Source organism: uncultured Clostridium sp., from assembly GCF_963515715.1.
Classification (GTDB): Bacteria; Bacillota; Clostridia; order Clostridiales; family Clostridiaceae; genus Clostridium_AW.
Genome location: NZ_CAUPZS010000009.1, coordinates 57,672 through 115,318 on the forward strand (window position 1 = coordinate 57,672; position 57,647 = coordinate 115,318).

Annotated in this window: 48 protein-coding genes, 2 tRNA genes and 1 other RNA gene; 48 read left to right on the forward strand and 3 right to left on the reverse strand. The window is 30.6% G+C overall.

Going from position 1 to position 57,647, the window contains the following annotated elements; all coding sequences use genetic code 11:
- Positions 1 to 124: 124 nt before the first annotated feature.
- From RYO54_RS08595 to ssrS, 36 genes are all read left to right on the forward strand, one after another.
- Positions 125 to 3,571, forward strand: a complete 3,447-nt coding sequence (locus RYO54_RS08595; RefSeq protein WP_315117559.1) for a pyruvate carboxylase — start codon at positions 125 to 127, stop codon at positions 3,569 to 3,571.
- A 142-nt stretch (positions 3,572 to 3,713) separates the two neighbouring features.
- Positions 3,714 to 3,932, forward strand: a complete 219-nt coding sequence (locus RYO54_RS08600; protein ID WP_315117563.1) for a hypothetical protein — start codon at positions 3,714 to 3,716, stop codon at positions 3,930 to 3,932.
- Between the two features lie 137 nt (positions 3,933 to 4,069).
- The gene (locus RYO54_RS08605; protein ID WP_315117565.1) at positions 4,070 to 4,966 is read left to right on the forward strand and encodes a nucleotidyltransferase domain-containing protein; all 897 of its coding nucleotides are present in this window, start codon (positions 4,070 to 4,072) and stop codon (positions 4,964 to 4,966) included.
- A gap of 231 nt (positions 4,967 to 5,197) precedes the next feature.
- On the forward strand, positions 5,198 to 8,968 hold the full coding sequence (locus RYO54_RS08610) for a phosphoribosylformylglycinamidine synthase (RefSeq protein WP_315117567.1): 3,771 nt from the start codon (positions 5,198 to 5,200) through the stop codon (positions 8,966 to 8,968).
- A gap of 11 nt (positions 8,969 to 8,979) precedes the next feature.
- Entirely contained in the window at positions 8,980 to 9,459 is a 480-nt protein-coding gene (gene purE, locus RYO54_RS08615; RefSeq protein ID WP_315117569.1) for a 5-(carboxyamino)imidazole ribonucleotide mutase, read from the forward strand.
- A gap of 30 nt (positions 9,460 to 9,489) precedes the next feature.
- Positions 9,490 to 10,896: an amidophosphoribosyltransferase gene (purF, locus tag RYO54_RS08620; RefSeq protein WP_315117573.1), complete on the forward strand. Its 1,407-nt coding sequence runs from the start codon at positions 9,490 to 9,492 to the stop codon at positions 10,894 to 10,896.
- 19 nt (positions 10,897 to 10,915) lie between these two features.
- The gene (gene purM / locus RYO54_RS08625) at positions 10,916 to 11,914 is read left to right on the forward strand and encodes a phosphoribosylformylglycinamidine cyclo-ligase (RefSeq protein WP_315117685.1); all 999 of its coding nucleotides are present in this window, start codon (positions 10,916 to 10,918) and stop codon (positions 11,912 to 11,914) included.
- Positions 11,902 to 12,510 (forward strand): phosphoribosylglycinamide formyltransferase, encoded by a 609-nt coding sequence (gene purN, locus RYO54_RS08630; protein ID WP_315117576.1) that lies wholly within the window; start codon positions 11,902 to 11,904, stop codon positions 12,508 to 12,510. Before purM ends, purN begins: the two co-directional genes overlap by 13 nt.
- Before the next feature lie 15 nt (positions 12,511 to 12,525).
- A complete protein-coding gene (purH, locus tag RYO54_RS08635) occupies positions 12,526 to 14,025 on the forward strand; it encodes a bifunctional phosphoribosylaminoimidazolecarboxamide formyltransferase/IMP cyclohydrolase (protein ID WP_315117578.1) in 1,500 nt (499 codons plus the stop codon).
- Positions 14,026 to 14,062: 37 nt separating this feature from the next.
- On the forward strand, positions 14,063 to 15,316 hold the full coding sequence (gene purD, locus RYO54_RS08640) for a phosphoribosylamine--glycine ligase (protein ID WP_315117580.1): 1,254 nt from the start codon (positions 14,063 to 14,065) through the stop codon (positions 15,314 to 15,316).
- Between the two features lie 126 nt (positions 15,317 to 15,442).
- Positions 15,443 to 16,846, forward strand: a complete 1,404-nt coding sequence (locus RYO54_RS08645) for a PLP-dependent aminotransferase family protein (protein WP_315117582.1) — start codon at positions 15,443 to 15,445, stop codon at positions 16,844 to 16,846.
- 16 nt (positions 16,847 to 16,862) lie between these two features.
- The gene (locus RYO54_RS08650) at positions 16,863 to 17,534 is read left to right on the forward strand and encodes a HEAT repeat domain-containing protein (RefSeq protein WP_315117585.1); all 672 of its coding nucleotides are present in this window, start codon (positions 16,863 to 16,865) and stop codon (positions 17,532 to 17,534) included.
- A 1-nt stretch (position 17,535) separates the two neighbouring features.
- Positions 17,536 to 18,189 (forward strand): YigZ family protein, encoded by a 654-nt coding sequence (locus tag RYO54_RS08655; protein ID WP_315117588.1) that lies wholly within the window; start codon positions 17,536 to 17,538, stop codon positions 18,187 to 18,189.
- 138 nt (positions 18,190 to 18,327) lie between these two features.
- Positions 18,328 to 19,068, forward strand: coding sequence for a YebC/PmpR family DNA-binding transcriptional regulator (locus RYO54_RS08660; protein ID WP_315117591.1), 741 nt, complete (start codon positions 18,328 to 18,330; stop codon positions 19,066 to 19,068).
- Between the two features lie 154 nt (positions 19,069 to 19,222).
- Positions 19,223 to 19,828, forward strand: coding sequence for a hypothetical protein (locus RYO54_RS08665; RefSeq protein ID WP_315117592.1), 606 nt, complete (start codon positions 19,223 to 19,225; stop codon positions 19,826 to 19,828).
- Positions 19,829 to 19,931: 103 nt separating this feature from the next.
- Complete coding sequence (gene ruvA / locus RYO54_RS08670) at positions 19,932 to 20,528, forward strand: Holliday junction branch migration protein RuvA (RefSeq protein WP_315117595.1); 597 nt, start codon at positions 19,932 to 19,934, stop codon at positions 20,526 to 20,528.
- A gap of 13 nt (positions 20,529 to 20,541) precedes the next feature.
- A complete protein-coding gene (ruvB, locus tag RYO54_RS08675) occupies positions 20,542 to 21,582 on the forward strand; it encodes a Holliday junction branch migration DNA helicase RuvB (RefSeq protein ID WP_315117598.1) in 1,041 nt (346 codons plus the stop codon).
- Between the two features lies 1 nt (position 21,583).
- The gene (gene queA, locus RYO54_RS08680; protein ID WP_315117600.1) at positions 21,584 to 22,609 is read left to right on the forward strand and encodes a tRNA preQ1(34) S-adenosylmethionine ribosyltransferase-isomerase QueA; all 1,026 of its coding nucleotides are present in this window, start codon (positions 21,584 to 21,586) and stop codon (positions 22,607 to 22,609) included.
- A 25-nt stretch (positions 22,610 to 22,634) separates the two neighbouring features.
- On the forward strand, positions 22,635 to 23,765 hold the full coding sequence (gene tgt / locus RYO54_RS08685) for a tRNA guanosine(34) transglycosylase Tgt (RefSeq protein ID WP_315117603.1): 1,131 nt from the start codon (positions 22,635 to 22,637) through the stop codon (positions 23,763 to 23,765).
- 60 nt (positions 23,766 to 23,825) lie between these two features.
- Positions 23,826 to 24,233: a preprotein translocase subunit YajC gene (gene yajC, locus RYO54_RS08690; protein WP_399549252.1), complete on the forward strand. Its 408-nt coding sequence runs from the start codon at positions 23,826 to 23,828 to the stop codon at positions 24,231 to 24,233.
- 62 nt (positions 24,234 to 24,295) lie between these two features.
- Entirely contained in the window at positions 24,296 to 24,661 is a 366-nt protein-coding gene (locus RYO54_RS08695; protein WP_315117606.1) for a TIGR04086 family membrane protein, read from the forward strand.
- A 74-nt stretch (positions 24,662 to 24,735) separates the two neighbouring features.
- Positions 24,736 to 24,873, forward strand: a complete 138-nt coding sequence (gene scfA / locus RYO54_RS08700) for a six-cysteine ranthipeptide SCIFF (protein WP_216440072.1) — start codon at positions 24,736 to 24,738, stop codon at positions 24,871 to 24,873.
- Positions 24,874 to 24,937: 64 nt separating this feature from the next.
- Entirely contained in the window at positions 24,938 to 26,302 is a 1,365-nt protein-coding gene (scfB, locus tag RYO54_RS08705) for a thioether cross-link-forming SCIFF peptide maturase (RefSeq protein WP_315117610.1), read from the forward strand.
- Positions 26,303 to 26,444: 142 nt separating this feature from the next.
- Entirely contained in the window at positions 26,445 to 27,710 is a 1,266-nt protein-coding gene (secD, locus tag RYO54_RS08710; protein ID WP_315117613.1) for a protein translocase subunit SecD, read from the forward strand.
- Position 27,711: 1 nt separating this feature from the next.
- On the forward strand, positions 27,712 to 28,572 hold the full coding sequence (gene secF / locus RYO54_RS08715) for a protein translocase subunit SecF (RefSeq protein WP_315117616.1): 861 nt from the start codon (positions 27,712 to 27,714) through the stop codon (positions 28,570 to 28,572).
- 168 nt (positions 28,573 to 28,740) lie between these two features.
- Positions 28,741 to 29,589 (forward strand): DHH family phosphoesterase, encoded by an 849-nt coding sequence (locus RYO54_RS08720; RefSeq protein WP_315117619.1) that lies wholly within the window; start codon positions 28,741 to 28,743, stop codon positions 29,587 to 29,589.
- A gap of 30 nt (positions 29,590 to 29,619) precedes the next feature.
- A complete protein-coding gene (locus RYO54_RS08725) occupies positions 29,620 to 30,138 on the forward strand; it encodes an adenine phosphoribosyltransferase (RefSeq protein ID WP_315117620.1) in 519 nt (172 codons plus the stop codon).
- Positions 30,139 to 30,330: 192 nt separating this feature from the next.
- A complete protein-coding gene (locus RYO54_RS08730; protein WP_315117622.1) occupies positions 30,331 to 32,403 on the forward strand; it encodes an MMPL family transporter in 2,073 nt (690 codons plus the stop codon).
- Positions 32,404 to 32,423: 20 nt separating this feature from the next.
- A complete protein-coding gene (locus RYO54_RS08735; RefSeq protein ID WP_315117624.1) occupies positions 32,424 to 35,138 on the forward strand; it encodes a hypothetical protein in 2,715 nt (904 codons plus the stop codon).
- A 153-nt stretch (positions 35,139 to 35,291) separates the two neighbouring features.
- Entirely contained in the window at positions 35,292 to 35,900 is a 609-nt protein-coding gene (locus RYO54_RS08740; RefSeq protein WP_315117627.1) for a TetR/AcrR family transcriptional regulator, read from the forward strand.
- Between the two features lie 99 nt (positions 35,901 to 35,999).
- Positions 36,000 to 38,189 carry a bifunctional (p)ppGpp synthetase/guanosine-3',5'-bis(diphosphate) 3'-pyrophosphohydrolase gene (locus tag RYO54_RS08745; protein ID WP_315117630.1) on the forward strand — a complete coding sequence of 730 codons (2,190 nt, stop codon included), beginning with the start codon at positions 36,000 to 36,002 and terminating at the stop codon, positions 38,187 to 38,189.
- Positions 38,190 to 38,200: 11 nt separating this feature from the next.
- On the forward strand, positions 38,201 to 38,650 hold the full coding sequence (gene dtd / locus RYO54_RS08750; RefSeq protein ID WP_315117632.1) for a D-aminoacyl-tRNA deacylase: 450 nt from the start codon (positions 38,201 to 38,203) through the stop codon (positions 38,648 to 38,650).
- Positions 38,651 to 38,668: 18 nt separating this feature from the next.
- The gene (locus RYO54_RS08755; protein ID WP_315117635.1) at positions 38,669 to 39,274 is read left to right on the forward strand and encodes an MBL fold metallo-hydrolase; all 606 of its coding nucleotides are present in this window, start codon (positions 38,669 to 38,671) and stop codon (positions 39,272 to 39,274) included.
- A gap of 23 nt (positions 39,275 to 39,297) precedes the next feature.
- The gene (locus RYO54_RS08760) at positions 39,298 to 40,722 is read left to right on the forward strand and encodes a coproporphyrinogen III oxidase (RefSeq protein ID WP_315117637.1); all 1,425 of its coding nucleotides are present in this window, start codon (positions 39,298 to 39,300) and stop codon (positions 40,720 to 40,722) included.
- Between the two features lie 31 nt (positions 40,723 to 40,753).
- Positions 40,754 to 42,544 (forward strand): aspartate--tRNA ligase, encoded by a 1,791-nt coding sequence (aspS, locus tag RYO54_RS08765; RefSeq protein ID WP_315117639.1) that lies wholly within the window; start codon positions 40,754 to 40,756, stop codon positions 42,542 to 42,544.
- A 62-nt stretch (positions 42,545 to 42,606) separates the two neighbouring features.
- Positions 42,607 to 42,789, forward strand: a non-coding RNA gene (ssrS, locus tag RYO54_RS08770) — 6S RNA.
- A gap of 60 nt (positions 42,790 to 42,849) precedes the next feature.
- Here the strand turns inward: ssrS and brnQ are convergent.
- Complete coding sequence (gene brnQ / locus RYO54_RS08775; protein WP_315117642.1) at positions 42,850 to 44,130, reverse strand: branched-chain amino acid transport system II carrier protein; 1,281 nt, start codon at positions 44,128 to 44,130, stop codon at positions 42,850 to 42,852.
- A 228-nt stretch (positions 44,131 to 44,358) separates the two neighbouring features.
- Between brnQ and ndk the strand changes: the two genes are divergently transcribed.
- The 5 genes from ndk (at position 44,359) to RYO54_RS08800 (ending at position 46,270) form a co-directional block, all read left to right on the forward strand.
- A complete protein-coding gene (ndk, locus tag RYO54_RS08780) occupies positions 44,359 to 44,766 on the forward strand; it encodes a nucleoside-diphosphate kinase (RefSeq protein WP_315117645.1) in 408 nt (135 codons plus the stop codon).
- 19 nt (positions 44,767 to 44,785) lie between these two features.
- Positions 44,786 to 44,932, forward strand: coding sequence for a hypothetical protein (locus tag RYO54_RS08785; RefSeq protein WP_315117647.1), 147 nt, complete (start codon positions 44,786 to 44,788; stop codon positions 44,930 to 44,932).
- A 72-nt stretch (positions 44,933 to 45,004) separates the two neighbouring features.
- Positions 45,005 to 45,130 (forward strand): CPC_1213 family protein, encoded by a 126-nt coding sequence (locus RYO54_RS08790; RefSeq protein ID WP_399549258.1) that lies wholly within the window; start codon positions 45,005 to 45,007, stop codon positions 45,128 to 45,130.
- Between the two features lie 18 nt (positions 45,131 to 45,148).
- Positions 45,149 to 45,301 carry a hypothetical protein gene (locus RYO54_RS08795; RefSeq protein WP_315117652.1) on the forward strand — a complete coding sequence of 51 codons (153 nt, stop codon included), beginning with the start codon at positions 45,149 to 45,151 and terminating at the stop codon, positions 45,299 to 45,301.
- 195 nt (positions 45,302 to 45,496) lie between these two features.
- A complete protein-coding gene (locus tag RYO54_RS08800) occupies positions 45,497 to 46,270 on the forward strand; it encodes a hypothetical protein (RefSeq protein WP_315117655.1) in 774 nt (257 codons plus the stop codon).
- A 66-nt stretch (positions 46,271 to 46,336) separates the two neighbouring features.
- Here RYO54_RS08800 and RYO54_RS08805 read toward each other — a convergent pair.
- Positions 46,337 to 46,424: transfer RNA gene (locus tag RYO54_RS08805), tRNA-Leu, on the reverse strand.
- A 215-nt stretch (positions 46,425 to 46,639) separates the two neighbouring features.
- On the opposite strand from RYO54_RS08805, the gene RYO54_RS08810 reads away from it, so the two are divergent.
- The 6 genes from RYO54_RS08810 to RYO54_RS08835 all read left to right on the forward strand — a co-directional run bounded on the left by RYO54_RS08810 (position 46,640) and on the right by RYO54_RS08835 (position 53,208).
- Positions 46,640 to 47,962: a YjiH family protein gene (locus tag RYO54_RS08810; protein ID WP_315117657.1), complete on the forward strand. Its 1,323-nt coding sequence runs from the start codon at positions 46,640 to 46,642 to the stop codon at positions 47,960 to 47,962.
- A 168-nt stretch (positions 47,963 to 48,130) separates the two neighbouring features.
- Complete coding sequence (aroC, locus tag RYO54_RS08815; RefSeq protein WP_315117660.1) at positions 48,131 to 49,276, forward strand: chorismate synthase; 1,146 nt, start codon at positions 48,131 to 48,133, stop codon at positions 49,274 to 49,276.
- 21 nt (positions 49,277 to 49,297) lie between these two features.
- Entirely contained in the window at positions 49,298 to 51,919 is a 2,622-nt protein-coding gene (gene polA / locus RYO54_RS08820) for a DNA polymerase I (protein WP_315117663.1), read from the forward strand.
- Positions 51,906 to 52,550, forward strand: a complete 645-nt coding sequence (coaE, locus tag RYO54_RS08825) for a dephospho-CoA kinase (RefSeq protein WP_315117666.1) — start codon at positions 51,906 to 51,908, stop codon at positions 52,548 to 52,550. The genes polA and coaE overlap by 14 nt, the downstream gene beginning before the upstream one ends.
- The gene (locus tag RYO54_RS08830; protein WP_315117668.1) at positions 52,534 to 53,082 is read left to right on the forward strand and encodes a lytic transglycosylase domain-containing protein; all 549 of its coding nucleotides are present in this window, start codon (positions 52,534 to 52,536) and stop codon (positions 53,080 to 53,082) included. Before coaE ends, RYO54_RS08830 begins: the two co-directional genes overlap by 17 nt.
- A 41-nt stretch (positions 53,083 to 53,123) precedes the next feature.
- A tRNA-Leu gene (locus RYO54_RS08835) sits at positions 53,124 to 53,208 on the forward strand.
- A 135-nt stretch (positions 53,209 to 53,343) separates the two neighbouring features.
- Here RYO54_RS08835 and RYO54_RS08840 read toward each other — a convergent pair.
- Entirely contained in the window at positions 53,344 to 53,577 is a 234-nt protein-coding gene (locus tag RYO54_RS08840; RefSeq protein WP_315117670.1) for an alpha/beta-type small acid-soluble spore protein, read from the reverse strand.
- A gap of 166 nt (positions 53,578 to 53,743) precedes the next feature.
- Here RYO54_RS08840 and addA point away from each other — a divergent pair, with 166 nt between their 5' ends.
- Positions 53,744 to 57,526 carry a helicase-exonuclease AddAB subunit AddA gene (addA, locus tag RYO54_RS08845; protein ID WP_315117674.1) on the forward strand — a complete coding sequence of 1,261 codons (3,783 nt, stop codon included), beginning with the start codon at positions 53,744 to 53,746 and terminating at the stop codon, positions 57,524 to 57,526.
- The last annotated feature ends 121 nt before the right edge of the window (positions 57,527 to 57,647 follow it).

A 57,647-nucleotide genomic window follows, 5' to 3' on the forward strand; every position in this document is an offset into this window, starting at 1 on the left:
ATTATTTTATAAAAAAATGAAATTGAAAATTTTTTTACTTTCATATATAATGCTTATATAGTATTTGCATTTATATATAATAATACTTATAGATACAGAAATAAAGATTAAAGGGGCTGAAATCGTGGTAAAAAAATTTAAAAGAGTTCTTGTAGCTAATAGAGGAGAAATAGCTATAAGAGTTTTTAGAGCTTGTCAAGAACTAGGCATAAGAACTGTAGCTATTTATTCTAATGAAGATAAGTGCAGTCTTTTTAGAACGAAAGCGGATGAGTCTTATGAAATAGGCAAAAATAAGGGGCCAGTTGAGGCATATTTAAGTATAGATGAAATCATAGATTTGGCTATAAAAAAGGGCGTAGATGCTATACATCCAGGATATGGCTTTTTATCAGAAAATCCAGAGTTTGCAAGAAAATGTATGGAGGCTGGTATTGAGTTTATAGGTCCAACTTCAGAAATGATGGAATATTTAGGAGACAAGATAAATTCAAAAATTATAGCTAAAAAAGTAGGAGTTCCGACAATACCTGGAGTTGAAAAATCTATAAATACAGAGGAAGAAGCTATAGATATAGCAAAGCTTTGTGGTTATCCAGTTATGATAAAAGCTGCTGCCGGCGGTGGCGGAAGAGGCATGAGAATTGTTAGGGATGAAAAAGAATTATTAAATGCCTTTAGAAATGCAAAAGAAGAAGCGAAAAAGGCTTTTGGAATAGATAGTTTATTTATAGAAAAATATTTAGAAGGACCTAAGCATATAGAGGTTCAGATTTTAGGGGATAAATATGGCAATATAGTTCATTTGCATGAAAGAGATTGCTCCATTCAAAGAAGACATCAAAAGGTTATAGAATATGCACCAGCTTTTTCTATATCAGAAGAAAAAAGAAAAGCAATTTGTAAAGATGCTTTAAAAATAGCAAAATCTGTAGGATATATAAACGCAGGAACAGTAGAGTTCTTAGTTGATAAACATGGAAATCATTATTTTATAGAAGTAAATCCAAGAATACAGGTTGAGCATACTATAACAGAAATGATAACAGGAATTGACATTGTACAAAGTCAAATATTAATCGCCCAAGGGTATTCATTAGATTCCGATGAAATAGGAATAAAAACTCAAGAGCATATTCAAACTAGAGGGTATGCTATACAATGCAGAATAACTACTGAAGATCCAATGAATAATTTTGCTCCTGACACTGGAAGAATAGATGTTTATAGATCGGGGTCAGGATTTGGTATAAGATTAGATGGAGGAAGTGGATTTACAGGTGCTATTATAAGTCCTTATTATGACAGTCTTTTAGTTAAAACAACAGCTTGGTCAAGAAATTTTAAGGATACAGGAAGAAAGGCCATCCGTTCCATTAAAGAATTGACTGTATCAGGTGTAAAAACCAATGTGGATTTTATAATCAATGTATTAAACCATCCTACATTTATAAAAGGTGAATGTACTACAACTTTTATAAATGAGAATCCAGAGTTATTTGATATATCACCTAAAGCAGACAAAGAGCTTAGATTACTTAAGTTTATAGGAGAAAAAGTTGTTAATGAAACTCATGGCATTAAACCAAGTTTTGATGTGCCCGTAGTACCAAAAGCATCTATAGATTCAGATTTAAGAGGAAGTAAGCAAATATTAGAGGAAGAAGGGGCAGATGGATTAGTTAAGTGGATAAAGGATCAAAAGAAGCTACTTGTGACAGATACTACTATGAGAGATGCTCATCAATCCCTTATGGCCACAAGATTAAGAACTAAAGACATGGTTAAGATATCTAAGGCACAGTCTATATTGGCTAAGGATTTGTTTTCTATGGAAATGTGGGGAGGAGCCACATTTGATGTAGCATATAGATTTTTAAAAGAGGATCCTTGGGAAAGGTTAGAGAAAATTAGAGAAAAAGTTCCTAATATACTTCTTCAAATGCTAATAAGAGGGTCAAATGGGGTTGGTTATAAGAATTATCCCGACAATGTTATAAAAAGCTTTATAAAGGAATCAGCTAAAAATGGCATAGATGTATTTAGAGTATTTGATTCATTAAATTGGATAAAAGGAATGGAAATTCCAATAGAAGAGGTATTAAAGGCGGGTAAGATAGTAGAAGGCTGTGTTTGTTATACTGGTGACATTTTAGATGTTTCTAGAGATAAATACTCTCTCCAATATTATGTAAACAAGGCTAAAGAAATAGAAAAAACTGGAGCTCATATATTAGGAATTAAAGATATGTCAGCGTTATTAAAACCTTATGCTGCATCAAAGTTAATTAAAGCTTTAAAAGAGGAAATATCAATACCAATACACCTACACACTCATGATACTACAGGAAATGGAGTAGCTACTATATTAATGGCAGCAGATGCTGGAGTAGACATTGTTGACACCGCCTTTAGCACTATGTCAGGTCTAACTAGTCAACCTGCGCTAAACTCAATAGCAGCGGCTTTAGAAAACACTGAAAGAGATACAGGATTGCAATTAGAAAATTTACAAAGAATATCTGATTATTGGTCAGCTGTAAGGCCTGTTTATGCTCAATTTGAATCAGGATTAAAAGCTGGATCAGCTGAGATTTATAAATATGAAATACCTGGAGGACAGTATTCAAATTTAAAACCTCAAATAGAGAGCTTTGGTTTAGGACATAGATTTAATGAAGTGAAAGAAATGTACAGAAAAGTAAACCAAATGTTGGGGGACATTGTAAAAGTTACTCCTTCATCTAAAATGGTTGGGGACTTGGCAATATTCATGGTTAAAAATGATTTGACACCTGAAAATATCTATGAAAAAGGAGAGGGAATGTCTTTCCCTGACTCAGTTATAGCATATTTTAAAGGTATGATGGGTCAACCAGAAGGTGGTTTCCCAGAGAAGCTACAGAGTTTAGTTTTAAGAGGAGAGGAAGCCATAAATGTGCGACCAGGAGAATTATTACCAGATGAAGATTTTGATGGAATAAGAAATTATATTAAAGAAAAATATAATAAAGATGTTAATGATAAAGAGATATTAAGTTATGCTCTTTACCCAGAAGTATATGAAGAATATATAAAATATATATATAGATATGGAGATTTAAGTCACATGGGAAGTGATGTATTTTTCCATGGCCTCAGTGAAGGGGAAACTAGTGAAATAGAAATAGGGCAAGGTAAGAAATTAATTGTAAAGCTATTGCAAATTGGTAAACTAAATAATAACGGAAAAAGAACTTTAGTATTTGAGATTAATGGAAATAGAAGAGAAATAGACATAGAAGAAAAGTCTAGCAAGATGTCAAACTTCAATAAAAAAGATGATATTAAATTCGTTGATAAAAACGATAAACTTCAAATTGGAGCTAGCATACCGGGAACTATTGTAAAAATATTAGTAAAAGACGGAGACATGATAAAAGAAGGAGATAGTATAGCTATTGTGGAAGCGATGAAAATGGAAACCAATATAGTAGCTACTACAAAAGGTATGGTAGAAAAGATCTATGTAAAAGAAGGAGAAATTGTGAAGGCCTCACAACTCATAATAAAATTATCATCCAAATATTAAAATTCATATATGGTGTAAGTTTTATTTTAGAAAGAGACATGTAATCAATAATATATTATATGTCTCTTTAGTCTTTGAATATTAATTTTTAAACAGTACAAATTAATAATAATCACTTGATAAAGAGAAGGAGTAGATTATTATGAAAGTATGTCCTCTTTGTAATAAACTTGATACTATAAACTATTATTGTACTATATGCCAAGGTGTAATGGTAGATAAGGGAAGGGTGGGAGAATATATAGATCCATATGGGCCTCAGCTACCTATAATGGATAGAGAGGGTAGTTGCCTACATTTATATGAATGTTCTAATTGTAAAAAATTAGAGAGAAAAAGGATAAATAAGATAGATATGTAATATAATATGATATAATATTGCATCAAATGAAGGAAAAAAATCATTTTTCACAAAAAATATATTGTATATACCATGGATAATATTATATAATAGAATTTAATTTAGTTTGGTAAAAATATTATAGGGGGGAAAGGCTTATGGAAAAGACTATAATACAATATCAGAAGGCTTTTAATGGCCTTGTAGAAAAGTTAAAGGCCAATAATTCAGTTCTTGCTGTGATGGTTTTTGGTTCAGTTGTTACTGGTGATCTATGGGATGAGTCGGATATAGATCTTTTTGTAATTGTGAATGAAAAAATATCTAATATAAGAAACATATATACAGAGGAAAAAGGGGTTCCTGTGCATATAAAATTGATGAGTAAACATAAATTCATTCAAATGTACGATGAAGACTTAAAAGGGGGCTATATGCATAGAATATTTGCTTCATCGAGGCTTGTATTTTCTAAAGACTCTGAAATAACTCATACTTATGATAATGGTAGATACTATCCAGACTTAGATAGAGAAAGATGGAATATGGTCTATCTAGGCAATTTGTTAAAAAGTATTGGTGTGTGTAAAAAGTATCTTTGTAATAACGGTATATATACCGCCTACTCATCTTCGATAAAAACTGCTGAAGAGTATGCAAAGCTATATGTAAACTCAGTGGGATATATGATAAGTAAAGATGCTATGATTATGGCTGTTAACTTAAATGATAAATTTAAGGAAAAAGTAGACGAGTTGTTTTTTAATAAAGAAGAAGTGCAAAATGCAATAGAAGATTTAATAAAATACGTTGAGGAAAATATAGATTTAAATTTAAAAAATTTAGCTTCTATACTATTGGAGTATATGAGAGAAGAAGATTCACTTTTGAGCGGAGAAGATATAAAGAAATCTGTATTATTTAATAATTTTGATATACACATCGAAGAGATATTAGAAAAATTATGTGAAAAAGATGTATTAAAAAAGGATACAAGAGATTATAAAACCACAGATGGAAAAATTTTATTTAAGGAAAATGTTTATTTTGTATAGTCGCTAAGAGCTGCTTTTATTAAGTGGCTCTTTTCTTTTGGTAAAGAATATATGCGAATTATATACATATATAAATATATATAATTCGTTGTTATAGAGAATGATATAAAAATATTTTTTGAGATTATTCGTAAAAACCCTTTTATTAAAATTTGTTTTGTATTATAATGATGTTGAAAATACATTTTATTAATAATTAAAAATGTAAAAAAGCTGTAGGAGTGATTTTGAGTGAATAATAAAATTAGAACTCTCTTTGTTGAAAAAAAAGAAGGCTTTGCCTTAGAAGGGGAACATTTGCTACAGGATTTAAAAAATAACTTAAATATAAAGGGAATAAAGGACATTAGAGTGCTAAATCGTTACGATATTAGCGGTGTTAATGATGAAGAATATGAAGTAGGTAAAAAAATAGTTTTTTCAGAGAGAAATGTAGATAATGTTTATGATGAAAAGTTTTCTTTTAGGGAAGGTGACAGAGTATTTTCTGTAAGATATCTTCCAGGACAATTCGATCAAAGAGCGGACTCTGCACTTCAGTGCATGCAACTTTTAATTGGAAAAGAAATTCAGATTTTAAGTTCCAAGGTTATAGTATTAAGTGGAGATATAAATGAGGAAGAGTTTATAAAAATTAAGGATTACTACATAAATTCAGTTGATTCAGGTGAGGTTTCACTAAAAAAGCCAGAGGATTTAACTTTATGGACTGAACCTGCAAAAGATATTAAAATTTTAGAGGGATTTATAGATATAAAAGAAGAGGAATTAACATGTCTATTAGAGGCAGAGGGATTTGCTATGAGTATAGAGGATTTAAAATTTGTTCAAAGCTATTTTAAGAACGAAGAAAAAAGAAATCCAACTATTACTGAAATGAAAGTTATAGATACTTATTGGTCAGATCATTGTCGTCATACTACCTTTCAAACAATTTTTAATGATATTACCATAAAAGATGGATTCTATTCTAATGCAATAAAAGAAGTATACGAAGAATATTTACAATGTAGAAAAGATGTTTATGAAGATAAGCATAAACCTATGTGTTTAATGGATTTAGCAACTATAGGAATGAAAGAATTAAGAAAAACAGGAATGTTAGAAGATTTAGATGTATCAGATGAAATAAATGCTTGTAGCATTAATATAAAAGTGGATGTAGATGGCGTTTACGAAGATTGGCTATTGATGTTTAAAAATGAAACTCATAATCATCCAACAGAAATAGAACCTTTTGGAGGGGCAGCTACTTGTGTTGGGGGAGCTATTAGAGATCCACTCTCCGGAAGAGCTTATGTTTATCAAGCCATGAGAGTTACTGGTAGTGGAGATCCTAGAACTAAGGTGGAAAACACAATTGAAGGAAAACTTTCTCAAAGAAAAATCACTATAGGAGCTGCTAGTGGGTATTCTTCTTATGGGAATCAAATAGGATTACCAGCAGGTCAAGTGACAGAAATATATGATGAAGGATATATAGCAAAGAGAATGGAAATAGGAGCGGTAATTGCTGCTGCCCCAAAAGAAAACGTAGTTAGAAAGAAACCAGTAAAAGGGGATTTAATAATTTTATTAGGAGGAAGAACTGGACGAGACGGATGTGGTGGAGCTACAGGTTCTTCTAAAGAACATACAGAAGAATCCATAAAAAATTGTAGTTCTGAAGTTCAAAAAGGTAATGCTCCAATGGAGAGAAAAATTCAAAGATTATTTAGGAATCCAGAGGTTAGTAGAATTATAAAAAAATGCAATGACTTCGGAGCAGGTGGGGTTTCTGTAGCAATTGGAGAGCTTTGTGAAGGATTAAATATAAACCTTGATTTAGTACCTAAAAAATACCATGGGCTTGATGGTACAGAATTAGCTATTTCAGAATCACAAGAAAGAATGGCAGTAGTTGTAGCAAAAGAAAATGTGAAAAAGTTTTTAATACATTCTAAAGAAGAAAATTTAGAAGCTACTGTGGTAGCAGAAGTTACTGATGACAATAGATTAAAAATGAGCTGGCGTGGGAAATGTATAGTTGATTTAAGCAGAAAATTTATAGATACAAATGGAGTAACAGGAGTTATTGATGTAGAAGTTGATTCTCCGAATAGGGAGGAAAACTTCTTTACAAATATTAAAAAAGAGAGAATAAGTGGAGATATTAAAAAAGATTGGATAAATCTTTTAAGTGATTTAAACGTTTGTAGCCAAAGAGGTTTAGTGGAACGTTTTGACTCTACCATTGGAGGGGGAACAGTGTTAATGCCTTTTGGTGGGAAATATCAAAGAACCCCAGCGGAAGGTATGGTAGCAAAAATACCACTATTAGAAGGGGAGACTAATACTGGTTCAATAATGACTTTTGGTTTTAACCCAAGACTTTCAAAGTGGAGTCCATTCCATGGAGCTACTTATGCTGTAATTGAATCTTTAACTAAACTAGTGTGCTGTGGAGGAAATTATGAGTCTACAAGGTTAACCTTCCAAGAGTACTTTGAAAAATTAAATATGAATGCTGAAAAATGGGGCAAGCCTTTTACAGCATTATTAGGGGCATTAAAAGCTCAAAGGGAATTTAAAGTACCTGCCATAGGTGGTAAAGACAGTATGTCTGGAACATTTAAAGATTTAGAGGTTCCGCCTACATTAGTATCCTTTGGAGTAAGCACTTTAGATGTAAGAAAAGCTATATCACCAGAGTTTAAAGAAACAGGAAGTGTAGTAGTCCTCTTGCCACATATAAGAAGAGAGCATGATATGCCTGATTTTAAAGGATTGAAGAAGAATTATTCTAAGGTCACTCAATTGATAGATAAGGGACTTGTACTATCGGCATCAAGTGTGAAATATGGAGGATTGGCAGAAGTATTAAGTAAAATGGCTTTTGGTAATGAAATAGGTTTTAATTTCACCACTGAAATCAGTGGAGAGGAATTATTCGAACCTCAATATGGGTCTATAGTATTAGAGTTGAGAGAATCAGAAAATATAGATGAATTATTTGAAGGTATAGAGTTTAAAATATTAGGAAAAACCATAGATGAATTTAAAATTAAGTTAATAGAAAAGGAAATAGATTTAAAAGAAGTATTAAGAGCTTACGAAGGATCTCTTGAAGATATATTCCCTACAAAAGGAAAGGAACCTAAAAATTCCATAGAAGAAAAACTTTATAATGGTGGTTCAAAAATTTCACCTATGATTAAAATTCCAAAACCGAGGGTATTTATTCCAGTATTTCCGGGTACAAATTGTGAATATGATTCATCAAGAGCCTTTAGAAAAGCTGGCGCAGAAGTTTCTACTTTTGTATTTAGAAATGCAAACTCAATGGATATTGAGGAATCAATAAAGGAAATAGTAAAAAATATTGAGAAGTCAAATATTATTATGCTTCCAGGAGGATTCAGTGCTGGAGATGAACCAGATGGTTCTGGAAAGTTTATAGCTACGGTATTTAGAAACCCAAGGATTAAGGAAAGCGTATTAGAATTATTAAAAAATAGAGATGGATTAATGTTAGGGATATGCAATGGCTTTCAAGCTCTAATAAAATTAGGATTAGTACCTTATGGAGAAATTGTAGATATAGAAGAGAATTCGCCAACACTTACTTACAACGGTATTGGAAGGCATGTATCTCAAATGGTAACCACTAAGGTTGTTTCTAATCTTTCGCCATGGCTTTCCAAAGTAAAAGTTGGGGACATGCATACCATTCCAGTATCCCATGGAGAGGGCAGATTTGTAGCTAATATGGATGTGGTAAAAGAACTTTTAGAAAAGAGACAGATAGCAACACAATATGTAGATTTTCAAGGAGATCCTACTTATGATATAAGATTTAATCCAAATGGATCTTTGTGTGCGGTTGAAGGCTTGACTAGTCCAGATGGAAGGGTTTTTGGAAAGATGGGACACTCTGAAAGAAAGGGAGAAAATGTTGGTGCAAATATATTAGGAGAAAAGGATCAGCTTATTTTTGAAGCGGGAGTAGAATATTTTAAATAGGAGGAAAATTTATGAAGGTTGGAATTATTTTTGGGAGTAAGTCAGACATTAATAAAATGAAGGGAGCAGCAGATGCTCTAAAAGAATTTGATGTTCAGTACAAAGCTTATGTCTTATCCGCTCATAGAGTACCAGAAAAATTAAGCAAAACTATTATGGAAATGGAAAATGAAGGGGTAGAGGTGATTATAGCTGGCGCAGGGCTAGCTGCTCACCTTCCAGGAGTTATTGCTTCACAGACTATTTTGCCTGTTATAGGGGTACCAATAAAGGCAGCATTAGATGGAATGGACTCTCTTTTGTCCATTGTTCAAATGCCTAAATCCATACCAGTGGCTACAGTAGCTATAGATAATAGTTATAATGCTGGCATGTTAGCAGTTGAAATTTTATCAATTAAATATAGCGATTTGAAGGAAAAATTAAAAGCTTATAGAAAAAATATGAAGGAAAAATTTATAAAAGAAAATTGTGAAGGTATTGAATTATAAAAAAATTTAAAGCGAGAGAGGGAAGATTATATGTTCCTTGAAGATGATAAATTTAAAGATGAATGTGGAGTTTTTGGAATATACTCAAAGGACAATTTAGATGTGGCAACCATTACTTATTACGGCCTTTATGCTCTCCAACATAGGGGACAGGAAAGTGGTGGCATAGCAGTTTCTAATATGAAGGATATTAAAATGGAAAAGGGAATGGGATTAGTTAGTGAAATATTCGATGAAAATAAATTGGCAAAATTAAAGGGGAATATTGCTATTGGACATGTTAGATACTCTACTACAGGCTCAAGTAATATTAACAATGCTCAACCTTTGCTAAGTGGATTTAAACTAGGATCCCTTGCAATAGCTCACAATGGAAATTTAGTAAATGCTGATGTGATTAGGGATCTATTAGAGGATACCGGATGTGTTTTTCAAACCTCTATAGATTCAGAGGTTGTAATTAATTTAATAGCAAGAGCATATAAAAAGGGAATTGAAAAAGCATTATTAGAAGCTGTCCAAGCCATAAAAGGCTCTTATGCCATGGTGATTTTAACAGAGAATAAATTAATAGGAGTAAGGGACCCCTATGGAATTCGCCCATTGTGCATAGGAAGAATTGGGGACAGTTATATCTTATCATCTGAGAGTTGTGCATTAGATGCTGTTGGAGGGGAATTTATAAGAGACGTGGAGCCAGGGGAAATGATAGTGATCGATGAGGAAGGATTAAAATCAATTAAATATCAAGAAAAATCTGATTGCAAAACCTGTGCTTTTGAATATATATACTTTGCAAGACCGGATAGCAATATAGATGGTATTGGCGTCTATCAATCAAGGATTAATGCAGGACACCAACTGTATAAGGAATATCCGGCGGAAGCGGACATCGTTATAGGAGTACCAGATTCTGGTTTGGCTGCTGCTGTGGGATTTTCTGAGGCTTCAGGAATACCTTATGGTGTGGGATTTATAAAAAATAGATATGTGGGAAGAACTTTCATAGCCCCATCTCAGGAGATGAGGGAAAAGGCTGTTTTTGTGAAATTAAATGCCTTAAAAGTAAATATTCAAGGAAAAAGAGTAGTTTTAGTAGATGATTCCATCGTTAGAGGAACTACTAGTAGAAAATTAATTGAACTATTAAGAAAAGCAGGTGCTAAGGAAGTACATTTTAGAGTTGCTGCACCAGTGGTTAAATATCCTTGTTATTTTGGAATAGACACACCATATAGAGATGGGCTTATAGGAGCACGAATGAGCGTAGAACAAATGAAGGATGAACTTGGCTGCGACTCATTAGGATATTTAAGTATTGAAGGTCTATTAAATTCCTTAGGAAAAGAAAGAGGATTTTGTCTTGGATGCTTCGATGGTATATATCCAGTATCTGCACCTTTGGAAGTATCAAAAGAACGCCTTGAAGGAAGGTAGGTAATTAATTATGAATAGCATGTATAGCCAAAGTGGAGTAAATATTGAAGAGGGATATAAATCTGTATCCTTATATAAAAAATATACAGAGAGGACTTTAATACCAGGAGTATTAAATGGACTTGGTAGCTTTGCTGCTATGTTTGATTTAAATAAATTTAAGAAATACAATAATCCAGTATTAGTGTCTGGTACTGATGGAGTAGGGACGAAATTAGATGTAGCTTTTAGACTACAAAAATACGATACCATTGGAATTGATGCAGTGGCAATGTGTGTTAATGATATACTATGCCATGGTGCTGAGCCAATATTCTTTTTAGACTATTTAGCTTGTGGCAAGTTAAAGGCTGAAGTGGCAGCAGATTTTGTAAAGGGTGTATCCGATGGATGCTTTCAAGCTGGTTGCGCTTTGGTAGGAGGAGAAACTGCTGAAATGCCAGGTTTTTATAGAGATGGAGAATACGATATCGCAGGCTTTGCAGTAGGGGTAGTGGAAAAAGAAAATATAATAGATGGCAGCAGTATTAATGAGGGAGATGCACTTATAGGAATAGAATCCTCAGGGGTGCACTCCAATGGATTTTCTCTAGTGCGCAAACTGATTCCAGATTTAACTATTGATTTTAATGGTAGTAGTATAGGAGAAGTATTATTAACCCCCACTAAAATTTATGTTAAACCTATAATAAAATTAATTAATAATTTTAAAATAAAGGGCATGGCACATATTACTGGAGGGGGATTTTATGAAAATATCCCTAGAATGTTTAAAGGAGATTTAACAGCAGTAATTCATAAAGAAAATTTAGTTATCCACCCAATTTTTAAATACATCCAATCCTTAGGGGTTTCCGAGGTAGAAATGTTCAATACATTTAATATGGGGACAGGCTTTGTGTTATGTGTAGATAAAGAGAGCGTTAGTGATATAATAAATTTCTTGAAAAATGAGGGATTAAATGCTTGGGAAATAGGCCATGTTGAGGCTGGAGGAGAAGGAGTATGTATAAAATAGCAGTACTTGTATCAGGCAGTGGTAGCAATCTACAAGCGATAATAAACAATATAGAAAATGGAGATTTAAACTGTAAAATAGAATGTGTAATAAGCGACAAACCAGGGGCTCTTGCTATAGATAGAGCCAAGAAAAAGGGCATAGATGCCTATGTAATTGACAAAAGAGAGTATAAGGATGAATTAAGTGATAGAATATTAACCTTAATAGATGGAAAAGTAGATTTAATCGTGTTAGCAGGATTTTTATCAATATTAAAAGGGAAGATTATTAAAAAATTCAAGAACAGGGTAATCAATATACATCCATCCTTAATACCTTCATTTATGGGAAATGGCATGTATGGGTCAAAGGTGCATAAAGCTGCTATTGAATATGGAGTTAAAGTAACAGGATGTACAGTTCATATTGTAGATGAAGGGACAGATACAGGTCCTATTATAATTCAAAAGACAGTACCTGTAATGGAGAATGACGATGAGATGTCTTTGCAAAAAAGAGTTTTAGAAGAGGAACATAAAGCTTTATCAGAGGTTATAAGCTTATTTATAAATAATAAAATCAAAATTGAAGAGCGTAAGGTATTTATTATATAAATTGGAGGTAATTAAATGATTAAAAGAGCTTTAATAAGTGTATTTTATAAGGAAGGAATACTAGAATTAGCTAAATTCCTCCAAGAAAATGGAGTAGAGATAATATCAACAGGGGGAACCTTTAGGTATCTAAAGGAGAATGGAATAGAGGTAATAGATGTAACAGAAGTTACAAATTTTCCTGAAATGTTAGATGGAAGAGTAAAGACACTAAATCCATATATCCACGGAGGTATACTTGCAATAAGAAATAATGAAGAACATATGGAAACTATTAAGGCTCATAATATTTCTACAATCGATATGATAGTTGTGAATTTATATCCATTCTTTGAAAAAGTAAAGGAAGATTTAAGTTTTGATGAAAAAATAGAATTCATAGACATAGGTGGGCCAACAATGCTCAGGAGTGCTGCTAAAAATTTTAGAGATGTAATAGTATTATCAGATACAAAGGACTATGACAAGGTTATAAGGCAAATAGAAGAAACAGGAGATGTGGATTTTAATACTAGAAAATCTCTAGCTGGTAAGGTATTTAATTTAACCTCAGCTTATGATGCAGCCATCAGTAGTTTTATGTTAGAGGAAGAATATCCAGAATTTCTTAATTTATCATATAAGAAAGCTATGGATTTAAGATATGGTGAAAATAGCCATCAAAGAGCAGCCTACTATGTGTCCACTGTGGAAGATGGAGCGATGAAGGATTTTGAGCAGCTAAATGGAAAAGAATTATCTTATAATAATATAAAAGATATGGACATTGCATGGAAGGTAGTAAATGAATTTGAAGAAATAGCTTGTTGCGCTGTTAAGCATAATACACCTTGTGGAGTAGCTTTAGGGGATAGCGTTAAAGAAGCTTATATAAAAGCATATGAAGGTGATTCTATATCTATCTTTGGAGGGATAGTAGCCTTCAATAGAAAGGTAGATAAGGTTACAGCAGAAAAATTGGCAGATATGTTTCTTGAAATAGTCATAGCTCCTGATTTTCATGAGGATGCTCTAGAGGTTTTAAAGCATAAGAAAAATCTAAGGGTGATTAAATGTAAGTTTACACCTAAGGATAGAGTGGAAGTGGCTAAAGTAGATGGTGGTATATTAGTTCAAAGTGTTGATGATAAACTCACAGAAGAAATTAATGTAGTAACGGAAACTAAGCCAACAGAAGAACAATTAAAAGATATGGTTTTTGGCATGAAGGTTGTAAAGTATGTAAAATCTAATGCTATTGCAATTGTGGAAAATGGCAAAACCCTTGGAATCGGTGGAGGACAAGTAAATAGAATTTGGGCAGCAAAGGAAGCTTTGAAACGCTCAGGAGGTGGAGCAGTACTTGCTTCAGATGCATTTTTACCATTTAGTGACGTTGTTGAAGAAGCGGCAAAATATGGAGTTAAAGCTATAATTCAACCAGGGGGAGCTATTAGGGATAAAGAATCTATAGAAGCATGTGACAAAAGTGGTATTGCTATGGTGTTCACAGGTATTAGACATTTTAAACATTAGTCCTATGAATTTATGATAATAGGGAGTGGATAACAAAATGAAGATATTAGTAATTGGTTCTGGAGGAAGGGAACATGCTATAGCTTGGAAGGTTTCACAAAATCCTTCTGTAGAAAAAATATATTGTGCTCCTGGAAATGGCGGAACGGCTTTAGAAAGTAAATGTGAAAACATACCCTTGAGCAAAATAGATGAACTAGTAAACTTTGGATTAAAAGAAAATATAGACTTGACTATAGTTGGGCCAGAGGTATTTTTGTGTGAAGGAATAGTAGATGAGTTTAAGAATAATGGACTTAAAATATTTGGTCCTTCTAAGGAGGCAGCTAAATTAGAGGGAAGCAAATCCTTTGCAAAGGATTTTATGAAAAAGTATGGTGTAAAAACTCCAGGCTATGCAGTATTTAATGAAGCAAAAGGTGCTATAACTTATTTAAATAACTGTGATTATCCTGTGGTGATTAAAGCAGATGGATTAGCTTCTGGAAAAGGAGTTGTAATTGCTAATAATAAAAAAGAAGCAGAAGATACAATAAATGCTTTTATATTAGATGATATATTTAAAGGCTCAGGGAAAACTGTAGTAATAGAAGAATTTCTTCAAGGGGTTGAGGCATCCATATTATCAATAACCGATGGAGAAAGTATTGTACCTTTTATATCTGCAAAGGATCATAAAAAGATTTTTGATGGAGAAAAAGGACCTAATACAGGTGGTATGGGAGTTATAGCTCCAAATCCTTATTGTACTGAGGAAGTCTTAGAAAAGTTTAGAAAAGAAATAATGGAACCTACCCTAAAGGGAATAAAGGGAGAGAATTTCGATTTTTCTGGTATTATATTTTTTGGTTTAATGATAAACGAAAAAGGAGTATATTTACTAGAATACAATATGAGAATGGGAGATCCAGAAACTCAAGCAGTTCTACCTCTCATGAAAAGTGATTTAATAGATTTAATAGAAGAGGCTCTTGATAAGAAATTAGATGGCTTTAACATAGAGTGGGAAGATTTAAGTTCTTGTTGTGTTACTCTAGTATCAGAGGGGTACCCTGGTGAATATGAAACTGGTTTCCCAATTAACATAGAAGAATGTAAAAATAATGAGATTAAAAATTTTATTGCAGGAGCTACATTAAAAGATGGAAAACTAGTTACCTCTGGAGGAAGGGTTGTAAATGTAACCTCTTTAGGAAAGAGCCTCCAAGAGGCTAGGGAAAAAGTATATTCAAATATACAGAAAGTTAATTTCAAAGGAGCTTACTGTAGAAAAGATATAGGAGAGATCTAAATGCTCCAATGCGCGCTAATGGATGAGTTAGCGCGCATTTTCATTTTTTAGGAAGGTAAAAAAGATTATAATATAAAATATAGTGTATAATTAATATAAGATTTAACTTGGATAGGGGTTAGTGTTATGGAAAAGTATTCAATAGATTTAGAGGGGATTGAAATTGCTAAGTACAAAAAAATTGCACAACATATAAAAAAACTAATAGATGATAATAAAATAAAAGATGGAGAAAAACTACCAGCAATAAGAAGCCTTGCAAGCCTTCTAAAGGTTAATAATGTAACTATAGTTAGTGCTTATAATAAGCTAGAAAATGAAGGATATGCTGTACAAAAGATAGGGAGCGGGACCTATGCGAAAAGAAAAGAAACATCTGTAAACTTTAAAAAAAGATACAGCAAAGTTGTGAGAAAAATAAGTGGTGAAAAATCTAAAAGTTATATAGATTTTTCAGGAGAGGCAGCAAGCAGTGATATGTTTTCAGTATCCTCATTTAAAGATGTAATTAATAAGGTATTAGAAAGGGATGGGACAGATGCCTTAGTTTATCAAGAGGCACTTGGATATGAAGGATTAAGAGAGAGTATAGACAAGTATTTCTGGAATAACACTGTAGGCAAGGATAATATTTTAATTGTTTCAGGAGCTCAACAGGGTATAGATATAGTATCAAAGGCATTGTTAAATGTAAATGATAATGTAGTAGTGGAAAAGCCTACTTATGGTGGTGCTTTGACAGTATTTAAATGGAGAAGAACTAATGTTATTGAAATAGATTTGAGAGAAGATGGCATGGACTTAGACCAATTAGAAAAAATATTAAAAAAGAACAAGGTAAAATGCGTATACTTAATGAGCTATTTTCAAAATCCAACGGGTATTAGTTATAGCATCCAAAAAAAGAGAAGGCTTTTAAATATGGCTGAAATATATGACTTTTATATTATAGAAGATGATTATTTATCAGAGTTAATATATAATGATGATGAATATATAAGTTTTAAAAGTATAGATACTAATGATAGAGTGATATATATAAAAAGTTTTTCAAAAATATTTCTTCCTGGAATAAGACTAGGATATCTTATAAGCCCTAATGTATTTAAAGAAAGTATACAGAATTCAAAAGTAAACACAGATATTGCCACATCTAGTTTAATGCAAAGAGTTTTAGATATGTACATAAAAGAAGGCATGTGGAAGGGACATATAAAAAAGTTAAATGAAGTATATGAAAAAAGATATTTCTACATGAAAAATGTGTTAAATTCTCTTCATGAGCATATAAGCTTTATTTTACCAGGAGGAGGATTGCATTTTTATATAAAGATAAAGGATGAATTTATTAACAGTATGGATTTATTTTATAAGTGTCAAGAACAGGGAGTATTAATAACACCAGGTATAATATTTTACAAAAACCCTGAAGAAGGAAAAGGATATTTTAGAGTTAGCTTTTCGCAAACAGACCTTCCTGCTATAGAAAATGGCTTACAAATCATCAAAAATATATTTGAAGAATATTAATATAGGAGAGGTTATTTTGAATAAGGGATTAATAAATATACAATGGGAAAAGGTAGAAGAATATTCTGAAGAGGAGATTACTTATTTTTTATTTGTGGAGGGTAAGACTTTAGATGCCATATGTAAAATTAGGAATATAAATAAAGAAACTGCTAAAAAGCATATTGTAGAAGGTAAAATAAAATATGGTATATTGGCTAAAAGTGAAAATGAAGAAGAACTATTAAAAAATATATCAAGGGCAGGAAAAGGGGATAAGCTAGAAATAATTAACTCCCTAGAGGAAGAAATGAAAAGTAAGCTAATAAGCTATATAAAAAACAACTATGTAGAAATGTATCCAAAGGAGAAAGAAACAGCTATTTGGATAATTGGTGAGTTAAAGGAAACTAGCTGTGATGATATATTGTTAAAAAGCTCAGTTCATAAATTTGTTAATGTAAGAAGAATGGCCATATCAGCCATGGGTAAAATTGGAGATAAAAGGCTAGAGTTACCTCTAATGAGAGCCTTAGATGATGACAATCCTCAAGTAGTTTTATATGCTATAAATGGATTGATTAAAATAAAGAGTGAGAAAGCATATGATAAAATTAATAATATATTAGTAAATACATCAAAGGAATACATAAAAAGAGCTGCCTTGAGATATATGGAGGAACTAAATTCTAATGGACAGGGGGTATAAAATGGGATACTTAACTATAAAAGACCAAGTAAGCTCTGAATTTGAAGAAAAAAAGTCAGTATTCATTGGTCACGCAAAAAGAGTTTATAAGGAAGAAGAAGCTAAAGCCTTTGTTGATAAAATAAAAAGTGAGCACAATCAGGCTACCCATAATGTTTACGCTTATATAATAGGAGAAAATATGGGTATTCAAAGATATAGTGATGATGGAGAACCACAGGGTACAGCAGGAATTCCAGTTTTAGATGTAATAAAGAAAAATGGAATAACTAATACAGCCATAGTAGTAACAAGATATTTTGGAGGAATACTTTTAGGAAAAGGTGGTTTGGTTAGGGCTTATAGTAAAGGTGCAGCTCAAGCAATTAAAGAGGCTGGTGTAGTAGAAAGAGTGGAAGGAGCCGCTTTACATATTTATATAGATTACGATTTATTAGGAAAAGTTCAATATTTATGTGGCCAAAATAATTGGCATATGGAGGATACTATATACACCGATAGAGTTGAAATAATTATTTTATGCGTAGAAGATTTAATGGAAAGAATAAAGAAAGAGATAATCCAAGTCACTTCAGGAAAATGTGATTTCGCAAAAGATAAAGAAGGATATTACTTTAAGATAGAAAATAGATTATATGAGGAAGAAAAAATTTGAGTTTATATAAGGCTATATGATATAATATTTTCGGAAATTAGGAAAATTGCGAGGCAGTTTTTAACTCTTCATTCTATAAAATTTCCATGCAATTTTTATTTTTATAAAGATTTTAAGGTATTTAAGGAGGAGATATAAATGTCAGGACACTCTAAGTGGCATAATATACAAGCTAAAAAAGGTAAGGCAGATGCTAAAAGAGGGAAAATATTTACTAAAATAGGTAAGGAATTAGCTATCGCAGCCCAAAGTGGTGGTTCTAATCCCGAAACTAATAGTAAATTAAGAGATGTTATTGCAAAAGCAAAGGCTAATAATATGCCTCAAGATACTGTGATGAGAGCAATTAAAAAAGGAGCGGGAGAACTAGAAAATGTAAACTATGAAGAAATAGTTTATGAAGGATATGGTCCTTTTGGGGTTGCAGTAATAGTTTCTGCTCTAACAGATAATAAAAATAGAACAGCGGGTAATGTTAGACCAGCATTCACTAAATTTGGGGGAAACTTAGGTGCTAATGGATGCGTAGGTTGGATGTTCCAACAAAAAGGACAGATAGTTATTGAAAGAAAAGAAGAAATGGATGAAGAAGAAATAATGATGGCAGCAATAGAAGCTGGAGCTGAAGATTTCCAACCATCTGAAGAAGTATTTGAAATAATTACTTCTGTTGAAGATTTCGGAACTGTAAGGGAAGCTTTAGAAAAAATGGGCTTTGAGTTCATATCTGCAGAGCTTACAATGATTCCAGATACAACAGTTTCATTATCTATAGAAGAATCAGAAACTATACAAAAGCTTGTAGATAAACTTGAAGATGACGATGATGTTCAAGATGTTTACCACAATGCTGATTTCCCTGATGAATTTGAAGGATAAGAATGAGATACATAGCACTTCTAAATGTATGGATAAATATACATTTAGAGGTGTTTTTATTTTGAAACTAAATATATTATTAATTTTTATAATATATTAATGTTTTGTATAAAATTATTAACTTATGTCAATAATCCTTCTTAGGAGGGATATTATGGATATTAGAAAAAGTAAAAAATTATATGTAATGTTGATTGTTATGGTGTCGATAATTGTATTCTCATTAAGTTACTATATTGCCATCCAAATGTTTAGAGAGAAAAATAAAGATGTAGATGACAATAGAATACAGGTAAATAATCAAATTCAAGAGGGTTATACTCAAAATAAAGATAATGAAAGTATATCTTCTAATAGCTCAGTTGTATTTAAAATTAGATATAAAAAGAGTGGAGACACATTAATATCTAGAGTAGATAAAGTAAGTAACCTAGATGTAAAAACTAAAGGTGAATTAGAAGAAAAGTTTAAGGATGAATATAAGTTAACTGATATTGCAGAGAATAAAATTGTCATGGTAAAAGAAGTAGATAAGTATTCTCCAAATAAATATGTGCTTGGAATAAAAGGTGACTACCTAGCAATATTTAGGACAGACAGTAATGGAGAAATGTACATAGAAAATGAAGAAAAAGATATAACAGATAAAAAAATAGATAACTTAAAAGAGCAAGATATAGTGTTGTTGACAAAAGGGAGCGAATATTTTCAATGTAACACTAGAGAAGAAGCACTATCACGCCTCGAGGATTATGAATAATAGTCCTCGAGTTTTTTTTGTTAGCCCCCTCTTATTCTTGAAATAAACTTATTTAAATGATAAAGTAGAAATTGATAATTTAAATCTTAAGGGGCTGAAATTAGTGTACGAATATATTAAAGGCATTTTTAGAGGTATGAATAAAGATTATATAATTGTAGAAAATGGTGGCATAGGCTATAAAATATTTACATCAGGCAATACTTTATCAAAAACTCCTAAGACAGATGAAGAGATAATATTATATTTGCAGCAAATTGTTAGAGAAGACTTTATAGGGCTCTATGGTTTTCATTCTAAAGAAGAAAGGGATATGTTTAACTTACTATTGACTATAAATGGAGTTGGGGTAAAAGCATCCCTATCATTGCTGTCCATAACTAGTACATATAAATTGAAATATGCTATTTTTATTGGTGATGAAAAGACCTTGACTAAAGCTCCAGGCATAGGTAAAAAGACTGCTCAAAGAATTATTTTAGAGTTAAAAGATAAATTGAAAGTGGAACACTTTACATCAAAAGAAGAAAATGATTTTGAAGAAGATACTACTGAAATAGATGTATTTACTGAAGCCTTAGCTGCTTTGATGGCTTTAGGTTATTCAGAAAAGGAAGGAAATAAAGCACTAGATTCTGTGAGTAAAAATGCTCCATTAGAAGATGTAATTAAAGAATGTTTAAGATTTTTAATGAGTTGAGAGGAGCGATAAAATGGATAATAGATTTGTTACCCCTTTAAATATAAAGGAGGACAATGAAATAGAATTTAGCTTAAGACCTAAAAAGTTAAGAGAATATATTGGACAAAGAAAAGTAAAAGAAAAGTTGGATATATTTATAAAGGCGGCGCAAGGAAGGGAAGAGGCATTAGACCATGTTCTATTACATGGTCCACCGGGACTCGGAAAAACCACATTGGCTAATATAATAGCTGAAGAGATGGGTGGTAATTTAAAAATAACATCAGGACCAGCCATTGAGAGGGCAGGGGATTTAGCAGCTATACTTACTAGCTTGAACGACTATGATGTGTTGTTTATTGATGAAATACATAGATTAAACAGATCAGTAGAAGAAATTCTTTATCCAGCCATGGAAGATTATGCTTTGGATATTGTAATAGGTAAAGGAGCTTCTGCTAAATCCATAAGGTTAGATCTACCGCAATTTACTTTAATAGGTGCTACAACCAGGGTAGGTATGCTTACCTCCCCGCTTAGAGATAGATTTGGTGTATTGTGCCCTATGGAATTCTATGAAGAAGAGGAGCTAAAAGAAATAATTATTAGATCTGCTGGAATTCTAAATGTTAAAATTGAAGAGGACTCTGCTTTTGAACTTGCAAGAAGCTCAAGAGGAACCCCAAGAATAGCAAATAGAATATTAAAAAGAGTAAGAGATTATTGTCAAGTTAAGGGAAATGGAGTAATTGACTATACTTCAGCTAAGGAGGCTTTAGAATTATTTGAAATTGATAAAGAAGGATTTGATAGTATAGATAATAAAATTCTAAACGCAATTATAGATAATTTTGAAGGGGGACCTGTTGGAGTAGAAACCCTTGCTTATTTTATAGGAGAAGAGTTGGATACAATACAGGATGTATACGAACCTTATTTACTTCAAAAAGGATTTGTTATTAGAACTCCTCGAGGAAGGATAGCTACAGATAAAGCATATGAACATTTTAATAAAAAAAGAAGAACAAAGAATGAAATTGAACAATGCTCGATAGATATAAAGGAGTGGTAACATGAAAGTAACAGATTTTGACTACTATTTACCGGAGGAATTGATAGCGCAGGTTCCCATAGAAAAAAGAGATGAAGCAAAGTTAATGATAATAGATAAAAGTAATGAAGAAATTGAGCATAAAATATTTAAAGATGTTATAGACTATTTAGAAACTGGCGATTGTCTAGTTTTAAATGATACTAGAGTACTTCCAGCTAGACTTATCGGTGAAAAAGAGGATAGTGGCGGAAAAATGGAATTTTTACTGCTAAAAAGAGTAGATAAAGATAGTTGGGAAACTTTAGTTAAACCTGGCAAAAGAGCAAAAGTAGGAAGTAGATTTACTTTTGGCAATGGTGAACTAAAAGCTGAAGTAATAGGTTTAGGAGAAGAAGGAAGTAGAATAGTTAAATTTGAATATGAAGGTGTATTTGAAGCCGTATTAGATAGATTGGGGCAGATGCCATTGCCTCCATATATAAAAGAGAAGCTAGAAGATAAGGAACAATACCAAACAGTATACTCTAAAGAAACTGGATCAGCAGCAGCTCCAACGGCTGGATTGCATTTCACTGAAGAATTATTAAAGGAAATTAAAAGTAAGGGCATAAATTTAGTATTTTTAACTCTTCATGTAGGGCTGGGAACATTTAGACCTGTAAAAGCTGAAGACATAACAGATCATATTATGCACTCAGAATACTATACTCTTTCAAAAGAAAGTGCAGAAGTTATCAACAAAACAAAGGAAATGGGAAAAAAGGTTATAGCCGTAGGCACTACTTCCTGTAGAACTTTAGAAACCATAGGTGATAACAATGGAAGAGTAAAAGAATCATCAGGATGGACGGATATTTTCATATATCCAGGATATAAATTTAAAATTATAGATGGATTAATAACAAATTTTCACCTTCCTCAATCAACTCTATTAATGTTAGTTAGCGCTTTGTGTGATAGGGAAAAAATATTGAATGCATACAATACAGCAGTTAAAGAAGAATATAGATTTTTTAGTTTTGGAGACGCCATGTTAATCAAGTAAATTTTACTTCAGAAGGAGAATTGATATGTACAAATTAATAAAGAAATGCGGTAATGCAAGAAGAGGTGAATTTAAAACACCTCACGGCACAATTCAAACACCTGTGTTTATGAATGTAGGAACACTTGGGGTTATAAAAGGTGCAGTATCATCCATGGATTTAAAAGAAATAGGGTGTCAAGTTGAGTTATCCAATACTTATCATCTTCATTTAAGACCTGGTGACAAAGTAATAAAGAAAATGGGTGGATTACATAAATTTATGAATTGGGATAGACCAATTTTAACAGATTCAGGTGGATTCCAAGTTTTTTCTTTAGCTGGTATGAGAAAGATTAAAGAAGAAGGAGTATATTTTAATTCACATATAGATGGAAGAAAAATATTTATGGGGCCAGAAGAAAGTATGCAAATACAAAGCAATATAGCTTCCACTATAGCTATGGCTTTTGATGAGTGTATACCAATTCCATCAACAAAGGAGTATGTTGAAAAATCTGTAGAAAGAACAACTAGATGGCTTGAAAGATGTAAAAAAGAAATGGATAGGGTGAACTCTTTAGAAGATACCATAAATAAACAACAAATGCTTTTTGGGATTAACCAAGGGGCAACATTTAAAGATATTAGAATAGCTCATGCAAAAGAAATAGTGAAAATGGATTTAGACGGATATGCCATAGGAGGACTCGCTGTAGGGGAAACTCATGAAGAAATGTATAATACCATAGAAACAGTAGTAGAATATTTACCACAGGATAAACCAATTTATCTCATGGGAGTAGGCACACCTAGTAATATTTTAGAAGCCGTGGATAGAGGGGTAGACTTTTTTGATTGTGTCCTTCCAGCAAGAAATGGAAGACATGGTCATGTATTTACTAAGAATGGAAAAATAAATTTAATGAATGTAAAATATGAGTTAGATTCTAATCCAATAGATGAAGGATGTAAGTGTCCTGCATGTCAGCATTATTCTAGAGCGTATATAAGACATTTGTTTAAGGCAAAGGAAATGTTGGCTATGAGATTATGCGTTCTTCATAACTTGTATTTCTACAATAATATGATGCAAGAAATAAGAGATGCTATAGACGGTAATTATTTCTCTCAATATAAGGAAAGCAAATTAGCAGAGTGGAATGGAAAATCTTAGAAAAAGCTTTACATCAAATAAAAAGGATTATACACTTATATTGTGAGGGGAGGTGAATATATGTTAACACTTGAAAATTTAATCACAGTGGCTGGAGTTCCTACAGCAGGAGGACCATCAACATTAATTTTATCCCTTATAATGATGATGTTGTTTTTTTACATAATTGTGTACATACCAGAAAGTAGAAGAAAGAAAAAGTATAAAGGCATGCTAGAATCAGTAAAGGTGAATGATGAAATTATTACAAAGGGTGGTATATTAGGAAAAGTTATAAATATCCAAGATACATTTATTATTTTAGAGACTGGACCTAGTAGAGCCAGGATTAAGCTTGATAAAAACGGCATACTATCAATATTGAATAGCAGCGAGCTTGCTCATGAAGACAAAAAAGAAGATAAAAAGGAAGATAAGAAAGAAGATATAGCAGAAGAAAATGAATCTGTAGAATATAAGGAAAATTAAATTTCTTATCATAAAACACCTCATTTCTACATAAATTCTAGTAGATGGGAGGTGTTTTCTATATGGAAAAAAGTAGTTTTTTACCAATAGGGGATGGAATTTTAAGAAGTACTATTTTGACAGTAATCTTTATGCTTATATATGCTATTGTAATGACTTTTGTAGATTTAACCGATAAAACAAATAGCGTATTTTATCTAATTACAACTATACTTAGTATTATGTATGGAACTGTTTATGCCGTACGAAAGATTAATAAAAAAGGGTGGTTAACTGGAGTAATTATAGCCACATTGTACATGCTGATAATATACGTTGTATCGATAATAGCAGGAAACAATTTAGCGGTAGATAATAGAATGATAATGAGGTTTTTACTAGCTTTAGGAGTAGGGGCATTATCGGGTATGCTAGGTATAAATATTTGATATTTACTTTATTTCCTAATCTTTTTATGATATAATCAAACGGAAATATGCTATTTAGGAATGGAGGAGTTTATATGAAACATATAAAAACTATAAATAAGACAAACATAAAGGATAGCTTAAAGAAGCCAGGATGTAAGGAATGTGCTAACTCATGTCAGTCAGCATGTAAAACTTCATGTACGGTTGCGAATCTAGCTTGCGAAAATTAATATAAAAGCAGTAACTTGAGGTTACTGCTTTAAATTTAGCCAAAACGGGTTAGGAGGAAATAATTTGTCATTTATACATAAATTTATTCAAGATGGAGAGTACTACATTTTAGATGTAAACTCAGGAGCAGTGCATATAGTTGATGCATTGGTTTATGAAATAGTTGGTGAAGAAGGATTAAGAAAAAAAGAAGATGTTTTAAATAAATTCCAAGGCAAATATGATGAAAAAGACATACTAGAAGCCTATGAAGAATTAGAAATTCTTATAAATGAAAATATGCTTTACTCAAAAGACTTATATGAAGATATAGGTATGAAAGCAGGAGAAGGGGAATCTTTTATAAAGGCTTTGTGTTTAAATATTGCCCACGATTGTAATTTAAGATGTAAATATTGTTTCGCAGATGAAGGAGAATATAAAGGTAAAAGAGAACTCATGTCTCCAGAAGTAGGAAAGAGGGCAATAGATTTCGTAATAAAGAACTCAGGACCAAGAAAGAATATAGAAGTAGATCTTTTCGGAGGAGAGCCGTTGATGGCATTTAACACTATTAAAGAAATAGTGGAATATGCAAAAGAACAAGAGAAGATTCATAATAAAGTTATTAGATTTACTATGACTACCAATGGTGTTTTGTTGACAGAGGAAGTTATGAATTATTTAGATAAAAATATGGGTAACATAGTTTTAAGTATAGATGGTAGAAAAGAAGTTAATGATGGAGTTAGAACTAGAGTTGACGGTAGTGGATGCTACGATACAATTCTACCTAAAATAAAGAAGATGGTGGAAATGAGAGGTAAAGGAAAGCAGTATTATGCAAGAGGAACCTTTACTAGAAAGAATACAGATTTCTATGAAGATATATTACATTTAGTTAATGAAGGATTTGATGAGGTATCTGTAGAACCAGTTGTATTAGAAGAAAATCATCCTCTTTCTTTAAGAGAAGAGGACTTGCCTAAAATATTTGAACAATATGACAAGATCTACAAAGAAATGGTTAAGAGACATAAAGAAGGGAACTCATTTAAGTTCTATCACTTTAACGTAGACCTTCAAGGAGGACCTTGTGTTTATAAAAGAATATCAGGATGCGGTGCTGGTCATGAATATGTTGCCATAACCCCTTCAGGAGATATATATCCTTGTCATCAATTTGTTGGAAATGATGAATTTAAGATGGGAAATGTTTTTGAGAGTGATTTAAATAAAGCGATAGAAAAACAATTTAAACAAGGTAATATATACTTTAAGCCATCCTGTATGGAGTGTTGGGCAAGATTCTACTGTAGTGGAGGATGCCAAGCTAATAACTATAATTTTAATAAAGATATATTAATACCATATAAATTAGGTTGTGAAATGCAAAAAAAGAGAATAGAATGTGCTATAGCTTTAAAATCACAATTGACAGAACAATAGTAGAAAGTATCAATATAGGCTGGTAATGCACCAGCTTATATTGACTATTTTTTACAATGGTTATATAATTTGTGTATGTGGTTTCCTTATGAGTTAAAGAAATAATGACTTATATATAATTAACAAAAGAAGGGGGATAAATATGAAAGGTAATAAAGCCTTAAAGAGTACAGTCCTATTCATCTTATCAGTGTTTATAATAGGATCTTTAGCTTATGCTGGTTTCTTTGGAATAGAAAATGTATTTGGAACTGGATATAGGGTTAAATCCTTTGATGAAAGTATAAAAAAGGGATTGGACCTTCAAGGAGGTGTGTCACTAACTGAGGAAATACAAGAGGAAAAAGTAGATAGTGCCACTATAGATAGAACTATTGAACTTATATCTCTGAGAGTTAATAAATTAGGAGTTAGTGAAACTGTAGTACAAAGAGAAGGACAAAAAAGAATTAGAATAGAAATACCAGGCGTTTATAATGCTAAGGAAGTAATAGATACCGTTGGTAAAACAGGTGAATTAAAATTCGTAGGACCTGACGAAGAAGTAATACTTACAGGTAAAGATGTTAAAAATGCAGTAGCTCAAATTGATCCTAATAATAATCAGCCAATAGTAAGTCTAGAGTTTACTGATGAAGGAACTAAAAAATTTGCTGAAGCAACTAAAAAGTTTATAGGACAGCAAATAGCAATCTATATGGATGAGGAACTTTTAACTAATCCAGTAGTAAATGATGTTATAGCCAATGGAAAGGGTATAATTTCAGGAAGTAAATCTCTTGAAGAAGCGAAAAGACAGGCAGGTATAATTAAATCTGGTGCATTACCAGTAGTTGTTAAGGCTGTAGAAGTAAAAACTGTAGGAGCTACCTTAGGAGCTAATGCTCTTCCACTTAGCTTCAAGGCTGGTGCTGTGGGAATAAGTTTAGTAATGATATTTATGCTATTATTTTATAGAGTTCCAGGACTTATTGCCAACATTGCCCTAGTTTTCTATATAATTTTAGTACTGTTAACCTTTATTTCGATGAAGGCTACATTAACTTTATCAGGAATAGCTGGATTTTTATTAACCATAGGTATGGCAGTAGATGCTAATATATTAATATTTGAAAGAATAAAAGAAGAATTATATACAGGTAAATCAGTAAGAAGTTCAGTAGAATCAGGATTCCATAGAGCTCTATCTTCAATTATGGATTCTAATATAACTACTATAATTGCAGGAGTAGTTTTATATAACCTTGGTTCAGGACCAGTAAAAGGATTTGCCCTCACATTAATAACTGGAACAGTATTAAGTATGCTTACAGCTATAATAGTAACAAGATTTTTACTAAAATTAGCTGTAGAGATGGGTATACTTAATAGTTTAGCAGCTTTTGGTGTAAAGAGGAGGGTAGAGTAATATGAAATCATTGAAGATAATTGAGAAAACAAAAATATGGTTTGCTATATCCCTTGTTATAATGCTTACAGGATTGTTTTTTGGAATTAAAAATGGTTTAAATTATGGCATTGACTTTAAAGGTGGTACTCTAATTCAGATAAATATGAAAAGTGAGTACAATAAGGAAGAAGTAGAAAAAATAATAGGGAAACACGCAAAGGATTATACAACAAACTCTGCTACCACTACTTCTGGAGAAGTACACTTAGAAATTAGAAGTAACTCTTTAGAAGCAAATCAAATTGAACCTATGTTTAAAGAGATAAAAGAAAAGTATAATCTTGAAGATAAGGATTTTTCTCAGCAGACTATAGGAGCTTCAATTGGCAAGGAATTAAGAAGAAAGGCTATTTTAGCATTAATTATAGCTAATATTGGAATGTTAATATATATAGGAATTAGATTTGAATTTAAATTTGGAATAGCGGCAATAGCTGCACTAGTTCATGATGTGCTCATAACACTTTCCGTATATACTATATTACAAATACCTATAAATAGCAGCTTTATAGCTGCCATATTAACTATAGTAGGATATTCAATTAATGATACAATAGTTGTATTTGATAGAATAAGGGAGAATAGCAAGAGGATGAGAAAGGTAACCGATGGAGAATTGGCTAATGTGAGCATTTCTCAAACCTTGACTAGATCTATAAATACAAGCTTAACTACTTTAATAACCATAGCAGCAGTAGGTATATATGTTCCTTCCGTAAGGGATTTCGCAATTCCTCTTATTATCGGAATAATTGCCGGAGGATATTCTTCAATATTTATAGCTAGCCCTTTGTGGGTGTATTTCAAAAATAAGAAATAAAAAGCGTTAAGAAAAAATAAAAAGCGTTTTTATGACAAAACAACTAAAAACCAGAGCGAAACTGTGCTCTGGTTTACTATTTTCAATAAAATATGTATAAAATATTTGTAAAAAAGTATATTTTAAATTATAATATATATGCTTTTTATTTTTTTGGAGGACTTAGCTATGGAGAATAGAGGTTATTCTTTTCATAATCCCTTTTTATTAAAAGATATGAATGAAGCTTTAATAAGAATAATTAAAGCTGTAAATGAGAGGGAAAAAATAATAGTATATGGATGTTGTGATTTAGATGGAATATCAGCAGTTTCATTGCTTTTTTTGGTTTTAAAATATTTAAATGCAGATGTAGAGTATTTTATATCAGATGGAGACGATGATAACTTTGACATAAAAACAGATATAATAAAAAATCATGTAAAATTCTTAGGAACTAATTTAATGATAACAGTTGGTTGTGGGATTAATTCTTTTTATCAGGTAGAATTATGTAAACAATTAGGAGTTGATGTAATAATTACTGATAATCATCATTGTCATGATAAAATTCCAAATACTATAGTGGTTAGTCCTAAGCAAAGGGATTGTATATATCCATTTAAAGATTTATCTAGTGTAGGTGTCGCATACAAACTTGTTCAAGCGATATCATCATATTATCAGATGAAGAGCATTAGTAAATATTTGGATTTAGTTATGTTAGGCACCAAGTCTAATAAAGTTTCCTATGATGGGGAAAATAAAACTATTATAGACGAAGGGTTATATCATATGAACTACACAAATAATTATGGACTAAGAGCTTTGATGAAGATAAATAAGATTAAACATATAGACATACTTAATGTAGATAAACTCATAGACAGTGTTGCACCCTCTTGGAACAATACAAGGGTGTTGGATAATGCTAGAATTACAGTAGAACTGCTTACTACATCTAATAGCGATAGAGCAGAGCAAATTGCTAAATATTTAAAAAATGAGGTAAAGGGTAGTAGGGCTTGTAATAAATAATAATATTATACGATTCTAGGGGGAAAGATGATGAATTTAAAAGAAAAGATAAGAGTAATTGAAGGATTTCCAAAGGAAGGAATAAGCTTTAAAGATGTGACCACTCTCTTACAAGATAGTGAGGCTTTAAAGTTTACTATAGATTCAATGATGGATAGTCTAAAAGATAAAAACATTGATGTAATAGTTGCTCCAGAGGCTAGAGGATTTTTATTTGGAGTTACATTAGCCTACACCTTAGGAATAGGATTTGTACCTGTTAGAAAAAAAGGAAAGTTACCTTGTGAAACCATATCTAGTACCTATGAACTTGAATATGGAAGTGACGTTTTAGAAATGCATAAAGATGCTATAAAACCAGGACAGAGGATAGCAATTGTAGATGATTTACTTGCTACAGGTGGAACTATTGAATCAGTGGCAAAAATGGTTGAAAACTTAGGTGGAGAAGTAGCTTCAATTAATTTTGTTATTGAACTAACTGATTTGAATGGAAGAGATAAATTAAAGAAATATAGTATGGAATCTCTTATACAATATAATATATAAAAATTATATAAAAACTATATAAAAACAGCCATTGATAGGTTTAATATCAATGGCTATTTTTTTTTTGTTAAAAAAAAGTTCAATTTTTCTTAACAAAATGTATATGAAAAAGATATTGACTATTAGTCAGTAAGTGTATATAATAACAAAGTATGAAATGACTGTTAGTCATAAAATAAAATTAAGGAGAGGATGGCTGTGAAAAAATTTGGAGATTTTATAGTTAAGCATAGAGTTTTAGTTATTATATTATCAGTATTATTATTAATTCCATCCTTTATTGGAATGGCCAAAACTAAAATAAACTACGATATGCTTGAATATCTTCCACAAGAATTAGATTCTATGAAAGGACAAGAAGTATTGGATAAAACATTCTCTAATGCTGCCAGTTCTATGCTCATAATAGAAGATATGGAGTCAAAGGATGTTTTAAAGCTTAAAGAGGAAATATCAGAAATAGAAGGTGTAGACACCGTAATATGGATAAGTGATATTTTAGATGAAAGTGTACCTAAAGATATACTACCTGATGAAATAAAAAATGTTTTTTATAGCGAAAGTTCAACTATGTTAATTATAAAGTATAATGAGTCTGCTTCATCAGAAGTGACACAAAAAGCTATAGGAACCATAAGAAAAATTACAAATGAGCAGTGTTTTTTAAGTGGCATGTCTGCCATAGTGAAGGATACTAAAGACTTATCGGATAAGGAAACGCCCATGTATGTATTAATTGCAGTTATATTATCCGTTGTAGTCCTAGTATTAACCATGGAATCCACATTAATTCCAGCAATATTTTTAATAAGCATGGGTTTTGCCATAGTATTTAATATGGGAACTAATATATTTTTAAAACAAGTATCATATATAACTAAATCCATAGCAGCAGTATTACAGCTTGGAGTAACAATGGATTATTCCATATTTTTACTTCACAGATATGAGGAAGAAAAGAAGAAGATGGAAAACAGATATGAAGCTATGGCTGAGGCAATATCCAATACTATAGTATCTATATCAGGGAGTTCACTCACTACTATAGCTGGATTTTTAGCTTTGTGTTCAATGAAGTTAAGTTTAGGTAAAGATATAGGTCTTGTAATGGCTAAAGGTGTAGTATTAGGTGTATTGTCTACCATTACAATACTACCAGCGCTTATACTAACTTTTGATAAGCAAATTCATAAATACTGTCATAAGACAATACTTCCTGAATTTAATAAAGTATCAAAAATAGTATCACAAAAATATAAGACTTTTATTTGGATCTTTTTAATAGCTTTTATACCTGCTTTATATGGTAACAATAATTTGAAAGTATATTATAACTTGGATAGCTCTTTACCAAAAGATTTACCATCAATAATAGCTACAAATAAATTAAAAGAAGATTATAACATGACTACTACTCATTTTATTGTAGTTCATGATAATGTTCCAGCTCACAATATGGAGAAAATGATAAAAGAAATTGAAGAAGTAGAAGGTATAGATAAGGTATTAGGTTATAACAAATTTATGGGAGAAGCTATACCAGAAAGCTTTATACCAGACAATATTAGAGAAACCTTTAAAAAAGATGGTTACAATTTAATTTTAGTAAACTCAAAATATAAGGCGGCTACAGATGAGGAGAATAAACAAATAGAAGATATAAACTCAATAGTGAAAAGCTATGATAAGGAATCTATGATAACAGGTGAAGGTGTATTGACTAAAGATTTAGTTATGATAGCAGATAAGGATTTTAAGAGTTCAAGTTTAATATCTATAGGAGCAATATTTGCTATTATTTTATTGGTGTTTAAGTCAATAAGTATACCTATTATATTAGTTCTTGCTATAGAACTTGCAATACTCGTAAATATGAGTATGTCTTTTTACATGGGAACAACAGTACCTTTCGTAGCTTCTATAGTAATAGGGTGTATTCAGTTAGGAGCAACCGTTGATTATGCAATATTATTGACTTCAAGGTTTAAAGAGGAGATGGGAAATGGATTGGATAAATTTACTGCAATGGAGAAGGCAGTAAAGGAATCTGCAAAATCTATTGTGACAAGTGCTTTAGCTTTCTTCGGCGCTACAGCTGGTGTAGGAATAATATCAAATTTATCTATAATAAGAACTCTATGTATTATGATGGCTAGAGGTGCAATTATAAGCATGATTGTTATTATTTTTATCCTTCCATCTATATTGCTAGTATGCGAAGGGATAATAAAGAAAACCACAAAAGGGTGGGTACAATCTAATTAATATAAAGGAGAAGATGTAGTATGAATAAGAAAAGTTTATCAAAAAATTTAGTTTGTTTTGTATTAATGGGAACTATGTTAGCTCCTAATGTAGTAAGTGCTAAAGAAATGATAATAAAGGATGAATCTGTATATGTAAATCTTTCTGAAAAAGGAGATGTAGAGAATCAAGTAGTTACTGATTGGTTAAGAGGAAATGGACAAAGTATAGAAGTAAAAGATAAATCAGGATTAGATGGTATAAAAAATATAAAAGGTGAAGAAGACTTTGATAAAAATGGAGAGAATTTAACTTGGAAAATGGAAGGTAAGGATATATTCTATCAAGGGACTACCAATAAAGAGTTACCTCTAGAAATTAAGATAAAATATTATTTAGATGATAAGGAAGTAAATCCAAAAGAAATTGCAGGTAAGTCAGGAAAATTGAAAATTAAAATAGAATATGTAAATACAAGCATGCATATGGAAAATATCAATGGAAAATATGACAAGATATATGCACCTATAACAGTATTGACAGTGGTAACTTTACCACTTGAAAACTTTAAGAATATCAAGAGCAATGAAGGTACTATGATATCAGAAGGAAATAACAATATAATAAACTTCGTATCTTTGCCAGGACTTAAAGAGAATTTTAATATAGAAAATAAAAATTTAAATATACCAAACAATGTAGAGATAGAGTGTGATGTTGAGAACTTTAAAATGTCTCCAATATTAATAACAGCTACTCCTAAATTGCCAGAAATAAAGTCCCTTAAAGAAGCTAAAAATATAGGAGATTTTGACGATGCAATAAAAGAATTAAAAGATGCATCTAATAAAATAATAGATGGAACATTAAAAATAAAAGATGGTAGTGGAGGTCTAAACAAAGGGCTTATAGATTTTAAATCTTCCATGGTATCTGCAAAAAATGGATCTGAACAACTGAGTGATGGTATAGGCAAAATGAAAGAAGGAACTGAAAAAATAAAAGAAGAACTACATCAAAATCCAGATAAAATATCATTGATAAGAGATCCTAAAAATGTAGAAGAAGAAAGAAAGCTAATGGACCATGCTTTCAAAGCTAAGGATATGGACATAAATTCACTACAAGGCGCTATGAAAGTTTTAACCGCTGAAAATATAGCTTTGTTTAATAAAACATGTAAAGATTTTAAAAATATAGATGAGAGTGAAATATTAAATCATCCTCTATATACAGGATTAAATATTTTATCCAAAGATGATGGAATTAAAAATATAGGTTCTTTTATATCAGGATTAGAGGGGATAAGTAACATAGATGGAAATACACTAAAAAAATATAATGATCTATTAAATGATGCACCTAAGATCAATAATAGTGTTAATAAATTTTCAGGATTTATAGAAGAGTTTGATAGCAATAGACTTGCCACTATAAAAAATGGTTTAAGTAATGAAAATTTAAATTCATTAAAAACTATAATGAGTAGCGGAGAAAAGGTAAAAAATCTTGATTTAAATTCAATAAATAATATATTGAAGGAGGAAATAAATACCGCTGATGCGTATCATTCTCAAACTGAACAATTAAGAAAAGAAGAAAATGTTAAATTCTTAGAGAGTATAATTGATTCTAATGATAAATTGTCAAAAGAAGAAAAAATTAAAGCTAAGGAATTATTGAAAGGATACCATAATACTGTAGATGAAACTGATAAAAAGCTTAAGAATTCTCAAGATAAAATTTCATATTTATCAAAGGAATTAAATTCACTAGGTGATTTACAAAAACAATTTAAGGATAATGAAAAAAGTATTGGTGAGTTAAATTCAGTATTAAATGAGAATAATATTTCCTATATAAATAGTACAATAGATCAATTAGGAAAACTAAAAGAGGAAGTATCATCACCAGAAGGTAAAAATGTTATAAAAAATATAAATGAAGTGTTCAGCGAAAAGAATATAACTAATATGCAAGGATTTATGAAGAAATTTATAAATATTAAAGATGATTTAGATAAAAATAAGGATAGTTTAAACCAAATAAAGAAGCTTCTAGATGGTATGAATGATCCTGCATCAGCAAAAACTTTAGAAAAGGTAAAGGTGCTACAAGCAGATTTGAATAAATTAATACCTGAATTAGGAAAGCTCCAAAAATCTCTACCAGATGATGTAAACAATGATATTAAAGCTGCACCAAAAATGCTAAAAGAACTTACTATTATGCAACAGGATTTAAAAAACAATGAGAAGATATTAGAGCTAGTTAAAGATTCTTTAAAAGAAGAAAATATAAATAAAGCTAATAAAATGTTAGATCAAATTCCTACTTTGAATGATGGAATAGAAAAATTATACGAAGGTTCATATAATCTAAACAAAGGAATGGAATCTTTAATTGACAAAGGAGTAAATCCTTTGATTGAAGGAAGTAGCAACCTCTTTAAAGGAAGTGAAGAGTTGTACTCAGGAGTATTGAAGTTTAAAGAAGAGGGAGAGGGAAAAATAAATTCTGAATTAGGTTTAGAAATTGAAGACATGGATAGAATGATAAAGGTTAAAGATAAACTATATGAAATGTCAGATAGATATGGAACTCATACTGGAATAGGAGAGGATATGGAAGGCAATGTTAAATTTATAATGAGAACTGATTCCATAAAAGCTCCAGAGATAAAAAAAGAAAAGAAGCTAGTAATTGAAGAAGAAAAAAAGGGAATTCTTCAATGGTTTAAAGACCTGCTCGCTTAAGTTAAAATAAAGTGAATTGAACTCCTATGTAACTAGAATACGTAGGGGTTCAATTTATATTCAATATTGACTAAATAAGGTTTCTAATCAATAATAGTATATAATATATTACCTAATTGCATATATTTTCCCATAAGGAGGAATTATATTAGTATGACTAAAGAAGAAAATGATATTAAAAAAAAGAAGAGCACAGTAAAAAAAGAAGTTAAACTTTATGAGTCTGCCTTTGAATTGTTTTCTGATAAAGGGATCAATGATACTTCTATTGATGATATAGTTAAAAATGCAGGAGTAGCAAAAGGGACTTTCTATCTTTACTTCAAAAATAAATATGATATTATAGATAAAATCATATTAAAAAAGAGCGCTCATATATTAAAAGAGGCATTAAATCATACTTTGAATATTAATGATAAAAGCTTTTCGGAAGGGATAATAATATTTACGGATTATATTATTGAATACTTTAAAGTAAACAAAAAATTATTAAAAATAATACATAAAAACCTCTCATGGGGACTTTATAGAAAAGCCATAGCTAATGTTAATCAGCATGAAGAAATGAAAGAAATTATGAAGCTTTCAAAAGATATTATGATAAAAGAAAATATAGATGAAAAAGAATTTGAAATTAAACTTTTTATGATTATAGAACTTACCAGTTCCATTTGCTATAGCTCTATTATTTTAGAAGAACCATATAGTATAGATATTATGAAACCGTATCTATTTGGAATCATTGAGAAGATGGTGTCTTAGTAAAATATAAATTGCATGTTTCTACAAAATATTATATAATGTTAATAAAAAATAATGGCTGGTTATTAAGACCAGCCATTGATTTTAGGGGAGTAAAATATGCTTGAAAAATTAATGGATAGGATAGAAAAAAACTGCATAAATGTAGATAAAGAATTAGTAAAAAAAGCATATAATTTTGCCTATGATGCTCATGGTGAGCAAAAAAGGGAGTCAGGTGAGCCATATATTACTCACCCTCTTGAAGTATCATGTATATTGGCGGAAATGGGTATGGATACCAGCACTATTGTGGCTGGCCTTTTGCATGATGTTATTGAAGATACAATATGTACATATGAGGACGTAGAAAGAGAATTTAGTAAAGAAGTTGCTGATTTAGTTGAAGGTGTAACTAAATTAGGTAAGATAAAATATAAAACAAAAGAAGAACAACAGGTTGATAATGTAAGGAAAATGCTTTTGGCTATGGCTAAAGACGTTAGAGTTATATTGATTAAACTTGCAGATAGACTTCATAATATGAGAACTTTAAAATATATGCCTGCAGGAAAACAAAAGGAAAAATCTAAGGAAACTTTTGATATATACGCACCATTAGCTCATAGATTGGGAATATCTAAAATAAAGTGGGAATTAGAGGATTTAGCTTTTAGATATATAAATTCAGAAGAATACTATGATTTAGTAAAAAAAATAGCGGAAAAAAGAGTGGAAAGAGAAGCCTACACAGAGATGATAATAAATGAATTATCAGATAATCTACAGAAGGCTGGTATTAAGTCTAGTATTGAAGGTAGGCCAAAACATTTCTATAGTATATTTAGAAAAATGGTTAATCAAAATAAAACCCTAGAGCAGGTATTTGATTTGACCGCAGTAAGAATACTTGTAGATACTGTAAGGGATTGCTACGCAGTATTAGGAATAGTTCATACTATGTATAAACCAATACCAGGTAGGTTTAAGGATTACATTGCTATGCCTAAGCCAAATATGTATCAATCACTTCATTCAACCGTAATAGGTCCACAAGGAAAACCCTTTGAAATACAAATAAGAACAGAAGAGATGCATAGGACAGCAGAATATGGTATTGCAGCCCATTGGAAATATAAAGAGGGAAAAGTAAATGAAAATAACATGGATTTAAAGCTTTCTTGGCTTAGAGAAATACTTGAATGGCAAAGAGAAACCTCTGATGCAGAAGAGTTTATGGAAGGTTTTAAAATAGATTTATTTTCAGATGAGGTATTTGTATTCACACCAAAAGGTAATGTAATAAACCTTCCTAGTGAATCAACTCCTATAGATTTTGCATATAAGATTCATACAGATGTAGGGAATAAGTGTGTAGGAGCAAAAGTTAACAATAAGATGGTACCTCTTGATTACCATTTAAAAACTGGTGAAATAGTAGAGATAATAACATCTAATTCATCTAAAGGGCCTACCATTGAATGGATTAATATTGCAAAGAGTAATCAAGCCAAAAGTAAAATAAAGGCTTGGTTTAAAAAGGCGAAGAGAGAAGAACATGTAAGCAAAGGAAAGGAACTTCTAGAAAAAGAGGCAAAAAAACAGGGTTACAACTTTGGTGAAATAGCAAAGGGAGATATATTAAATATTATATTAAAGAAATATAGTTTTAATTCAGTGGAAGAAGTTTATGCTGCAGCAGGTATGGGAGATATATCTCCTTCAAGCATAGTTGCAAAAATAAAAGAAGCTTATGAGAAGGGTAATAAAGTACAACTCACAAATGAAGAAATATTAAATAATATAAATAATAAGAATTCAAAAGGAAATCAAAACAAACATAATAAGAAAAATACTTCTTCGCCAGCAATAATTGTTAAAGGTGTCAGCAATTTATTGGTGAGATTTTCAAAATGTTGCAACCCGGTACCAGGAGATGAAATAGTAGGTTATATAACAAAGGGAAGAGGAGTTTCTATCCATAGAAAAGATTGTGCAAACTTAGCAAACTTAGTGGAAGATGTAGAAAATAAGATTGTAGAAGTAAGTTGGGGAGAATCAAAAGCAGGAGCTTACGTAACAGAAATTCAAGTAAAAGCAGATGATAGAGATGGTTTACTAGCAGAGATTATGGATATAATTATCCAAACAAAGACAAATCTCCATGCTATAAATGCAAAACCAATAAGAGGTACTTGTGCTATAATAAATATTAAATTAAAAATACCTAATATTGAGCACCTTAAAGATTTAATGAAAAAGATTAAAAAATTAAGAGGTGTTAACGATGTGTATAGAACTAAAAATTAGAGGTGATAAACTTGAGAGCTGTTATTCAGAGAGTTAAAATGTCTAATGTAGAAATTGATGGAAAAGTAATAGGAAGTATAGATAAAGGGTTAAATGTTCTCTTAGGCATATGTAAAGAAGACACTATTAAAGATGTAATTTATTTAAAAGATAAGATAGTAAATTTAAGAATTTTTGAAGATGAAGAATGCAAAATGAACAAATCTTTACTAGATGTAGGAGGAGAGCTACTAGTAATTTCTCAGTTTACTTTATACGGGGATGTTAGAAAGGGGAAAAGACCTAGTTTCACTGAAGCTCTAGGTGGAGAAGAAGCAAAATTCATATATGAGGAATTTATTAAGCAGTGTAAGGAAGTCTTAGATAATGTGGAAACAGGGGAGTTTGGAGCGGATATGAAAGTTACTATAGTAAATGATGGACCTGTAACTATATTATTAGATAGTAAAAAAACATTTTAAATTATAGGAGTGAATTAAATGAAAATTAATAGATTGCCCGTTGGATCATATGCTGCTAACTGTTATATAGTTATGGATGATGAGACTAAAGAAACTATGGTGATAGATCCAGGTGCAGAAGCTTCCTTAATAAATAATGAGATAAAGAAAATGGGTGGAAAAGTAAAATATATATTTTTAACCCATGGTCATCTTGATCACACAGGCGCTGTGAGTGAACTAAAGGAATTGACTAATGCTTTAGTTGGAATAAACGAAAAAGATGAAAAGGCTATAGAAAATGGCGGTTATGTTTTTGGGGATAAGAATAAATTTGGAAAAGCTGATATACATTTAAAGGATGGAGATCAATTTCAAATAGGAGATATTAAAATAAATTGTATAGAGACACCAGGTCATTCTCAAGGTGGAATGTGTTTTTTACTTAAAAATATAGTATTTACAGGAGACACTCTTTTTGAAGGTTCCATAGGAAGAACAGATTTTGAAGGTGGAGATTTTAATGTATTGATAGAGAGCATTAAAAATAAATTGTTAAACCTTCCTAATGAAACAATACTTCTTCCAGGACACGGCAATGAAAGTAGAGTAGATCATGAGAAGATGTATAATCCATTTTTATAAAATTATGAAAGAAAGTAGATAATATGGCAATTGCAATAGAGTTAAATAATTTGAAATATAGATATGATGTATACCAAATTTTTAGTTTGTTTTTTCCTTTAAACCAATTGAATTTTAATACCACCTCTGCGGATTATAAAATCCATATAGGAGAAAATTCAATATTAATAGAGGATAAGGATGGTATAGAGAGTTTTAATATAAATAAAGAGGCAAATATTAAACAAGAAGTAAAACAGAGCAGTTACATTTTTTTAGAGAAGAGAACAGGAAAGAAAATTCCATGGGGAACTCTTGTAGGGATACGACCTAGTAAAATTGCATTAGCCCTATTAAAAGAGGGAAAAAGCGAAAAAGAAATTATAGATTATTATAAGGAACATTATATAGTTGAAGAAGAAAAGGCTAAACTATGTATTGAAGTAGCGAAGATAGAAAGTAAAATGGTTAATAATGATAAGAGAAAAATAAGCATTTACATAGGCATGCCTTTCTGTCCTACGAGATGCTTATATTGTTCGTTTACTTCAAATCCAATAGTAAGTTGCAAGAATTTAGTTGAAGAATATCTGAATGCTTTAACTAAAGAGATAGAAGAAATAAGCAGATTTGTTAAAGAAAAAGAATTAATTATAGAAACAGTGTATTTTGGTGGGGGCACTCCTACTTCTGTAAAAGATGAAGAGTTTGAGAAAATTATGGAAACCATATATAATAGTTTTATACATGGTAATAATAATGTACATGAATTTACTGTTGAGTGCGGAAGGCCTGATAGTTTATCAATGCATAAATTTTCTACTATGAAGAAGTATGGTGTAACAAGAATAAGTATAAACCCACAAACTATGAACAATGATACCTTAAAACTTATAGGCAGAAATCATTCTGTAGAGGATATTAAAGATAAATATAGAATGGCACGAGATATGGGATTCGAAAATATAAATATGGACATAATTGTAGGATTGCCAGGTGAAAGACTATCTCATGTAAGAAATACATGTAAGGAAATATATAATTTAAAGCCAGATAGTATAACAGTTCATGGTATGTCTTTTAAAAAAGGATCTAAATTATATGAAAAACTAGAAGAATATCTAAGAGATATAGAACAAAATGAATTAAATAAAATGCATGAAGAGACCTTTAAGTTATCAAAAAGTTTAGATATGAATCCATACTATATGTACAGGCAAAAAAATATGGTATGGAATATGGAAAATGTAGGTTATTCCTTAAAGGGTAAGGAATGTATATATAATATACAGATGATTGAGGAAAGACAAACTATTATAGCTCTAGGAGCAGATGCCATAACTAAGGTTATATATTTAGAGCTGAATAAAATAGAAAGAGTACCTAATGTAAAAGATGTATTGGAATATAACAATAGAATTGATGAGATGATCAATAAAAAAATAACAGAATTAAATAAGCTATACTAACTTTACAGGCTTATAAAGAGGAGGAAAAGCAATGGGCGAAGCGTTGAATGGACTTAAAAGAACTATAATGTGTGGTGAATTAAGAGAAGAAAATGTGAATAATGACCACATAGTTATGGGATGGGTGCAAAGAAAGAGAAATCTTGGAGGACTAATATTTATAGATTTAAGAGATAGAACAGGTATCCTTCAAGTAGTATTTGGAGAAGAAATAAATAAAGAAGCTTTCGAAAAAGCAGATACAGTAAGATCTGAATACTGTATATCTGTAAAAGGTAAAGTTGTTAGAAGAGAATCTCCTAATAATAACCTTCCAACAGGAATGATAGAACTTAAAGGAGAGGAAATAAAAATATTATCCGAATCAGAAACTCCTCCTATATATATAAAAGAGGATTTAGATGCTTCAGAAAATATAAGATTAAAATATAGATATTTAGATTTAAGAAGATCTGACATGCAAAAAAGATTTATGATTAGACATAAGACTGCTAAAGCTGTTAGAGATTTTATGGATTCTCAAGGGTTTTTAGAAGTTGAAACTCCAATGCTTACAAAAAGCACACCAGAAGGAGCAAGAGATTATTTGGTTCCTAGTAGAAACTATCCAGGAGATTTTTATGCATTACCACAGTCACCACAATTATTTAAACAGTTATTGATGGTGTCAGGATTTGATAGATATTTCCAAATAGTTAAGTGCTTTAGAGATGAGGATTTAAGAGCAAATAGACAGCCTGAATTTACTCAAGTAGATATAGAAATGTCCTTTGTAGAAGTAGATGATGTAATAGATATGAATGAAAAGCTGATACAGCATGTATTTAAACAAGTTTTAGATGTGGATGTAAAAATACCATTTGAAAGAATACCATATAGAATAGCTATGAGTAAGTATGGAAGTGATAAACCAGATTTAAGATTTGGAATGGAAATAGAGAGTATAACAGATGAAGTAAAGAATACCGAATTTAAAGTATTTAAAGATGTGGTAGAAAATGGTGGGACTATAAGTGCCATTAAGGCAGAAAATTGTGCTGATATGGGAAGAAAACAACTTGATAAGTTAACTGAGTTTGTAAAAGGATTTAAGGCAAAAGGATTAGCGTGGATAGCATATAAAGAAGATGAAATAAAATCACCAATTGCTAAATTCTTAACGGATGAAGAATTGAAAGCTATAATACATAAGATGGATGCAAAAGTAGGAGATCTAATCTTAATCGTATCTGATGTAAAAGAAAAAGTTGTTTTAACAAGCTTAGGCCAGTTAAGATTGCATTTAGCTAAAGAATTAGATTTATTAAAAGAAAATAAAGAATTTAGATTTGCATGGATAACCGAATTCCCATTAGTTTCATATAATGAAGAAGAAGGTAGATGGGAAGCAGAACATCATCCATTTACATCACCTATGGATGAGGATATACAATATCTAGATACAGATCCAGGTAAGGTAAGAGCAAAAGCTTATGATATGGTATTAAACGGAGAAGAGTTAGGTGGAGGAAGCATAAGGATACACGATAGTAACTTACAGGAAAGAATGTTTAAAGTGTTAGGATTTACTCAAGAAAAAGCTTGGGAAAGATTTGGATTCCTGCTAGAAGCATTTAAATATGGTCCGCCACCACATGGAGGATTGGCATTTGGACTTGATAGAATGGTAATGTTCTTAAGCGGAACTGATAATATTAAAGATGTTATAGCTTTCCCTAAAAATCAAAATGCTTTTTGTCCAATGACAGAGGCACCAAGTAACGTTGATGAAACTCAATTAAATGAATTGGGTTTAATGATTAATTTAAAGGGCGAAGAATAAAAAATATATAAAATATAATAAAAAATTAAAAAAATGTAGTATAATATAATTAAATTGAAGAATAGTTCCTGCTGTGTTCGTTAGAGTAGGTTTATATTGAGCCAACACATAGACTAAAGGGAATCGGACTCTTTTTGCAGATTTGATGCTTAAATTCTATTTAAGAACAGGGAAACAAAAAGGAGATGCCCACCTGCAAATGCAGGTTCAAACATAACCTATTTCGGCGGCATGGTGGGGACTAATTTTGTAAATATTGATTTCAATAATATATTATATAGGATTAAATTAAAAAAGCTAATGCATTAAGCATTAGCTTTTAATTTTAAAAGTAAATATGATATTATAAATGTCAATATACTTGGCACAACCCAAACAAATCCTAGATTTGATAAAGGTATTAATTCAATAGCATTATTTATAAATTCTATATTTAACCCTAAATATTTAAGGTTATCACATATGCTAATAAAAAGTGATACATAGGTAGTTACACGTATAACCATATTGTTTTTCACACCTAGTAATGTCATTATAACCAATACGATAACTATAGGATAAAGTATTTGTAGTATTGGAACAGCTAATGAAACTATTGTATCTACACCCATTGATGCAATTATTATGCTTGTAATAGAAATTACTATAGCATTAAACTTATAAGATAGTTTCCCATTGGATATCTTCTCGAAAAATGAGGATGCGGAGGATGTAAGTCCAATAGAGGTAGTTAAACAGGCTAGTCCAACAGCTAAGGCTAGTATTATATTTCCGGAATAACCTAATAATTTATTTACTATTTCTGTTACCAAAGCGGTTTTAGTTATACTTTCTGGAAATATTGAAGAAGTTTGACTACCTATATACATCAAACCACCATACACAAATCCTAAGCCAATAACTGCAACTATCCCTGATATAGAAGTCATTTTTATAACATCTGAAGTTTCAGTATATCCTTTAGCTTTAACAGTTGATATAACAATAGAAGCAAATATTACTGATGCCATAGCATCCATTGTCTGATATCCTTCAATTAAAGAATTAGAAAAAACATTTTTAAAACCTGTATTTACTATTGGGTCTATAGGAGTTATGATACCCTTTATAATAATTATAGTAAGTAATAATAACAGTACAGGTGTCAATATTTTACCTATAGTATCTACAATTGAAGAAGGTTTAATGACAAAAGCTAAATTAATAATAAAATATATTACTATTGCAGGTAATATAGGAAAGTTTGGGAAAATTGGTTGGATACTAAGTTCAAAAGTGGTAGCTGCTGTTCTAGGAATTGCAAGCATTGGGCCTATTGCTAATACGATGGCCGTGGTTGCAATAATTGAGAATAAGTTACCTACTTTTAAGGAGATTTCCCTAAATGTGCCCCCAATTTTAGCACATGCTAGTATCCCTAACAATGGTAGCCCTACACCAGTCATCAGAAAACCTATAATAGCTAAAGGATAGCTATTTCCTACTAGCTTACCTAGATAAGGTGGAAATATTAAATTTCCTGATCCGAAAAACATTGCAAAAAGTGCTAGTCCAATTACGAATGCATCTCTAGTTGATTTGTTCATAGATATCTCCTTTACACTTAAATTTTGATTTTAGACTATTATATCATGAAATAATTCCATCACAAAGCGTTTAATATATTATTTTACTATTACCTTTGGCATTTTGATATATTATTTTACTATTACATTTGGTATAATGAATAAATTGATAAATTATGGTTAATATTTATTACTAAATGGAAATAAAATATAATAGTATTTATCTAATATTGGAGATGATGTGTATTTATGGAGAAAACTTTAGTATTAATAAAACCTGATGGAGTAAAAAGAAACTTAATTGGAGAAATAATAAGTTTCTATGAAAGAAAAAATCTAAAAGTTACAGGTTTAAAAATGATTGAAGGAAATATAAATACTATAGAAGAACATTATATTGAACATAAAGAAAAAGATTATTATAAAGAATTAATTGAGTACTTAATGGAAGGGCCAATTATTGCTATGTTAATTGAAGGAGAAAATGCAATAAAATTTGTTAGAAAAATAAATGGAGCTACAGATCCGCTTCAAGCAGAAATGGGAAGTATTAGAGGGATGTATGCTTCAACTAAACAAAGAAACCTTGTACATTCATCCGATAGTGAAATAAGCGCCGAAAGGGAAAGAAAAATTTGGTTTCCTGAAATAGAATAATAGATTTGAGGGGATTAATATGAAAGCGATAATTGAGGATGTAGATGATAAATATGTATTCTGTAGAAGAGAAGACAAGGTGATTATACAAATATTATTAAAATTTTTAAATTATCCTGAAATTGGAGATGTAATTCATCTTCCAGAAACTAGAAGATTTAACTAGCATAGTACTAGTATAAAACTCCTTGACCGTGAGAAAATAAAATGGAAAGGAGTTGTTTTTATGGTTCACAAAATGAAGAGTACTAAGAATAATAGAAAATCTGATGGAAAGTTTAGAAAGAAGACTATAAAACATAATCCTCAAGAAGAAAGCTCTAGAGCGGTATTTGGAGATCCAAAGGCTAAGGATGAAGAATAAATAAGGAGAGGAAATTATATGTCAGAAGAAAACATTGAAAAATTAAAGATGAGAGCTAAAGAAATGCTTATAGATGGAAAGACAATGGATGAAATAAGAAACGAAACGGGATTGAGAGAAAAAGACATTAAAAGAGTACAAAAAAATGAAATAACAAAAAAGTTTTTGTAGTTAAATAAGATTACGATACAAATTATCGTAATCTTATTTTATATAGAACGAAAATCATTTAATGTATTGTTTAAAATTTTTCAGAAATAAATAGAATTTAATAATTATCTTCATAATTAAGGGTAAAAAAGCTATTAATGGGTAAAACTATTAATAGCTTTTTTAATGCAAGAATTTTTAAGAGGAGATAGTTTTATGAATGTAATATTAGAAAGAATATATGTAGATTTCATCATGCCTCAAAGATTTGATCAGTACAAAGAGGCTTTAAAATACGCTGTGGATAAGGGGTATTATTTAACCTCTATGATTGATTATTATAATAATTATTATAATAAAATAGATGAAGATGATAAAAAGATTGTTATATTAAGACATGATATAGATGATGATTTGAAAGGTACTAAAAAATTTATTGAGATAGAAAAAGAATTAAAAGTAAAATCCTCTTATTATTTTAGAGTTGATACATTTGATTATGAGATTGCAGATGAAATTATAGACTGGGGAGGGGAAGTAGGGTACCACTATGAAGAACTAGCAACTTATTGTAAAAAAAATAAAATAAAAAATAAAGATTCTTTAAGTAATGAAGATATGGACAATATTTATGAAATGTTTAAAGATAATATAAAAAACAAATTTAAAAATTATGATATTAAAACAATCGCAAGTCATGGGGATTTTTATAATAGAGAAATAGGTGTACCAAATCATCATATATTTAATCATTTTAAATATGATGATCTAGGTATATTAATTGAAGCTTATGATGAAAATTTATTAAATAGTTTTCATAGTTATGTATCTGATGATATGTATAGACCTTTTTGGAAAAATAATATATCAATTTATAATTCTATAGACAATGGTGATAAGAGAATATTATTATTAACTCATCCAGGAAATTGGAATTCTAACAAGAGAGAAAATTTCAGAAAAAATATTAGACGATTATTAAGAAAATAGATATATTTATTAAAGCTAAAATAAAAAACACTTTAAAATTACATTCAAAGTGTTTTTTATTTACAATGGTGCCGAAGGCGGGACTTGAACCCGCACGGGTTTATAGCCCACCGGATTTTGAGTCCGGCGCGTCTGCCGATTCCACCACTTCGGCTCGTGATAAAAAAATAATAACATAAAATGTACATATAAGTCAAGCAAATTTTCATTTCAATAATAATTAGAGAAATGAAAGAATAATATCCCTATAAAAGAAAGCATCGCTTAATATTTTGAATAGTTTAAAATATTTGGAAAAGTTCTATTTTAATGTGTATAAATTTGGTATATAATATATGTATTATGTTTACATAAAAAGGGGGAGTATAAATGGGGGATTCCAATCTTCAAATTGAATTAAAAAGCAGCACTGGAAATAACGCTTTTAAACTTATAGTCTATAGTGCCATAGGGATATTTATGTTTTTCATACCTATAACCATAGGTGAAAGTACCACCATACCTATTGACCACATAGTAAATGCTATAAGAAAAATACCTTATTATAATCAAATATACGGAGCACTTATTGTAACTATAGGAGGCATATACCCTTTTATAAATAAAACTTGGAATAAAAATAGGGTTAATAAGATATTTTCCATATTAAAGCTCATAGGAATTGTAGTGGTATATATGGCTATATTTGAAATAGGACCTAAGAAATTATTTGAGAAAGATATGATTCCTTTCGTATTTGGAAAAGTTGTTGTTCCAGTATCGACTATAGTACCTATAGGTTCTGTGTTTTTAGCTTTTTTAGTAAGCTATGGATTGATGGAATTTGTAGGAGTATTGATGAAGCCAATAATGAAGCCAGTATGGAAAACTCCGGGGAGATCCGCTATTGATGCAGTGGCATCTTTTGTTGGAAGTTATTCACTGGCATTATTGATAACTAACAGAGTTTATAAAGAAGGTAAATATACTACAAAGGAAGCTTGCATAATAGCTACCGGATTTTCAACAGTATCTGCAACTTTTATGATTATTGTAGCAAATACTCTTGATATAATGCACTTATGGAATACTTATTTTTGGTTAACACTTGTAGTTACTTTTATAGTGACAGCTATAACTGCAAGATTATTTCCTTTAAGTAAAAAACCAGAAGAATATTATGAGGGAATAAAAGGAGATAAGGAGTCAGAAGAAAAGGGAAATGCTCTAAAAAGAGCATGGAGAGAAGGCATAATTGCTGCTGATAAGGCACCTTCACTTATGGAAAATATAGTGATAAATTTCAAAGATGGCATTATGCTTGCCATAAGTATAGCACCAACCCTTATGTCCATAGGCTTTTTAGGATTAGTTATTGCAAAATATACTCCTTTGTTTGATTTTGTAGGATATTTGTTCTATCCATTTACATTTCTATTGAGAATACCAGAGCCATTACTAGCAGCTAAGGCTTGTGCCGTTAGTATTGCAGAAATGTTATTACCAGCTATTGTAGTTGCTGATGCTCCTTTAGTAACAAGATTTATAATTGCTGTAGTTTGTGTATCAGAAATATTATTTTTCTCAGCTTCAATACCATGTATGCTATCAACAGACATACCTTTGGATATAAAAGATTTAGTTATAATATGGTTTGAAAGAGTGGTCCTATCATTAATTATTACAGCGCCAATAGCATATTTAATTCTATAAATTTAAAATTAGTAAACCACTAGGATAGTATTGCCTAGTGGTTTTATATTGACTATAATCTTCTAAAACAAAATTTATAGTATTTAAATAGGTAAAAAAGATGAATTATAATATAATAAAGTGTAAAATAATAATTATAATATCATTATTATATTAGGAGAGATTAATATGCTTAGATTTCTTGATGCCGGTGAATCCCATGGTAAGGCTTTAATTGCAATAATAGATGGGGTTCCATCAAATTTCATAGTTGATATAGATTATATAAATGATGAATTAAAGAGAAGACAAACAGGTTATGGTAGGGGAGAAAGAATGAAGATAGAGGAAGATAAGATTGAAATTCTTTCAGGACTGAGAGGAAGAAAAACCACTGGAAATCCTATAACCATGATGATTCATAATAAAGATTACGAAAAATGGAAGAATATAATAGATAGAGAACCAAAGAATGAGGAAAAAATAAGTATCCCAAGACCAGGACATGGGGACTTAGTAGGTTATTTTAAATATGGTACTGGGGATATAAGAGACTCCATTGAAAGAACTTCAGCAAGAGAGACAGCTATTCGAACAGCTGTGGGTGCTCTATGTAAATCTATATTAAAAGAAATTGGAATAGATATAAGGAGCAAAGTAAATAGCATAGGAAATAACTATGAAGAAATAGTAGATTTATTTGATGATACAATATATGAAAAAATAAATAATAGCTCTGTTAGATGCTATGATGAGGAAATTGAAAAAAGCTTTATGAAGAAAATTGATATATGTAAAGAAGAGGGGGAGACTATAGGGGGAAGTGTTTATGTATCGGTAAAGGGAGTTCCTATAGGTATAGGTAGTTATTCTCAGTGGGATAGAAAATTAGATGCTATATTAAGTTATGGTATAATGTCTTTACAGGGAGTAAAGGCTATAGAGTTTGGAAATGGATTAGACTTATCCTTAAGAGGAAGTAGTTTTAATGATGAAATACTATATAAAGATGGAAAAATTTCTAGAGATACTAATAATTGTGGAGGAATAGAAGCAGGAGTTTCAAATGGAGAAAAAATAGATATTAAAGTGTTTATTAAGCCTATACCCTCTATAAAAAAAGATATAAGAACAATAGACTTAAAAACTAGAGAAGAAAAAACTACAAGATATGAACGCTCAGATGTATGTGCAGTAGTTCCAGCTTCAATAGTATTGGAAAGTATAGTAGCTTTTGATATATTAAAAGAGCTTTTAAGAAAATTTCCTAATGATGAATTTGATAATTTTAAAAAGGCGGTAAAAAATTATAGAGATTCCGTGTATCTAAAGTAATGCTTGATAGGAGAGATAATGATGAGCACTAAAGAAGTGATGTTAATACTGGATGGTAATAGTTTAATGAATAGAGCTTTTTATGCACTACCACTGTTAACTAATAATGAAGGATTACATACTAATGCAATTTATGGATTTACTAATATGTTATTGAAAATGAAAGAGGAATTAACCCCTAATTATGTAGTTTGTACTTTTGATAGAAGCGCACCTACCTTTAGACATAATGAATATGAGGACTATAAAGCTGGAAGAAAAAAGATGCCTTCAGAATTAAGAGAACAATTTCCAATAGTTAAAGATTTATTAAGTAAGTTAGCTATCGATATTTTCGAAATTGATGGCTTTGAAGCTGATGACTTAATAGGTACTTTATCTAAAGTTGCAGAGGAGCATGATATAGAGACTTATATTGTTACAGGAGATAAGGATGCATTGCAGTTAGCTTCAGATAAAACAAAGGTAGTATTGACTAAAAAAGGCATAACTGAAAAAGAAATATATGATGGGAAAAGAATGATTGAAGAGATGGGTGTAACTCCAACTCAGTTTATAGATGTTAAAGGTCTAATGGGGGATCCATCAGATAATATACCGGGAGTACCAGGTGTAGGAGAAAAAACTGCATTTAAATTAATAAAAGAATACGGCAGCATAGAAAATGTTTTAGAGAATATAGATAATATAAGTGGGAAAAAAGTAAAAGAAAACTTATTTGACAATAGAGAGCAAGCGATCTTTAGTAAAAGGCTTGCCACTATTATGAGAGATGTTCCAGTGGATATAGATTTAGAAAGTATAAAATCTAAAGAGAATTATGATGAAGAAGGGGTAAGGAGATTATTTATAGATCTTCAATTTAAATCCCTTTTAGATAGAATGCCAAAGTCTAATGAAAGCATAGAAAAGGCAGAAGAGTTAAAAGTTGACTATATAGTTGTTGATGATGTGGATAAACTAAAAGATTTGTGTCAATCTATAGGTGAAGAAATTTTTGTTACTTTTAAAAATGCTAATGAGAATGTATTTTCCAAAAGTTTAATAGAAAATATTTATTTAAATAATGAGGACAATAATTATTTAATAAATTTAAAAAATATATTAGAAGAGAACCATGAAGCTTCTATTGAATGTTTGAAGAGAATTTTTGAAAATGAAGATATAAAGAAAATATGTCATGATGTAAAAATACCCTATGCTATTTTGTATAAAATGGGTATAGACTTAAGGGCTGTAGTATTTGATACGAAAGTAGCTGCATATCTAATTAATTCCTCAAGGGGAGACTATGAATTAAATACTTTAATTAGAGAATATCTTAAAATAGTAATAAATAATGATGAAGAAGAGAGGATAATTCAAACATCATTATTAAAATCTTTATATAATGAATTAAATTTACAAATTAAAGATTTGAATATGGAAAAACTTTATTACGAAGTGGAACTTCCTCTTACAAGGGTGTTGGCATCTATGGAGGTTAAAGGATTTAAAGTTGATAAGGAAACATTAACGCATATAGGTGAAAAGTTTTCAATAGAAATAGAAAAAATTCAAAAGGAAATATATAATTTAGCTGATGAAGAATTTAATGTAAACTCACCAAAACAATTAGGAAAAATACTATTTGAGAAACTGGATTTACCTGTAATAAAAAAGACTAAAACGGGATATTCAACTAATGCAGAAGTGTTAGAAGAATTAGAGGATAAACACCCTATAATAGAAAAAGTAATATATTATAGACAATTGGCTAAGCTATATTCCACATATGTTGAAGGGTTAAAAAATGTAATAGATGAAGATGGAAGGATACACTCAAGCTTTAATCAAACTGTAACAACTACAGGAAGGCTTTCAAGTACGGAACCTAATCTCCAAAACATACCTATAAAATATGAAATGGGTAAAGAGATTAGAAAGGTTTTTGTACCAAATGATGATGGATGTGTCATTTTATCTGGTGATTACTCACAAATAGAATTAAGGGTTCTTGCACATATTGCAGGAGATGAAAACATGATTGACGCCTTTAAGCATCATAGCGATATACATACTAAAACTGCAGCAGAAGTGTTTAGAGTTCCACTAGAGGAGGTTACTTCTACTATGCGAAGTAATGCTAAAGCTGTAAATTTTGGAATTGTTTATGGTATAGGAGATTTTAGCTTGGCAAAAGATTTGCATATTTCTAGAAAAGAAGCGAAAGAATATATAGATACATATTTTCAAAGATATCCAAAGGTTAAAACCTATATGGATGATGCAATAGAAAAGGCTAAAAAAGATATGTATGTAACCACAATATTAAATAGAAGAAGATTTATACCTGAAATATTAAATTCTAAGAAAATGGTAAAAGCTTTTGGAGAAAGATTAGCCATGAACAGTCCTATACAGGGAAGTGCCGCGGATATAATTAAAATGGCCATGGTTAAGGTTTATAATGAATTAAAAAGCAGAGGGTTAAAAAGTACTTTAATTTTACAGGTTCATGATGAACTTATCTTAAATGTATATAAGGATGAGTTAGATGAAGTAAAATCCTTGCTTAAGGAATCCATGGAGAATGTAATAGAATTAAATGTTCCCCTAGAAGTAGATATAGATGAGGGAGAAAACTGGTATGAAGCAAAATAAAATATTTAAAATAGGTTTAACCGGTGGAATAGGTAGTGGAAAAAGTACAGTATCTAGAATTCTTAAAAAAAAGGGAATATCTATTATTGACTGTGATGTTATTTCGAGAGATGTTTTAAAAAAATATCCTCACATCATAGAGGAAATAGAAGAAAAGTATGGCAGTGAGTTTGTGGATGAAAATAGAAATTTAAAAAGAAAAGAATTTGGGTCATTTATATTTTCTTCAAAAGAAAAAAGAAGAGAATTTGAATCTATTATTATTCCCTATATCAATAAAGAAATTTATGGTATGTTTGATAAATGCCAATGTAATGGTGAAAAAATCTGTGTGTTGGATGCCCCCACTTTATTCGAACAAAATATGCATTTAGTTATGGATTTCATAGTGGTAGTATGGGTAGATGAAGAAACTCAATTTAATAGAGTGAAACATAGGGATAAATTAGAAGACACAGAAGTGATAAATAGAATAAATGCTCAAATATCATTGAAGGAAAAAAGAGAAATGGCTCATTTTGTCATAGATAATACTAAAACCATAGAAGAAACAGAAGCACAAATAGACACACTAATTCAATTCATCAATGATTTGCGGGGAGTGAAAGGAGCAATTGAAGAAATTAATTAAAACTATAATATTCATTTTAATAATTATCGTAGCAATAAAACAAGTTCCAAACGCAATGAAAAAGCTATATCCATTAAAATATTCAGATATAGTATATAAATATTCAAAAGAGTATGATATAGATCCTTACATAGTATTTTCGGTAATAAAAGCTGAGAGTAATTTTAAACCTAAAGCTGTATCACACAAAAGTGCCTATGGATTAATGCAAGTAACTCCTAGTACAGGGGAGTGGATTGCGGAGCAAATGGAGATGGAAAATTTCACATTAGATAAGTTATTTGAACCAGAATATAATATTTCCATGGGATGTTGGTACATAGATAATCTAAGAAAAGAATTTGGAGATAATATGGATGTAGTTCTTGCTGCATATAATGCAGGAAGAGGAAACGTTCAAAAGTGGTTACAGGATAGTGAACACTCAAAGGATAGTAAAAATCTCCACTACATACCTTTTAAAGAGACAGACAAATATGTAAAGAAAGTAAAAGTAAATTATAAAATTTACAAATTTTTATATGATAAATAATATTGACAAGGAACCTATTAAGAGTATAATATTATTGTAACGCGGATGTGGCGGAATGGCAGACGCACTATCTTGAGGGGGTAGCGAGGAATACTCGTACGGGTTCAAGTCCCGTCATCCGCACCATTTTAAAAATTAAAAATGAAAAATTAAGAGTGAAAGTTATTTATAGAATTCTGCAGTTGCAGAATTCTTTTTATTTTATCTTACATTCTTTACTCTTCACTCTAAATTTTTCACTAGTAAAATTGCATAGCAATTTTATTTATCTATCATCTTACGTTCCTGGTCTTCAACCATTCTTTTAACCATTTCTCCACCCAGCATACCGGCACTAGCTAGATTTCCAACAAAGTTTGAAGGGTAATCCCCCATATATGGGGCAGTAGTTTTATCTTCAAAATTTGGATTAATACCTAAATCGCTGGCTATTTCCATTTTAAGCTTTTCCATTGTATTTCTTGAATCAGAAGCATAAAGTCTTTTTCTTGACATAAAATCCTCTCCTTTCATGATTTTAATAATAGTTTTCACAAAATGTATTTTTATATGTGAAGAAAATTTTAGTCAAATATTATAATACACATTTTTCATAATAAACATAAGTTGTGGTAAAATAAAGAATAGATGTTCTAACATGAAAGATTTGGAGGAGAATATTATGGCAGATATGAAATGGACAAAGGAACAGGAAAGTGCCATATACACTAAAAATTGTAATTTACTTGTGGCAGCTGCAGCTGGGGCTGGGAAAACTGCTGTTTTAGTTCAAAGAATAATAGAAAGAATAATGGATGAAGAGAATATAACAGATATAGATAGATTATTAGTCGTTACCTTTACTAATGCAGCGGCTTCAGAAATGAAAGAAAGAATAGGGGAAGCTATATCTCAAGAGTTGGATAAGAATCCTGATTCAAAAATACTTCAAAGACAGCTTACCTTGCTTAATAGAGCCAATATAACCACAATACATTCCTTTTGTCTTAGTATTATGAGAAATAATTTTCATTTGATAGATATTGATCCTAATTTTAGAGTTGGAGATGAAACAGAAACTCTGCTTTTAAAGGGAGAAACTCTAGAAGAATTATTTGATTATATGTATGAAATTGAAGATGAAGTTAAAAAAGAGATTTTTTTAGAACTAGTCCAATCCTATGGTGGGAAAGACGATAGAAGAGTACTGAATATGGTAGAGGAGCTGTACAATTTTTCTCAAAGTTTACCTTGGCCTGAAAAATGGTTATTAGAAAATAGAGAAATTTTTAATGTAGATGATGATTTTGATTTTAATGATACTCTATGGGCTAGTGAATTGATAAATGATATAAAAGTAGAATTAAAGGGATTTAAAATTAAGATGGAGAAATCCATTGATATAGCTAGTAGTAATGAAGGATTAGAGCACTACCTACCAATATTCAAAGAAGATCTCGCCATATTAGATGACATATTAAGCAGTGATAACTGGAATAAAATTAGAGAGATTATTTTAGATGTAAAATTTAAAACTCTACCTAGAAAAAAAATACCGGAAGATTTAATAGAGATAAAGGAAAGTATTTTAGATGTGAGAACAAATGTAAAAGAAAAAATATCTAAAATGAAAGAAGATATATTTTTAGGTAGTGAAAATATAGGGCAAAACTTTAAAAACCTTTATCCAAGAATAGAGTGTCTAACGGATTTAGTCATTGAATTTACTAAAAGATACAGAGAGAAAAAAAGAGAAAAGAATATAGTGGATTTTAATGATATAGAACATTATACATTAGAAATATTAACGGATTATGATAAAAAAGGGAATTCTATGCCCTCGGCAGTGGCTATTGAATATAGAAAAAAATTCGTAGAAATATTAGTAGATGAGTATCAAGATAGTAATTTAGTACAGGAAGTAATATTAAACTCCGTATCCAGACAGCAGAACATAAAATTAGAAGAAGAAAAATTAACCATCCCAAATATGTTCATGGTTGGCGATGTTAAGCAAAGTATCTATAGATTTAGGCAGGCAAAACCGGAGTTATTTTTACATAAATATAATACCTACTTATTAGAGGAGGATAGTTTAAATAGAAAGATAAAGCTATTTAAAAACTTTAGAAGTAGGGAAGGTGTTATAGATGGAGTAAATTATATATTTACTCAAGTAATGTCAAAGAACATAGGTGAATTAGAATATGATGATGGCGAAAAATTAAATCTTGGAGCGGACTACAAATCACCAGAAGAAGAGATTAATCATGCTGGACCTATAGAAATTCATATTATGGAGAAACTAAATAAAAATAGTGAAGAGATTTTATTTGAAGAGGATAATAACGGAGCTTTTTATGATAGTGAGGAAAGACCAGATAATATACAGCTAGAAGCAAATATGGTGGGGAAAATAATTAAAAAACTTATGGAGGATGAAAATCCTTATATGATATTGGATAAAAGGACTAAAGAGTATAGAAAGTTACAGTTTAGAGATATTGTAATTTTAATGAGAGCTACTTCTCAGATGGCACCTATATTCATGGAGGAATTAAACAACAAAGGTATACCAGTTTTCGCCGATACTTCTTCAGGATATTTTGAAACTACGGAAATAAGAACCATTTTATCTTTATTGCAAATTATAGATAATCCAAGACAAGATATTCCTTTATTAGCTGTATTAAGATCTCCTATTTTTTCTTTTACTCCAGAAGATATCATTGATATAAGACTAGTTAATAGAGAAACAAGTATATATGAAGCTTTGAAAAAGATAGATGATGATGAACTATGTACTGAGGATGAAAAAAATTATGTAAAAGCATTAAATCAAGATTTGAAAAACAGAATTGAAAGTTTTTTAATCAAACTCTTAGATTGGAGAGATAAATCCCTCCATATGAGTATAGACCAATTTATATGGCATCTTTACACGGATACAGGATACTATGGATATGTTGGTGCTATGCCAGGAGGAATACAAAGGCAGGCAAACTTACGAGTACTTTTTGAGAGAGCTAAGCAATATGAAAAAACTAGTTATAGGGGATTGTTTAATTTTATATCCTTTATAAACAAATTAAAAAATAGCAGCGGTGATATGGGAAGTGCTAAAATTTTAGGAGAAAATGAAGATGTAGTGAGAATCATGAGTATTCATAAAAGTAAAGGATTGGAGTTTCCAGTGGTAATCCTCTCAGGAGTAGGTAAGAATTTTAATCTTCAAGATATGAGAAAAAATATGCTCTTCCATCATCAATTAGGGCTTGGGCCTGATTATGTAGATTTGGAAAAAAGAATAACCTACCCTACTATAATTAAAGAGATAATAAAAAGAAAAATAAAATTAGAAACCTTATCAGAGGAAATGAGAATATTATATGTAGCATTTACTCGAGCTAAAGAAAAATTAATTATTACTGGTATGACAAGTAAAATAGAAGATGGAATAAAAAAGTGGTGTAATATAAGCATGGATGATGGAAGAAAGATACCTGAATACGCTATCCTAGAGGGGAAAAGTTATATGGATTGGATCATGCCTGCTGTTTGTAGACATGAGGATGGTATTTTTCTAAGGGAAAAGTCTGATATAAATAATCCATACACTAATATAGTGAAGGATGCATCAAGATGGAAGGTAAAAATATGGGATATAAAAGAAGCTATAGAATCTAAAATTGAAGAAAAGGAAGAAGTAGATATTTTAAAAGAATTAGAAACCTTAAGACTTATAAAGAAAGATGAAGAATACAAAGAAGAAATAGAAAAAAGACTTAATTGGAATTATAAATACATTCATTCTTGTAATATACCAGCAAAATTTTCAGTATCAGAGCTTAAAAGGAGATTTTCAGAAACAGAGGATGAAAATTCAGAAAAAGTTGTAGGAGAGATTCTATCAAAAAAACCAATATTTTTACAAGAGTATAAGAAGTTTACCGCTGCAGAAATAGGGACTTTAATTCATTTAGTTATGGAGCATATAGATATAAAGAAAACTGAGGATATAGAAAGTGTAAGAGAACAAATTCAAGCCATGGTAGTGGATGAATTTATAACTGAGGAAGAATATAAAGTTATAAATCCATATAAGATATTGAATTTTTTCAAAAGTCCTTTAGGAGAAAGGATAAAAAAGTCAACTTTGATAAGTAAAGAAACACCTTTTTACGTTGAAATCAAAAGTGTAGATTTATATAAGGATTTACCTAAGGATATATATGGTGAAGAAAAAATAATACTTCAAGGAGTAATAGACTTATGTTTTGAGGAAGAAGACGGATTGATAATTGTAGATTATAAAACGGATTATGTAGAAAATGAAGAGGATATTAAGAACAAGTATGCACTCCAGTTACAATATTATACTGAAGCTTTAGAGAGGATTACAGGAAAAAAAGTAAAAGAGAAGTATTTATATTTATTCTATTTAGATAAATTCATATTTATATAATTTGTATCAAGTGATTCTTAGCTTCAGATGAAGTTTGCTTAAAAGGAATACTTACTCCAACTGAAGCTTAGAAGAACTTATCCAGGGATGTAGCATCCGTTATGCACAGCATAAGAACTCT

Bases quoted from the DNA above. Each gene is read 5' to 3' on its own strand.
- RYO54_RS08600 (WP_315117563.1), top strand. From the start codon at position 3,714: ATGAAAGTATGTCCTCTTTGTAATAAACTTGATACTATAAACTATTAT.
- RYO54_RS08605 (WP_315117565.1), top strand. From the start codon at position 4,070: ATGGAAAAGACTATAATACAATATCAGAAGGCTTTTAATGGCCTTGTA.
- purE (WP_315117569.1), top strand. From the start codon at position 8,980: ATGAAGGTTGGAATTATTTTTGGGAGTAAGTCAGACATTAATAAAATG.
- purF (WP_315117573.1), top strand. From the start codon at position 9,490: ATGTTCCTTGAAGATGATAAATTTAAAGATGAATGTGGAGTTTTTGGA.
- purM (WP_315117685.1), top strand. From the start codon at position 10,916: ATGTATAGCCAAAGTGGAGTAAATATTGAAGAGGGATATAAATCTGTA.
- purN (WP_315117576.1), top strand. From the start codon at position 11,902: ATGTATAAAATAGCAGTACTTGTATCAGGCAGTGGTAGCAATCTACAA.
- purH (WP_315117578.1), top strand. From the start codon at position 12,526: ATGATTAAAAGAGCTTTAATAAGTGTATTTTATAAGGAAGGAATACTA.
- purD (WP_315117580.1), top strand. From the start codon at position 14,063: ATGAAGATATTAGTAATTGGTTCTGGAGGAAGGGAACATGCTATAGCT.
- RYO54_RS08645 (WP_315117582.1), top strand. From the start codon at position 15,443: ATGGAAAAGTATTCAATAGATTTAGAGGGGATTGAAATTGCTAAGTAC.
- RYO54_RS08655 (WP_315117588.1), top strand. From the start codon at position 17,536: ATGGGATACTTAACTATAAAAGACCAAGTAAGCTCTGAATTTGAAGAA.
- RYO54_RS08660 (WP_315117591.1), top strand. From the start codon at position 18,328: ATGTCAGGACACTCTAAGTGGCATAATATACAAGCTAAAAAAGGTAAG.
- RYO54_RS08665 (WP_315117592.1), top strand. From the start codon at position 19,223: ATGGATATTAGAAAAAGTAAAAAATTATATGTAATGTTGATTGTTATG.
- ruvB (WP_315117598.1), top strand. From the start codon at position 20,542: ATGGATAATAGATTTGTTACCCCTTTAAATATAAAGGAGGACAATGAA.
- queA (WP_315117600.1), top strand. From the start codon at position 21,584: ATGAAAGTAACAGATTTTGACTACTATTTACCGGAGGAATTGATAGCG.
- tgt (WP_315117603.1), top strand. From the start codon at position 22,635: ATGTACAAATTAATAAAGAAATGCGGTAATGCAAGAAGAGGTGAATTT.
- yajC (WP_399549252.1), top strand. From the start codon at position 23,826: ATGTTAACACTTGAAAATTTAATCACAGTGGCTGGAGTTCCTACAGCA.
- RYO54_RS08695 (WP_315117606.1), top strand. From the start codon at position 24,296: ATGGAAAAAAGTAGTTTTTTACCAATAGGGGATGGAATTTTAAGAAGT.
- scfA (WP_216440072.1), top strand. From the start codon at position 24,736: ATGAAACATATAAAAACTATAAATAAGACAAACATAAAGGATAGCTTA.
- secD (WP_315117613.1), top strand. From the start codon at position 26,445: ATGAAAGGTAATAAAGCCTTAAAGAGTACAGTCCTATTCATCTTATCA.
- secF (WP_315117616.1), top strand. From the start codon at position 27,712: ATGAAATCATTGAAGATAATTGAGAAAACAAAAATATGGTTTGCTATA.
- RYO54_RS08720 (WP_315117619.1), top strand. From the start codon at position 28,741: ATGGAGAATAGAGGTTATTCTTTTCATAATCCCTTTTTATTAAAAGAT.
- RYO54_RS08725 (WP_315117620.1), top strand. From the start codon at position 29,620: ATGAATTTAAAAGAAAAGATAAGAGTAATTGAAGGATTTCCAAAGGAA.
- RYO54_RS08730 (WP_315117622.1), top strand. From the start codon at position 30,331: ATGGCTGTGAAAAAATTTGGAGATTTTATAGTTAAGCATAGAGTTTTA.
- RYO54_RS08735 (WP_315117624.1), top strand. From the start codon at position 32,424: ATGAATAAGAAAAGTTTATCAAAAAATTTAGTTTGTTTTGTATTAATG.
- RYO54_RS08740 (WP_315117627.1), top strand. From the start codon at position 35,292: ATGACTAAAGAAGAAAATGATATTAAAAAAAAGAAGAGCACAGTAAAA.
- RYO54_RS08745 (WP_315117630.1), top strand. From the start codon at position 36,000: ATGCTTGAAAAATTAATGGATAGGATAGAAAAAAACTGCATAAATGTA.
- RYO54_RS08755 (WP_315117635.1), top strand. From the start codon at position 38,669: ATGAAAATTAATAGATTGCCCGTTGGATCATATGCTGCTAACTGTTAT.
- RYO54_RS08760 (WP_315117637.1), top strand. From the start codon at position 39,298: ATGGCAATTGCAATAGAGTTAAATAATTTGAAATATAGATATGATGTA.
- aspS (WP_315117639.1), top strand. From the start codon at position 40,754: ATGGGCGAAGCGTTGAATGGACTTAAAAGAACTATAATGTGTGGTGAA.
- brnQ (WP_315117642.1), bottom strand. From the start codon at position 44,130: ATGAACAAATCAACTAGAGATGCATTCGTAATTGGACTAGCACTTTTT.
- ndk (WP_315117645.1), top strand. From the start codon at position 44,359: ATGGAGAAAACTTTAGTATTAATAAAACCTGATGGAGTAAAAAGAAAC.
- RYO54_RS08785 (WP_315117647.1), top strand. From the start codon at position 44,786: ATGAAAGCGATAATTGAGGATGTAGATGATAAATATGTATTCTGTAGA.
- RYO54_RS08790 (WP_399549258.1), top strand. From the start codon at position 45,005: ATGAAGAGTACTAAGAATAATAGAAAATCTGATGGAAAGTTTAGAAAG.
- RYO54_RS08795 (WP_315117652.1), top strand. From the start codon at position 45,149: ATGTCAGAAGAAAACATTGAAAAATTAAAGATGAGAGCTAAAGAAATG.
- RYO54_RS08800 (WP_315117655.1), top strand. From the start codon at position 45,497: ATGAATGTAATATTAGAAAGAATATATGTAGATTTCATCATGCCTCAA.
- RYO54_RS08810 (WP_315117657.1), top strand. From the start codon at position 46,640: ATGGGGGATTCCAATCTTCAAATTGAATTAAAAAGCAGCACTGGAAAT.
- aroC (WP_315117660.1), top strand. From the start codon at position 48,131: ATGCTTAGATTTCTTGATGCCGGTGAATCCCATGGTAAGGCTTTAATT.
- polA (WP_315117663.1), top strand. From the start codon at position 49,298: ATGAGCACTAAAGAAGTGATGTTAATACTGGATGGTAATAGTTTAATG.
- coaE (WP_315117666.1), top strand. From the start codon at position 51,906: ATGAAGCAAAATAAAATATTTAAAATAGGTTTAACCGGTGGAATAGGT.
- RYO54_RS08840 (WP_315117670.1), bottom strand. From the start codon at position 53,577: ATGTCAAGAAAAAGACTTTATGCTTCTGATTCAAGAAATACAATGGAA.
- addA (WP_315117674.1), top strand. From the start codon at position 53,744: ATGGCAGATATGAAATGGACAAAGGAACAGGAAAGTGCCATATACACT.